This is a genomic window from Enterobacter soli ATCC BAA-2102, from assembly GCF_001654845.1.
Lineage (GTDB): Bacteria > Pseudomonadota > Gammaproteobacteria > Enterobacterales > Enterobacteriaceae > Enterobacter > Enterobacter soli.
Genome location: NZ_LXES01000038.1, coordinates 114438 through 172108, shown reverse-complemented (window position 1 = coordinate 172108; position 57671 = coordinate 114438). Strand labels below are relative to the sequence as shown.

47 protein-coding genes (1 of these 47 only partly in view) are annotated in these 57671 nt (G+C 53.6%); 14 read left to right on the top strand and 33 right to left on the bottom strand.

What is annotated here, in order from left to right; genetic code table 11:
• Positions 1-56: 56 nt before the first annotated feature.
• The 6 genes from rmf to rlmKL all read right to left on the bottom strand — a co-directional run bounded on the left by rmf (position 57) and on the right by rlmKL (position 7981).
• Positions 57-224: a ribosome modulation factor gene (rmf, locus tag M987_RS13310; RefSeq protein ID WP_014069623.1), complete on the bottom strand. Its 168-nt coding sequence runs from the start codon at positions 222-224 to the stop codon at positions 57-59.
• Positions 225-478: 254 nt separating this feature from the next.
• Positions 479-1045, bottom strand: a complete 567-nt coding sequence (pqiC, locus tag M987_RS13305; protein WP_014069622.1) for a membrane integrity-associated transporter subunit PqiC — start codon at positions 1043-1045, stop codon at positions 479-481.
• Positions 1042-2682 (bottom strand): intermembrane transport protein PqiB, encoded by a 1641-nt coding sequence (pqiB, locus tag M987_RS13300; RefSeq protein WP_041162026.1) that lies wholly within the window; start codon positions 2680-2682, stop codon positions 1042-1044. The genes pqiC and pqiB overlap by 4 nt, the downstream gene beginning before the upstream one ends.
• A 4-nt stretch (positions 2683-2686) precedes the next feature.
• Complete coding sequence (pqiA, locus tag M987_RS13295) at positions 2687-3940, bottom strand: membrane integrity-associated transporter subunit PqiA (RefSeq protein ID WP_014069620.1); 1254 nt, start codon at positions 3938-3940, stop codon at positions 2687-2689.
• 13 nt (positions 3941-3953) lie between these two features.
• Positions 3954-5861 carry an ABC transporter ATP-binding protein gene (locus M987_RS13290; protein WP_014069619.1) on the bottom strand — a complete coding sequence of 636 codons (1908 nt, stop codon included), beginning with the start codon at positions 5859-5861 and terminating at the stop codon, positions 3954-3956.
• 11 nt (positions 5862-5872) lie between these two features.
• The gene (gene rlmKL, locus M987_RS13285; RefSeq protein WP_041162205.1) at positions 5873-7981 is read right to left on the bottom strand and encodes a bifunctional 23S rRNA (guanine(2069)-N(7))-methyltransferase RlmK/23S rRNA (guanine(2445)-N(2))-methyltransferase RlmL; all 2109 of its coding nucleotides are present in this window, start codon (positions 7979-7981) and stop codon (positions 5873-5875) included.
• 98 nt (positions 7982-8079) lie between these two features.
• Here rlmKL and M987_RS13280 point away from each other — a divergent pair, with 98 nt between their 5' ends.
• The gene (locus M987_RS13280; RefSeq protein ID WP_014069617.1) at positions 8080-9189 is read left to right on the top strand and encodes a YcbX family protein; all 1110 of its coding nucleotides are present in this window, start codon (positions 8080-8082) and stop codon (positions 9187-9189) included.
• Here M987_RS13280 and zapC read toward each other — a convergent pair.
• Complete coding sequence (gene zapC, locus M987_RS13275) at positions 9186-9728, bottom strand: cell division protein ZapC (protein ID WP_014069616.1); 543 nt, start codon at positions 9726-9728, stop codon at positions 9186-9188. The genes M987_RS13280 and zapC overlap by 4 nt on opposite strands.
• Positions 9729-9894: 166 nt before the next feature.
• Positions 9895-10905, bottom strand: a complete 1011-nt coding sequence (gene pyrD, locus M987_RS13270; protein WP_014069615.1) for a quinone-dependent dihydroorotate dehydrogenase — start codon at positions 10903-10905, stop codon at positions 9895-9897.
• Between the two features lie 248 nt (positions 10906-11153).
• On the opposite strand from pyrD, the gene ssuE reads away from it, so the two are divergent.
• From ssuE to ssuB, 5 genes are read left to right on the top strand one after another with little or no spacing between them, the layout of a single operon-like run.
• On the top strand, positions 11154-11729 hold the full coding sequence (gene ssuE / locus M987_RS13265) for an NADPH-dependent FMN reductase (protein WP_014069614.1): 576 nt from the start codon (positions 11154-11156) through the stop codon (positions 11727-11729).
• Positions 11722-12681 carry a sulfonate ABC transporter substrate-binding protein gene (locus M987_RS13260; RefSeq protein ID WP_014069613.1) on the top strand — a complete coding sequence of 320 codons (960 nt, stop codon included), beginning with the start codon at positions 11722-11724 and terminating at the stop codon, positions 12679-12681. The genes ssuE and M987_RS13260 overlap by 8 nt, the downstream gene beginning before the upstream one ends.
• Positions 12678-13823, top strand: a complete 1146-nt coding sequence (ssuD, locus tag M987_RS13255) for an FMNH2-dependent alkanesulfonate monooxygenase (RefSeq protein WP_014069612.1) — start codon at positions 12678-12680, stop codon at positions 13821-13823. Before M987_RS13260 ends, ssuD begins: the two co-directional genes overlap by 4 nt.
• A 9-nt stretch (positions 13824-13832) precedes the next feature.
• Positions 13833-14624 (top strand): aliphatic sulfonate ABC transporter permease SsuC, encoded by a 792-nt coding sequence (ssuC, locus tag M987_RS13250; protein ID WP_014069611.1) that lies wholly within the window; start codon positions 13833-13835, stop codon positions 14622-14624.
• Positions 14621-15391 (top strand): aliphatic sulfonates ABC transporter ATP-binding protein, encoded by a 771-nt coding sequence (gene ssuB / locus M987_RS13245; protein ID WP_014069610.1) that lies wholly within the window; start codon positions 14621-14623, stop codon positions 15389-15391. Before ssuC ends, ssuB begins: the two co-directional genes overlap by 4 nt.
• Positions 15392-15442: 51 nt before the next feature.
• Here the strand turns inward: ssuB and pepN are convergent, their stop codons facing one another.
• Positions 15443-18055 (bottom strand): aminopeptidase N, encoded by a 2613-nt coding sequence (pepN, locus tag M987_RS13240; protein ID WP_014069609.1) that lies wholly within the window; start codon positions 18053-18055, stop codon positions 15443-15445.
• A 264-nt stretch (positions 18056-18319) separates the two neighbouring features.
• On the opposite strand from pepN, the gene pncB reads away from it, so the two are divergent.
• Positions 18320-19522, top strand: a complete 1203-nt coding sequence (gene pncB, locus M987_RS13235) for a nicotinate phosphoribosyltransferase (RefSeq protein ID WP_014069608.1) — start codon at positions 18320-18322, stop codon at positions 19520-19522.
• Between the two features lie 52 nt (positions 19523-19574).
• On the opposite strand, the gene M987_RS13230 is transcribed toward pncB, so the two are convergent.
• The 4 genes from M987_RS13230 to dpaL form a co-directional block, all read right to left on the bottom strand.
• Entirely contained in the window at positions 19575-20738 is a 1164-nt protein-coding gene (locus tag M987_RS13230; RefSeq protein ID WP_014069607.1) for a M20 aminoacylase family protein, read from the bottom strand.
• Positions 20739-20757: 19 nt separating this feature from the next.
• Complete coding sequence (locus M987_RS13225) at positions 20758-21996, bottom strand: Zn-dependent hydrolase (protein WP_014069606.1); 1239 nt, start codon at positions 21994-21996, stop codon at positions 20758-20760.
• Between the two features lie 24 nt (positions 21997-22020).
• The gene (locus M987_RS13220) at positions 22021-23310 is read right to left on the bottom strand and encodes an amino acid permease (RefSeq protein WP_014069605.1); all 1290 of its coding nucleotides are present in this window, start codon (positions 23308-23310) and stop codon (positions 22021-22023) included.
• 117 nt (positions 23311-23427) lie between these two features.
• Entirely contained in the window at positions 23428-24642 is a 1215-nt protein-coding gene (gene dpaL / locus M987_RS13215) for a diaminopropionate ammonia-lyase (RefSeq protein WP_014069604.1), read from the bottom strand.
• 309 nt (positions 24643-24951) lie between these two features.
• On the opposite strand from dpaL, the gene M987_RS13210 reads away from it, so the two are divergent.
• The 4 genes from M987_RS13210 (at position 24952) to M987_RS13195 (ending at position 30063) form a co-directional block, all read left to right on the top strand.
• Positions 24952-25413 carry an Lrp/AsnC family transcriptional regulator gene (locus M987_RS13210; protein WP_014069603.1) on the top strand — a complete coding sequence of 154 codons (462 nt, stop codon included), beginning with the start codon at positions 24952-24954 and terminating at the stop codon, positions 25411-25413.
• 178 nt (positions 25414-25591) lie between these two features.
• The gene (gene asnS, locus M987_RS13205) at positions 25592-26992 is read left to right on the top strand and encodes an asparagine--tRNA ligase (protein WP_014069602.1); all 1401 of its coding nucleotides are present in this window, start codon (positions 25592-25594) and stop codon (positions 26990-26992) included.
• Positions 26993-27599: 607 nt separating this feature from the next.
• Positions 27600-28688 (top strand): porin, encoded by a 1089-nt coding sequence (locus M987_RS13200; protein WP_014069601.1) that lies wholly within the window; start codon positions 27600-27602, stop codon positions 28686-28688.
• Positions 28689-28872: 184 nt separating this feature from the next.
• On the top strand, positions 28873-30063 hold the full coding sequence (locus tag M987_RS13195; protein WP_014069600.1) for an amino acid aminotransferase: 1191 nt from the start codon (positions 28873-28875) through the stop codon (positions 30061-30063).
• Positions 30064-30140: 77 nt separating this feature from the next.
• Here the strand turns inward: M987_RS13195 and M987_RS13190 are convergent, their stop codons facing one another.
• From M987_RS13190 to cmoM, 7 genes are all read right to left on the bottom strand, one after another.
• Positions 30141-30788: an MBL fold metallo-hydrolase gene (locus M987_RS13190; RefSeq protein ID WP_014069599.1), complete on the bottom strand. Its 648-nt coding sequence runs from the start codon at positions 30786-30788 to the stop codon at positions 30141-30143.
• 20 nt (positions 30789-30808) lie between these two features.
• Positions 30809-31360: a peptidoglycan L,D-endopeptidase MepK gene (gene mepK, locus M987_RS13185; RefSeq protein WP_014069598.1), complete on the bottom strand. Its 552-nt coding sequence runs from the start codon at positions 31358-31360 to the stop codon at positions 30809-30811.
• Between the two features lie 176 nt (positions 31361-31536).
• Complete coding sequence (ldtD, locus tag M987_RS13180) at positions 31537-33360, bottom strand: L,D-transpeptidase (protein WP_014069597.1); 1824 nt, start codon at positions 33358-33360, stop codon at positions 31537-31539.
• A gap of 180 nt (positions 33361-33540) precedes the next feature.
• On the bottom strand, positions 33541-37989 hold the full coding sequence (gene mukB / locus M987_RS13175; protein ID WP_014069596.1) for a chromosome partition protein MukB: 4449 nt from the start codon (positions 37987-37989) through the stop codon (positions 33541-33543).
• Positions 37989-38693: a chromosome partition protein MukE gene (gene mukE / locus M987_RS13170; protein ID WP_014069595.1), complete on the bottom strand. Its 705-nt coding sequence runs from the start codon at positions 38691-38693 to the stop codon at positions 37989-37991. The genes mukB and mukE overlap by 1 nt, the downstream gene beginning before the upstream one ends.
• Positions 38674-39996, bottom strand: coding sequence for a chromosome partition protein MukF (gene mukF / locus M987_RS13165; RefSeq protein WP_014069594.1), 1323 nt, complete (start codon positions 39994-39996; stop codon positions 38674-38676). Before mukF ends, mukE begins: the two co-directional genes overlap by 20 nt.
• A complete protein-coding gene (gene cmoM / locus M987_RS13160; RefSeq protein ID WP_014069593.1) occupies positions 39993-40778 on the bottom strand; it encodes a tRNA uridine 5-oxyacetic acid(34) methyltransferase CmoM in 786 nt (261 codons plus the stop codon). Before cmoM ends, mukF begins: the two co-directional genes overlap by 4 nt.
• A gap of 124 nt (positions 40779-40902) precedes the next feature.
• Between cmoM and elyC the strand changes: the two genes are divergently transcribed.
• Complete coding sequence (gene elyC, locus M987_RS13155; protein WP_064555866.1) at positions 40903-41682, top strand: envelope biogenesis factor ElyC; 780 nt, start codon at positions 40903-40905, stop codon at positions 41680-41682.
• Here elyC and M987_RS13150 read toward each other — a convergent pair.
• The 7 genes from M987_RS13150 to M987_RS13120 all read right to left on the bottom strand — a co-directional run bounded on the left by M987_RS13150 (position 41659) and on the right by M987_RS13120 (position 49965).
• Complete coding sequence (locus tag M987_RS13150) at positions 41659-42552, bottom strand: YcbJ family phosphotransferase (RefSeq protein WP_014069591.1); 894 nt, start codon at positions 42550-42552, stop codon at positions 41659-41661. The two genes, elyC and M987_RS13150, sit on opposite strands and share 24 nt — an antisense overlap.
• A gap of 144 nt (positions 42553-42696) precedes the next feature.
• Complete coding sequence (gene kdsB / locus M987_RS13145) at positions 42697-43443, bottom strand: 3-deoxy-manno-octulosonate cytidylyltransferase (protein WP_014069590.1); 747 nt, start codon at positions 43441-43443, stop codon at positions 42697-42699.
• Positions 43440-43622, bottom strand: a complete 183-nt coding sequence (gene ycaR, locus M987_RS13140) for a protein YcaR (protein ID WP_014069589.1) — start codon at positions 43620-43622, stop codon at positions 43440-43442. Before ycaR ends, kdsB begins: the two co-directional genes overlap by 4 nt.
• Before the next feature lie 45 nt (positions 43623-43667).
• Positions 43668-44897, bottom strand: coding sequence for a winged helix-turn-helix domain-containing protein (locus tag M987_RS13135; protein WP_014069588.1), 1230 nt, complete (start codon positions 44895-44897; stop codon positions 43668-43670).
• 44 nt (positions 44898-44941) lie between these two features.
• Positions 44942-45919: a tetraacyldisaccharide 4'-kinase gene (gene lpxK, locus M987_RS13130; RefSeq protein ID WP_014069587.1), complete on the bottom strand. Its 978-nt coding sequence runs from the start codon at positions 45917-45919 to the stop codon at positions 44942-44944.
• On the bottom strand, positions 45916-47664 hold the full coding sequence (msbA, locus tag M987_RS13125; protein ID WP_014069586.1) for a lipid A ABC transporter ATP-binding protein/permease MsbA: 1749 nt from the start codon (positions 47662-47664) through the stop codon (positions 45916-45918). Before msbA ends, lpxK begins: the two co-directional genes overlap by 4 nt.
• Before the next feature lie 36 nt (positions 47665-47700).
• Positions 47701-49965, bottom strand: coding sequence for a ComEC family protein (locus M987_RS13120; RefSeq protein ID WP_014069585.1), 2265 nt, complete (start codon positions 49963-49965; stop codon positions 47701-47703).
• A gap of 27 nt (positions 49966-49992) precedes the next feature.
• Here M987_RS13120 and M987_RS24675 point away from each other — a divergent pair, with 27 nt between their 5' ends.
• Complete coding sequence (locus M987_RS24675; protein WP_157506102.1) at positions 49993-50151, top strand: hypothetical protein; 159 nt, start codon at positions 49993-49995, stop codon at positions 50149-50151.
• A 25-nt stretch (positions 50152-50176) separates the two neighbouring features.
• Here the strand turns inward: M987_RS24675 and ihfB are convergent, their stop codons facing one another.
• The 6 genes from ihfB to M987_RS13090 form a co-directional block, all read right to left on the bottom strand.
• Positions 50177-50464 (bottom strand): integration host factor subunit beta, encoded by a 288-nt coding sequence (ihfB, locus tag M987_RS13115; protein ID WP_014069584.1) that lies wholly within the window; start codon positions 50462-50464, stop codon positions 50177-50179.
• A gap of 169 nt (positions 50465-50633) precedes the next feature.
• Positions 50634-52307: a 30S ribosomal protein S1 gene (rpsA, locus tag M987_RS13110; protein WP_014069583.1), complete on the bottom strand. Its 1674-nt coding sequence runs from the start codon at positions 52305-52307 to the stop codon at positions 50634-50636.
• A gap of 112 nt (positions 52308-52419) precedes the next feature.
• Positions 52420-53103, bottom strand: coding sequence for a (d)CMP kinase (cmk, locus tag M987_RS13105; RefSeq protein WP_014069582.1), 684 nt, complete (start codon positions 53101-53103; stop codon positions 52420-52422).
• Positions 53104-53288: 185 nt separating this feature from the next.
• Positions 53289-54572 (bottom strand): 3-phosphoshikimate 1-carboxyvinyltransferase, encoded by a 1284-nt coding sequence (gene aroA, locus M987_RS13100; protein ID WP_014069581.1) that lies wholly within the window; start codon positions 54570-54572, stop codon positions 53289-53291.
• Positions 54573-54641: 69 nt separating this feature from the next.
• Positions 54642-55730 carry a 3-phosphoserine/phosphohydroxythreonine transaminase gene (gene serC, locus M987_RS13095; protein WP_014069580.1) on the bottom strand — a complete coding sequence of 363 codons (1089 nt, stop codon included), beginning with the start codon at positions 55728-55730 and terminating at the stop codon, positions 54642-54644.
• A gap of 161 nt (positions 55731-55891) precedes the next feature.
• Complete coding sequence (locus tag M987_RS13090) at positions 55892-56584, bottom strand: DUF421 domain-containing protein (RefSeq protein ID WP_014069578.1); 693 nt, start codon at positions 56582-56584, stop codon at positions 55892-55894.
• Between the two features lie 127 nt (positions 56585-56711).
• On the opposite strand from M987_RS13090, the gene ycaO reads away from it, so the two are divergent.
• Positions 56712-57671, top strand: the 5' portion of a protein-coding gene (gene ycaO, locus M987_RS13085; protein WP_014069577.1) for a 30S ribosomal protein S12 methylthiotransferase accessory factor YcaO. It continues 801 nt past the right edge of the window; only the first 960 of its 1761 coding nucleotides appear in the window; the start codon lies at positions 56712-56714; its stop codon lies off the right edge, out of view.

Here is a 57671-nt window from a genome sequence, read left to right as displayed (position 1 = left end):
CCCCAGAAAAGCGAAACCTCCGCAATGCGGAGGTTTCTTTATTTAAAGAGACGGTATCAAGCGATAAGTACCCTGTCGCCGATGGCTTCTCGCCAGCCTCCCAGCCATTGTGACCTTTGATTTATCGTCTGATAAGGACACATTTCTTTAGAGCGTCCGGCGATTCCAGCCTGATAACCACGTTGATGAGCCCGTTCCAGGCGATCTCGTTTCTGTCTCTTCATGCCTCGTTTCCCTCATTCTTTTGTCTGGTGGAAAGAAAACAGTGATTGCAAAGTGTGCAAGCACAGATAACGAATACCCCGAATAAGCCTCAGCGTCAATGTTCGAAATTCATACGGGTGTCATATTTGTGAGCTACGCGGAAGATCATTTGTACAAAAAGTGTGACCCGGCACAAGTAACAACCTGATGTCAAAACGAAAAAAAAGCCGCAATCAGAACCAGACTGATGGCGGCTTTTTACTATGAATTTTACTTATGGAAGCCGGGAAATCTCTCTGGCGATGCTGGCCGACTCCTGCGCCCAACCCTGCCCCAGAACTTTCACCATCTCATCGTAGCCATCTTTTTGCTGCTTCATTTCAAGATGGAAAGGACGCTTAATCAGCTGGCCCTGATGGTTCAGCAGCCATTCACCGCTGATCACTACCGTACCGTCGTAACGGCCGTGGAAGCCCGTCACAGTGACGTTAAGGGTATCCTGGTCAGTACCGAGAGGTTGCGAGGCAACAACCCACCCCGGAAGCTGGCTTCCGAGGTTGGCCACCAGCGTGTTTCTCAGCTGCTGATCCAGCGGGCTGGCCCACAGATTGTTTGACGCGATGACATACTTAACATCGCTCGTCTGGTAGACCACGCCGTTACCGGCAAGATAATCAGGCACGTTAACCTGCTCAACCCACAACAGGCGGTTTCCCTGGCTTGCGGTGCTTTGTCCGCCGGCCTGAGTCGCAACAGGCAGCTGATAGTAACTCTTGTTCTCTACACCGGAACTGCACGCCGTTAAAAGCAGAGCGCCAACCATCAATAGCCACTTATTCATTCTTTTGCCCTCTTCGGCTCAGGATCCTTTTTATCTTTTGCTTCAAACACCAGCGCGTTGCTCTTCTCGTTGAGCGTTTTCAGAACCGGCTGAAGTTCACGCAATACCTGATCAAGACGTTGCATATCTGCCACCATCTTGTTGTAAGCCGCAGAACCCGGCTGGAAGCCCTGCATACTGCGATTAAGTTCGCGCAGTGTTTTCTGCATATCCTGCGGTAGCTGCTGCATGGACTGGCTTGCGGTGATCTTATTGATGTTATCCAGCGTGGTTTGCAGTCGGCGCATCGTCGCCTGGCTTTCGCTGAGCGAGTTTGTTGCAGCTTCGATCATTGGATTCAGTGGCAGATTATTAATCTTATCCAGTGTTTCCATCAGGCGCTGCTGGATCTGAGCCAGGCCGCTACTGACGGTTGGAATGATCTTGTAACCACCAAATTCACGGATACCGGTTATCGCAGGCGCTTTCGGATAGAAGTCCATATCCACATACAGCGCACCCGTCACCAGGTTACCGGTTTTCAGCGAGCCACGCAGACCGCGCTCCATCAACGCGTTAATGTGCGCCGCAATATCCTGATCCTCACCTATCTGATTGAGCAGACGTTCAGGTTCAATACGGATCAGCACCGGGATACGATAATCGTCATCCAGAACCTGACGCAGACCTGGGACAAAGAATGGCACCTGACCCACGGTTCCCATACGAATGCCACGGAACTCAACAGGCGCGCCTGGCTGGAGGCCACGCACCGAATCTTTAAAGAACATCAGGAAGTCGATATGGTCGGTATAGAGCGCATCCTGAATACTTTTCTGGTCGTCAAAGAGGCGGAAAGCTGTTTTCTCCGCCACCGGCTGACCAAGATCCAGCCCTTCCGGCACATCAAAACTGACGCCCCCACCAAACAAGGTGGTCAGCGAGCCCATTTCAACACGCATCCCCGCCGAGGTAAGATCAACGGCGATCCCACTGTCTTTCCAGAACCGGACGTTGCTGGTGACTAAGCGATCGTTAGGCGCATTGATAAACAACTGATAGCTGATAGTCCTTTTTTGCGGATCAAAGGTACTCGTTTCAACGGAACCAACGCGATAGCCACGGAACAGCACCGGATCGCCGGCTGTGAGCTGGCCCGCTTTTTTGCTGTCGAGTATGACGCGGATCCCTTTTGCATCAGGTGGCGCGAGTGGAGGTGAATCCAGCAATTGATACTGTCCTGGTGGGTTCCCTTTTGTCCCTGGCTGCAACTCAATATAGGCACCAGATAAGAGTGTGCCTAACCCGCTGATCCCTTCACGTCCAACCTGCGGCTTAACGACCCAGAAGACGGAATCACTGTGCATCAGCTTTTCCATGCCAGAATTCAGACGCGCTTTAATCTCTACATGCATCAGGTCATCGGTCAGCGTCGCACTTTCAACAACACCCACATCAACACTACGGCTCTTGATGGTGGTTTTTCCCCCTTCAATACCCTCTGCATTGGTGGTGATGAGCGTCACTTCCGGTCCCTGATGGCTGTAATGGTAAAACAGTATCCATGCACCGATCAGCGCAGTCACAATGGGGAAAATCCACACCGGCGACCAGTTTTTGACCTTCTGCACTTTAGCCTCTCCACTCTTATTTTCCATGCTCTTACTCTTCCTCATGGCTTGACTCGGGCTCACGATCCCACGATAAACGAGGGTCGAAGGTCATGGCCGCAAACATTGTCATAATAACGACCAACGCAAACATCAGCGCCCCCATAGCGGGATAAATATTCATTAGTCCCCCCATCCGCACTAACGCGGAAAGAACGGCGATGACAAACACATCAATCATTGACCAGCGTCCGACAAACTCGACAACTTCATAAATCAAGTGCATTCGCTCACTGTCACGCCTGCCGTGCCCTTTTGCATCCCAACAGAGCCAGGCTATCGCAATCATTTTTAACGTCGGCACCATGATACTGGCGATAAAAATAACCAGCGCCACCGGATAAGACCCCTCACCCCACAGCAATACGACCCCTGCCATAATGGTGGAAGGCATTTTATCGCCGAGCAAATCGGTGATCATGATGGGCAAAATATTGGCAGGCAGATAAAGCATGATCGACGTAACCAGCAGTGCCATCGTCCACTGAAGGCTGTTTTTACGCCGTACATATCCTTTTGTTTCGCAACGCGGGCACGTGTCGAGATCGGCAGGCAGCACCGCGGTACAGCATGAGCAGGAGCGCAGTCCCTGACGAATACCCGGCACACCCACTTTTACCGTCTGCGCAAGCGTAGGTGCAGGGGCAATGTCATCCCACGCCCAGCGCCGGTCTACGCACTGAAACGCACGTAATTGCAGCACACAGTAAAGGCACCAGGGAATAAAGCTGCTCCCGATGCCTACATCACCATAGGCCATCAGCTTCACGAAACTCACCAGAATACCGGCCAGGAAAATCTCGGCCATCCCCCAGCTTTTTAGCTGAAAAAGGATACGGGCAAGTTTGATTTTAAGGGGCGTGGGCATCCGGACACGGTTGACCAGCAGCAGAATCACCACCAGACAAGAGGCCGGGACAATCTGCACAAACAGAAGAAAAAAGGTCCCGAGGCTGGCGTAATCCTCCGAGAACATCACACCTGGGATTTCAAGAAGGTCAACCTGGCTGGTTATCCCTCCCACCTTCATATAAATGAAGGGGAAGAGATTAGACAGCACAAGCATAAACAGGGCGGCCAGGGCATAGGCAGTAGGACGCTGCCTGGGCGCGTCCCACTCTGTCGTTAACGTTGCACCGCAACGCGGGCAAGTTGCCTTATGTCCGTGACCCAGCACAGGCAGCGCAACGAGCATATCGCATTGTGAGCATAATATATGCCTGTCGGCATGGTGCTGGTCACACATATTTTATCCCTGTTTATGCGCCGTTTTTCAGAGACTCAAGGTACTCCCAGCGCTCAAATGCTTCTTCCAGTTCCTGCTCGGCACTGGAAAGGTCAGCCAATATTTTCTGAGTATAGTCGTGGGACTGCGTAAAGAATGAAGCATCAGCAACCTGAATTTGCAGTGCTTCAAGTGCAGTTTCAAGCTCCTCAAGACGCTTAGGCAGGCCTTCCAGCTCGCGTTGCAGGTTATAGCTTAGTTTAGCCGATGCTTTCTTAGCTGTTTCTGCTTTTGTTACAGTAGGTTCCGGGCCATTTTTGGACTTTGCTTGTTTTTGCGCCAGCGATTGCGTTTGCTGCCCACGTGCGTCGTGATAACCGCCCACATACTGCCCAATACGGCCTTCACCTTCGAAGATCCAGCACTCGGTCACAGTGTTATCGACGAACTGACGATCGTGGCTCACCAGCATCACCGTGCCCTGATATCCATCAATCAGCTCTTCCAGTAATTCCAGCGTTTCGACATCCAGATCGTTCGTCGGTTCATCGAGAATCAAGAGGTTACTTGGCTTCAGGAACAAACGCGCCAATAGCAGGCGATTTCGCTCACCGCCGGACAGCGCGCGCACTGGCGTCATCGCACGTTTAGGATGGAACAGGAAGTCCTGCAAATACCCCAGGACGTGGCGCGGTTTGCCGTTAACCATCACCTCTTGCTTGCCTTCCGCCAGGTTATCCATCACCGTTCTGTCCGGATCCAGCTCCGCACGGTGCTGGTCGAAGTAAGCCACTTCGAGCTTGGTTCCGCAGTGAACGCGACCGCTGTCGGCCTGCAACTGACCCAGCATCAGCTTAAGCAGCGTGGTTTTACCACAACCGTTCGGGCCGATAAGGGCAATTTTGTCGCCGCGTTGTACCTGGGCAGAAAAGTCTTTCACCAGCACTTTGCCGTCAACCTGGTAATTAACATCTTCCATTTCAAAGACGATTTTACCCGAGCGGGCGGCCTCTTCGACCTGCATCTTTGCACTGCCCATCACTTCACGACGGGCGCTGCGCTCGTTACGCATCGCTTTCAGGGCACGCACGCGGCCTTCGTTACGGGTACGACGCGCCTTGATGCCCTGACGGATCCAGACCTCTTCCTGCGCAAGCTTGCGATCGAACTCGGCATTTTGCAGCTCTTCGACGCGCAGGTTTTCTTCTTTTTCCAGCAGATAGGTATCGTAATCGCCAGGGTAAGTCACCAGCTTGCCGCGATCGAGATCGACAATACGGGTTGCCATGTTGCGGATAAACGAACGGTCGTGCGAGATGAAGATAATGGTGCCGTTAAAGGTTTTCAGGAACCCTTCCAGCCAGTCGATTGCTTCGATATCCAGGTGGTTGGTCGGTTCGTCCAGCAGCAGCACTTTTGGACCACTGACCAGCGCACGTCCCAACGCCGCTTTACGCAGCCAGCCACCGGAAAGTGACGCCAGCTCCATATCAGCATCCAGACCTAATTGATCCAGCACTTCAGTGATACGGCTTTCAAGCTGCCACAGGCCGTGATGATCCAGCAGCTCTTGCAGGCGAGCCATCTCATTGAGGTTTTTTTCACTTGGATCGGTCATCACCAGATGTGAAATTTCGTGATAGCCCTTCAGATATTCAGCCTGCTCAGAGATCCCTTCCGCAACGAAATCGTAAACAGTACCCGCCACGTTACGCGGTGGATCCTGCTGCAAACGGGAAACAATCAGATCCTGTTCGTAAACAATACGCCCGTCATCCAGGCCCTGTTCACGGTTGAGGATCTTCATCAGCGTCGATTTACCCGCGCCGTTACGGCCGACCAGACAAACGCGCTCGTTATCTTCGATGTGCAGTTCAGTATCATCGAGAAGTGGCGCATCGCTGAAGGACAGCCAGGCGCCGTGCATGCTAATAAGTGACATTTATTTTTCCTTTAGACCGCGGAGATCAGCCAGCAGTTATGAATTTGACGGTTACGGGCAAAGTCCTGAGACAGCGTTTTTTGGCTGATTTCTTGTGCTTTCAGTCCCAGAGCGGTCAGGCCGTCGTGATCCATGCGGAATCCGCGTTTGTTGTTCGAGAACATAATGGTGCCGCCTTTACGCAGCAGACGTTTCAGGTCGGTCATCAGGCGCAGGTGATCGCGTTGAACATCAAAGCTATCCTCCATGCGCTTGGAGTTGGAGAAGGTTGGTGGATCGATAAAGATCAGGTCGAACTGTTCATCCGTATCACGCAGCCAGCCCAGCACATCGGCCTGCATCAGGCGATGCTGGCGACCGGTTAGCCCGTTCAGGCGCAGGTTACGTTCCGCCCACTCCAGATAGGTACGGGACATATCTACCGTGGTGGTGCTACGTGCACCGCCAAGCCCTGCGTGCACGCTGGCGCTGCCGGTGTAGGAGAACAGGTTCAGGAAGTCTTTGCCCTTGCTCATCTGCCCTAACATACGACGGGCAATACGGTGGTCAAGGAACAGGCCGGTATCAAGATAGTCAGTCAGGTTGACCCACAGGCGCGCGTTATATTCGCCCACTTCGATGAAGTCGCCCTTCTCACCCATCTTCTGATACTGGTTTTTACCTTTCTGACGCTCGCGGGTTTTCAGTACCAGTTTGTTTGGCGCAATCCCCAGCACCCCGATGGTGGCGGCAATCACGTCCAGCATACGCTGGCGGGCTTTTTGCGCATCGATGGTCTTCGGTGGCGCATATTCCTGCACCACCACCCAGTCGCCGTAACGGTCGACTGCGACGTTGTATTCTGGCAAATCGGCATCATACAGGCGGTAACACTCGATCCCTTCCTGCTTCGCCCATTTTTCAAATTTTTTCAGATTCTTGCGCAGACGGTTGGCGTAATCTTCCGCCACGCCAGACGGTTTGCTGTCTGCGGCTTTCTCGGCCAGATGGTAGTTTTTCTGCACGCAGTCCAGCGGGCCGTTTTTCGCTTTAAACTGGCGATCGGCACGCAATTGCAGGCAGCTCAGCAGTTCTGGCGAGGCGCTAAACAGCGACAGGTTCCAGCCGCCGAAATAGTCTTTCATGTTGCGGCCCAGCAGGCTGTGCAGCGCAATCAGCGCAGGTTCGCTGTCAAGACGCTCACCGTATGGCGGGTTGCTGATAACCGTACCGTACGGGCCTTTCGGCAGCGGATTGGTCAGGTTAGCAACGTCTTTCACTTCAAAGGTCACCAGGTCACCGATACCCGCGCGACGGGCGTTGCTGCGCGCACGCTCAATGACGCGGGCGTCGCTGTCCGAGCCGTAGAAATGGGACGTGTAGTCAGCCAGGCCTTTACGCGCACGCGTCTGGGCTTCGGCCTTCACCTCTTTCCAGATTTCTTCATCGTGCTGCGCCCAACCTTTGAATCCCCAATGGCCACGGTGCAGCCCCGGCGCACGGTCGGTTGCCAGCATCGCGGCTTCAATCAGCAGCGTACCGGAACCACACATCGGGTCGAGCAGCGGTGTGCCTGGCTGCCAGCCGGAGCGCATCACAATAGCGGCGGCCAACGTTTCTTTGATCGGTGCCATACCGGTGCGATCGCGATAGCCGCGCAGGTGCAGACCCGCCCCGCTCAGATCGAGAGAAATGCTGGCGGTATCACCATTGAGCCACACGTTGATGCGCAGATCGGGATTTTCACGATCGACGTTCGGGCGTTCCTTATTTTTACGCGTGAAGCAGTCCACGATGGCGTCTTTCACGCGCAGCGCGCCGTACTGGCTGTTGCGGATCTCATCGTTCACGCCGTTGAAGTGCACCGCAAAGGTCGCATCAGGGGTGAAGATCTCTGTCCAGTCGATCATCTGTACACCGGTATAGAGGTCAAGGTCGCTGTAGACCTTGCACTCTTTCATCGGCAGCATGATGCGCGACGCCAGACGGCTCCACATCAGGCTCTGGTAAATAAGCCGTGTGTCGCCCTCAAAATGGACACCACCCTGAACTACCTGGCACTCCTGTGCGCCGAGGGCTTCCAGTTCAGTTTTTAACAGCTCTTCCAGCCCGCGGGCCGTACTGGCAAACAGAGAATTCATATCGTCACTTTTACTCATAGAAAATTGTCGCGCATTATAGCTAATATGGCGTGTATGTCATAAAGTTGAAGGCTTATTTTCATTTCAGGGAGTGTGCAGTGGCGACCTTATCCAGGCTTTTTATCCATCCGGTGAAATCGATGCGCGGCATTGGCGTTTCTCACGCGCTGGCCGATATGAGCGGATTTGCCTTCGATCGTATTTTTATGGTCACCGAGCCTGACGGTACATTTATTACTGCACGCCAGTTCCCGCAAATGGTTCGTTTTACCCCTTCACCTCTGCATGACGGTTTACACCTGACCGCACCAGACGGCTCAAGCGTCGTCATCCGGTTCAGTGATTTTGCGCCTGTTGATGCCCCAACGGAAGTGTGGGGGAATCATTTTACCGCGCGTGTCGCCCCGGATGAAATAAACCGCTGGCTCAGTGGTTTCTTCTCGCGTGATGTGCAGTTGCGCTGGGTCGGGCCTGAGCTGACGCGCCGGGTCAAACGCCACGACGCCGTCCCGCTCTCCTTCGCCGATGGTTTCCCGTTTTTGCTGACCAACGAAGCATCGCTTCGGGATTTGCAGAGCCGCTGCAAAGCCAGCGTCCAGATGGAGCAGTTCCGCCCAAATCTGGTTGTTACTGGTACAGAGGCCTGGGAAGAAGACACCTGGAAAGTGATCCGTATCGGGAGCGTGATTTTTGATGTGGTGAAACCCTGTAGCCGCTGCATCTTTACCACCGTTAGCCCGGAAAAAGGACAAAAACACCCGTCCGGCGAGCCGCTGAAAACTCTTCAGTCGTTCCGCACCGCGCAGGATAATGGCGATGTTGATTTCGGGCAGAACTTAATCCCGCGCTCCAGCGGTGTGATCCGCGTGGGCGATGAGGTAGAAGTTCGCGCGCGCGGGCCGGGCAAAGTATATGGCTCGGGCCAGGAAGAAGAGTTTGTTGATATCGAGATGGAACCCACTTCAGTGGTGGAGATCCAGTGGCAAGGGCAAGTCATCCGGGGCAACAACCAGCAGGTATTACTTGAACAGCTAGAACAAGCAGGAATACGTGTTCCCTACTCGTGCCGCGCCGGGATTTGCGGATGTTGTCGCATCAGGCTGGTAGAAGGTGAAGTGAGTGCACTGAAGAAAACGGCTATTGGGGATGACGGCACTATCTTGTGTTGCAGCTGTATTCCGAAAACATCAATACAGCTGGAAGCTTAAACAGCCTGCTCGAGGCTGAAGGTATCAACACGCAGTTGCGGTTTCAGCCTGTCGTTCATCACTTTAATTGCGTCACCCAACTGCATCACCCGCCCGGCGATTGTCACGCCGGGTTGTGCCAGTAAACAGAGCGCGGCATTTTCGCCAGGCTCGACCACCAGCAAACTCACCTCTTCGGCGGTATCACTCAGATTGACGCTGGCGGCGTCCCCGGTGACCGGCTCCCAGTTCATGCCATGTGCCTGAAAATGCCAGCTTTTTGGCATCTGCGGCTTCAGAAAACGGATTGCGACCAGCGCGTTTAATACCAGCTCAGCACGCTGCTCTTTAGAGAGTTCCAGGTCGCGGCATTTCTCTTCAAACGAGAAATAAAGTGCGGCATCATCAACGCAAAAGCCTGACGGCGCGAAAGCATCAGGGGTCAGCATTCGGCGGGCAAAACGAGAACGAAACAACATACCATTGGCTAAATCGAGCATCATGCGGTCATGCTCATCGCAAAAATACCAGCGCCAGTTATCGTCAGGTTTAATTCGCATTTTTCTCTCCCGTCCCCAAACACCCTGTTCTAAAAATGTCCTGATTGTGGCTTCGTTTATAACATCAATAATAAAAGACCATAATGTTTAAATAAGCAACAATGACGGAATATAAAACAACCAGGGCTGGAAATAAAGCCCTGGTTGTCTGATAAGGGAGAAAAGATTAGATGTGAGTAACGATTTCTTTAATCAACGGCGGGCCTTTAAAAATAAAGCCGGAATAAATTTGCACGATGGTCGCGCCCGCCGCTATCTTCTCGCGTGCGGCGATGACAGAGTCGATACCGCCCACACCAATAATCGGTAGACGCCCATTTAATTCGGCTGACAAGGCACGAATAATTTCAGTGCTTTTTAATTGTACTGGACGACCACTTAAACCACCTGCTTCGTCACAGTTTTTCATTCCCTGAACCAGAGAACGATCGAGCGTGGTATTGGTTGCAATAACACCATCAATATTATGGCGAACTAAACTGTCAGCAACCTGGATCAATTCTTCGGCAGAAAGATCCGGAGCGATCTTAACCGCGACCGGAACATATTTATGGTGGATCGCCTGCAATGCATTTTGCTTATTTTTAATGGCGCTGAGCAGATCATCAAGGGCTTCGCCATATTGTAAAGAACGCAGCCCCGGGGTATTTGGTGAAGAAATGTTCACCGCGATATAACCGGCGTAGGCATAGACTTTTTCCATACAAATCAGATAGTCATCTTTACCTTGTTCAACTGGCGTATCTTTATTTTTGCCAATATTGATACCTAATACACCGTCGAAATGCGATTTTTTGACGTTCTCAACCAGATGATCAACACCCAGGTTGTTAAAGCCCATACGGTTGATCAGCCCCTCGGCATCGACCAGGCGGAACAGGCGCGGCTTATCATTACCCGGCTGCGGGCGCGGCGTCACCGTCCCGATTTCGATGGAACCAAATCCCATCGCACCGAGGGCATCGATACACTCGCCATTTTTGTCCAGCCCGGCCGCCAGGCCCAGTGGATTCTTGAAGGTCAGTCCCATGCACTGCACAGGTTTTTCCGGCACGTTCTGACGCACCAGTGCTTCCAGTGGTGTACCGGTAATACGGCGTAATTGCTGGAATGTAAATTCATGAGCGCGCTCAGGATCGAGCTGGAAAAGGGCTTTACGAACGAAGGGGTAGTACATGAACTCTCCTGGATTCCCGGTGTGCAAACCGGGAGGGGATTATGTGCGATCCTGCCCGGAAAGGGAATTGACCTGCGGCAAAAAAATCGCGCAAAACGCAATCGTTTCCCTCGCAGCACACTTCTTATGCAGTTTATGGCTTTTAAATTGCGGATAAATCATTTAGTGGAATAACCCCTCGGTGTCACACTCCTGAAAATTGTTATGAATGTTAGATAAAAGCAAACAATTAGTTATAAGGAGAAAACATGCGCGTCATTACCCTGGCAGGAAGTCCACGTTTCCCTTCTCGTTCCAGCGCGTTACTGGAATATGCCCGCGAAAAGCTGAATAGCCTGGATATCGAAGTCTGCCACTGGAATCTGCACAACTTCGCCCCGGAAGACCTGCTTTACGCCCGCTTTGACAGCCCGGCGCTCAAAACCCTGACCGAGCAGCTCAAAGGCGCAGACGGCTTAATTGTGGCAACCCCTGTTTATAAAGCCTCTTTTTCTGGCGCCCTGAAAACGTTACTCGACCTGCTGCCAGAACGCGCGCTGGACGGCAAAGTGGTGCTGCCCCTGGCGACGGGCGGTACGGTTGCACATTTGCTGGCGGTGGATTACGCCCTGAAACCGGTACTGAGTGCGTTAAAAGCACAGGAGATCCTGCACGGCGTCTTTGCTGATGATTCGCAGGTTATCGACTATCAGCATAAACCGCACTTCACGCCGAATCTGCAAACCCGCCTGGACAGCGCGCTGGAAACTTTCTGGCAGGCCCTGCACCGCCGCGACGTTCAGGTACCTGCATTTAACCAGCCGCAAGGAGTTGCTCATGTTTAAACACTTAACCCGCATCGGACTGGCTGGATTACTGACCCTTTCTGCGCTGGCTCACGCGACGGAAACTGCGCCAGAGAGCCTGCGCATTGGTTATCAGAAAGGCAGCGTCAGTATGGTTTTAGCGAAAAGCCATCAACTGCTGGAAAAACGCTTCCCGAACACTACCTTCTCCTGGGTGGAATTCCCGGCCGGGCCACAGATGCTGGAAGCCCTTAACGTGGGCAGTATCGATCTGGGCAGTACCGGCGATATTCCGCCTATTTTCGCGCAGGCTGCCGGTGCGGACCTGGTGTATGTCGGTGTAGAGCCGCCCAAGCCGAAAGCGGAAGTGATCCTGGTGCCAGAAAATAGCGCCATTAAGAACGTTGCTGAACTTAAAGGTCATAAAGTGGCGTTCCAGAAAGGTTCCAGCTCGCACAACCTGCTGCTGCGCGCATTGCAGGAGGCCGGGCTTAAATTCACCGATATTCAACCGGTATATCTGACTCCTGCCGATGCCCGCGCGGCCTTCCAGCAGGGCAACGTTGATGCATGGGCAATCTGGGATCCCTATTATTCCGCGGCGTTACTTCAGGGCGGCGTGCGGGTGCTGAAAGACGGCAGCACGCTGAAACAGACCGGATCGTTCTATCTTGCCGCGCGTCCGTATGCGGAAAAGAACGGTGCCTTTATTCAGGGTGTTCTCGACACCTTTACCCAGGCGGATGCACTGACCCAAAGCCAGCGTCAGGAAAGTATCACGTTGCTGGCCAAAACCATGGGATTACCTGAACCGGTTATTGCCAGCTACCTGGATCACCGTCCGCCCACCACCATTACGCCTGTCGACGCACACGTGGCAGCACTCCAGCAACAAACCGCCGATCTCTTTTATCAAAACCGCCTTGTTCCAAAACAGGTGAATATCCGCGAACGCATCTGGCAACCTACAGCACAAGGAACGAAGTCATGAGTCTGAATCTTTTCTGGTTTTTACCCACCCACGGTGATGGACACTATCTTGGCACAGAAGAGTGTTCCCGCCCGGTCGATCACGGTTATTTACAGCAGATAGCCCAGGCGGCAGACCGCATCGGTTTTACCGGTGTGCTGATCCCTACCGGGCGCTCCTGTGAAGATGCCTGGCTGGTGGCCGCGTCGATGATCCCGGTGACTCAGCGTTTGAAGTTCCTGGTCGCGCTGCGTCCGAGCGTAGTCTCCCCTACCGTGGCAGCACGTCAGGCCGCCACGCTGGACAGACTTTCCAACGGACGCGCCCTGTTTAACCTGGTGACCGGAAGCGATCCGCAGGAACTGGCAGGTGATGGCGTTTTTCTGGATCACACTGAACGTTATGAAGCCTCGGCGGAATTTACCCACGTGTGGCGACGCCTGCTGGAAGGGGATACCGTCACCTATGAAGGCAAACATGTTCACGTTCGGGATGCGAAACTCTACTTCCCGCCAGTGCAACAGCCGCGCCCGCCGCTCTATTTTGGCGGTTCATCCGACGTGGCGCAGGATCTGGCCGCCGAACAGGTTGATCTCTATCTGACCTGGGGCGAGCCTCCAGAGCTGGTAAAAGAAAAAATAGCCCAGGTGCGCGCCAAAGCGGCGGCACATGGTCGCAAGGTGCGTTTTGGTATTCGCCTGCACGTGATTGTGCGCGAAACGAATGCCGAAGCCTGGCAGGCGGCCGACCGTCTGATCTCGCATCTGGATGAGGACACCATCGCCAGAGCGCAGGCAGCCTTCGCCAGAACAGATTCCGTGGGTCAGCAGCGGATGGCGTCATTGCATAACGGCAAGCGCGAGAATCTGGAGATTAGCCCCAATCTGTGGGCGGGTGTGGGTCTGGTTCGCGGTGGCGCTGGTACTGCGCTGGTGGGCGATGGCCCGACCGTCGCGGCACGCATCAACGAATATGCTGAGCTGGGTATCGACAGCTTTATTCTCTCTGGTTATCCGCATCTGGAAGAGGCGTACAAAGTGGGCGAACTGTTATTCCCGCATCTGGATGTCGCCATCCCGGAAATTCCGCAGCCTCGTCCGCTCCAGCTTCAGGGCGAAGCGGTCGCCAATGAGTTTATTCCACGAAAAGCCGCGCAAAGCTAAGGAGCGCCGATGTCTGTCACCGCACAAAAATGGCTGCTGCGTGCCGCCCCCTGGTTTTTGCCCGTCGGCATTGTGGCTATCTGGCAACTGGCCTCGTCAACCGGCTGGTTATCGAGCCGCATTTTGCCCTCCCCAGAGGGCGTCGTGGAAGCGTTCTGGTCACTCAGCGTGAGTGGCGAACTGTGGCAACACCTGGCAATCAGCTCCTGGCGTGCGGTGATTGGCTTTTCGATTGGCGGGAGCATTGGCCTGACGCTTGGGCTTATCAGCGGGCTGTCTCGCTGGGGTGAGCGTTTGCTGGACACCTCAATCCAGATGCTGCGTAACGTGCCTCATCTGGCATTGATCCCGCTGGTTATTTTGTGGTTTGGCATTGATGAAAGCGCCAAGATTTTCCTTGTGGCGTTGGGGACGTTGTTCCCGATTTACATTAATACCTGGCACGGGATCCGCAATATTGATCGCGGGCTGGTGGAGATGGCGCGCAGCTACGGATTATCCGGTTTTGCCCTGTTTATCCATGTGATCCTGCCAGGCGCCCTGCCCTCCATTATGGTGGGAGTGCGCTTTGCGCTCGGCCTGATGTGGCTGACGCTGATTGTGGCAGAAACCATCTCGGCCAACTCCGGCATCGGCTATCTGGCGATGAACGCCCGTGAATTTCTGCAAACCGACGTGGTGGTAGTCGCCATCATCCTTTATGCCCTGCTCGGCAAACTTGCCGACGTCAGCGCCCAGTGGCTTGAACGTAGCTGGCTGCGCTGGAATCCGGCTTATACATCTCAGGAGGCAAACGCATGAATACCGCCAGACTGAACCAGGGAACGCCGCTGCTGCTCAACGGTGTGACGAAACGCTACGGTGAGAACACTATTCTTAACGCACTGGATCTGCATATTCCCGCAGGGCAATTTGTGGCGGTTGTGGGGCGCAGCGGCGGCGGGAAAAGTACGTTGCTGCGGCTGTTAGCCGGGCTGGAAGCGCCAAACGGCGGAGAGCTGTTGGCCGGAAATACCCCACTTGCCGATATTCAGGATGATACCCGCATGATGTTCCAGGACGCGCGTCTGCTGCCGTGGAAAACGGTTATCGACAACGTCGGGCTGGGTCTGAAAGGCAACTGGCGAGACGAGGCCAGACAGGCGCTTGCCGCCGTTGGGCTGGAAAATCGCGCGGGAGAGTGGCCAGCGGCATTGTCCGGCGGGCAGAAACAGCGCGTGGCGCTGGCACGGGCACTGATTCACCGCCCCGGCCTGCTGCTGCTTGATGAACCGCTCGGCGCACTGGATGCCCTGACGCGTATCGAAATGCAGGATTTGATTGTCTCTTTATGGCAGGAGCACGGGTTTACGGTATTGCTGGTGACGCATGACGTCAGCGAAGCCGTGGCGATGGCTGACCGTGTGTTGCTGATAGAAGAGGGAAAAATTGGGCTGGATCTGACGGTGGATATTCCGCGCCCACGTCGCGTGGGATCAGCAAAACTGGCTGAGCTGGAAGCGGAAGTGCTGGAGCGGGTGATGAAGCGTGGGGAAACTGAGTTACAGCGAAGAAAGGCTAATGCCTGATGCCCTCACCCCGGCCCTCTCCCACGGGGAGAGGGAGGGTTAACTTTTATATCAGGCCAATGCCTTAGCAATCTTCTCGTACAGATCGCCAGACAGGTTTTCCAGCCCTTTCAGCTGCTCAAGCGCGCTTAGCATCTTCGCCTGACGCTTCGCATCGTAGCGTTTCAGGCGGATCAGCGGCTCAATCAGGCGTGACGCCACCTGCGGGTTACGGCTGTTCAGCTCGGTCAACATCTCAACCATAAACTGATAACCGCTGCCGTCTTCTGCGTGGAAGGCTGCCGGGTTGCTGCTGGCGAACGCACCAATCAGAGCACGGACGCGGTTCGGGTTGCTCATGGTGAAAGAGCGGTGTTTCAGCAGGCTGCGTACGGTGTTCAGTGCATCTGCCGCCGGGCTTGTGGACTGAAGGATGAACCATTTGTCCATCACCAGGCCATCCTGATGCCACTTGTCGTCGTATTCCTGCATCAGCGCATCACGGCACGGCAGTTCTGCGGCAACGCTTGCCGCCAGGGCAGCCAGCGCATCAGTCATGTTGTCGGCGTCATGGTACTGTTTGCTCACCAGCGTGTTCGCCAGTTCGACTTCACCAAAGGCCAGGTAGCGCAGGCAGGTATTACGCAGCGAACGCTTGCCAATGTCGGCATGTTCCACACGGTACTCCGCCAGTTTATTCGCGTTGTAAACCGCCAGGAATTCGTCAGCCAGTTCTGCGGCCAGCGTGCGGGTCAGCGCCTCACGAACGGCCACGATCGCAATCGGATCGATAATCTCGAACAGCTCAGCAATTTCCCCTGCCGACGGTAACGTCAGAATTTCCGCTGCCAGCGCCGGGTCAATCTTCTCGTCCAGCAGAACCGCGCGGAAAGCGTCAGCCACATGCACTGGAAGTGACAATGGCTGGCCCTGCTGATGGCGATTTACGTTCAGCTTGATGTAAGTTGCCAGCAAGCTTTGCGCCGCATCCCAGCGGGAGAAGTCGTTGCGCGCATGACGCATCAGGAACGTCAGCTGCTGATCGCTCCATTTATACTCCAACTTCACCGGTGCGGAAAATTCACACAGCAACGCCGGAACAGGCTGGAAGTAGACGTTATCGAAGATAAAGGTCTGCTCAGGCTGCGTCACATTCAGTACGGAATGTACCGGATGCCCGCCCTTCTGCAATGGGATCACTTTGCCTTCGTTATCATACAGTTCAATGCTGAACGGGATATGCAGTGGATGTTTCTCTTCCTGCTCAGCCGTTGGTGGCGTGCGCTGGCTGATGGTCAGCGTGTACTGTTCGGTTTCCGGGTTGTAATCGTCTTTGACGGTCACAATCGGCGTACCGGCCTGGCTGTACCAGCGGCGGAAATGGGACAGATCGACGTTAGAAGCATCTTCCATCGCCTGGACAAAATCGTCGCACGTGGCGGCGCTGCCATCGTGACGTTCGAAGTAGAGCTGCATCCCTTTCTGGAAGTTCTCTTCACCCAGCAGGGTGTGGATCATACGGATGATTTCAGAACCTTTCTCATACACCGTCAGGGTGTAGAAGTTGTTCATTTCAATCACTTTATCCGGACGAATCGGGTGCGCCATTGGGCTGGCATCTTCTGCAAATTGCAGGCCGCGCATGGTGCGCACGTTGTTGATGCGGTTAACCGCGCGTGACCCCAGGTCAGAGCTGAACTCCTGATCGCGGAAGACGGTTAAACCTTCTTTCAGGCTCAACTGGAACCAGTCGCGGCAGGTGACACGGTTACCGGTCCAGTTGTGGAAATACTCGTGACCAATCACGCGTTCGATATCGAGATAATCTTTATCGGTTGCGGTATCGGTACGCGCCAGTACGTATTTGGAGTTAAAGATGTTCAGACCTTTATTCTCCATCGCGCCCATATTAAAGAAGTCGACGGCAACGATCATATAGATGTCGAGATCGTATTCGAGGCCAAAGCGCTCTTCGTCCCACTTCATCGAATTGATAAGCGACGTCATCGCCCACGGCGCGCGGTCGAGATTACCGCGGTCAACAAACAGTTCCAGCGCCACATCGCGCCCAGAACGGGTTTTAAAGGTATCGCGCAGGACGTCGAAATCCCCCGCTACCAGCGCAAACAGGTAACATGGTTTTGGGAACGGATCCTGCCACTGTACCCAGTGACGGCCATTTTCCAGCTCGCCTTCGCCCACACGGTTACCGTTCGAGAGCAGGAAAGGATAAAGGGTTTTATCGGCAATAATTTTGGTCGTGAAGCGCGCCAGCACGTCCGGGCGGTCCAGATACCAGGTAATGTGACGGAAACCTTCTGCTTCGCACTGCGTACACAGCGCCACGCCCGACTGGTAAAGTCCTTCCAGTGCGGTATTGGCAGCCGGGCTGATTTCATTCACGATGCGCAGCGTAAAGCGCTCCGGCAGGTTGTTAATGACCAGTTGGTTGCCTTCTTCTTTATAGTCAGTCCAGGCTTCGTCATTAATATGCAGGGATACCAGCGTCAGGTCTTCACCATCAAGACGCAGCGGCACTGCGGTCGCGCTTTGGCGCGTCACCTGGCTGACCGCCGTGACAACGGTTTTATTGGCATCCAGGTCAAAAGTCAGATCGATATCGCTAATCAGGTAATCCGGCGCACGGTAGTCGTGGCGGTATTTGGCTTGTGGCTGTTGTGTCATAGAAAACCTTATGCATCGTTTGTCGAGTAACGATTCAATATATTCCTGTTGTGTAAAACGCGCTATGCAGAATGTTCATCTTTTCAGGTGCAAAGCCCCTTTTTGCTACATTTTTATAACACGGGGCACGAAATGCCCTCGACCATAACTACAGCTTATGTTGTGATCGGGGTTCAATAAATCGCTAAACAAGGTATACTCCAGCGGTTTCTGTAGTTGTTTATTGTACTAAACGCTCCTGTGAGAGGATGCTACTGCGCACCTATGACTCAATTCGCTTCTCCTGTTCTGCATACGTTGCTGGATACCGATGCGTATAAACTGCATATGCAGCAAGCCGTTTTCCACCATTATTATGATGTCCATGTTGCGGCGGAATTTCGCTGCCGGGGCGACGACTTGCTGGGTATCTACGCAGATTCCATTCGTGAACAGGTCGATGCTATGCAGCATCTGGCTCTGCGGGACGATGAATACCAGTGGCTTGCTGGCCTTCCTTTCTTTAAAGCCGACTATCTGAACTGGCTGCGTGATTTCCGCTATAACCCGGCGCAAGTGACCGTGACCAACGATAACGGCAAGCTGAACATCCGCCTGGAAGGCCCGTGGCGCGAAGTGATTATGTGGGAAGTGCCGCTGCTGGCAGTGATCAGTGAGCTCGCTCACCGCTATCGCTCGCCCGAAACAGGCGTTGAACAAGCCGTTGCGTCGCTGGAAAACAAACTCGTTGAGTTCTCCCAATTGACCGAAGGGCTGGATATGTCCCGCTTCCGCCTGATGGATTTTGGTACGCGCCGTCGTTTCTCCCGCGAAGTGCAGCAGGCCATCGTTAAGCGTCTGCAACAGGAGTCCTGGTTCGTTGGCACCAGTAATTACGATCTGGCACGCCGCCTGAATCTGACCCCGATGGGTACGCAGGCTCACGAATGGTTCCAGGCACATCAACAAATTAGCCCGGATCTGGCCACCAGCCAGCGTGCTGCGCTGGCTGCATGGCTGGAAGAGTATCCAGACCAGCTAGGGATCGCGTTGACCGACTGCATTACGATGGATGCCTTCCTGCGCGATTTTGGGCCAGAATTTGCCACGCGCTATCAGGGCTTACGCCACGATTCCGGGGATCCGGTGGAATGGGGTGAGAAGGCCATTGCCCATTACGAAAAACTGGGTATCGACCCCATGAGCAAGGTATTGGTCTTTTCCGATAACCTGGATTTAGCCAAAGCAGTCGATCTTTATCGCCATTTTTCCGCCAGAGTTAACCTGAGCTTTGGTATTGGCACCCGTTTAACCTGTGACATTCCCCAGGTAAAACCTCTGAACATTGTTATTAAACTGGTGGAATGTAACGGCAAGCCGGTAGCGAAACTCTCCGACAGCCCGGGCAAAACTATCTGTCACGATAAGGCATTTGTGCGTGCATTGCGTGAGGCCTTCGATCTGCCTCAGATCAAAAAAGCCAGTTGATTCCTCAAAAAAAAGCGCCCATCCACAGGCGCTTTTTTTATCCCTCTTTTACTTACTGCGGCAACCGAGTTCTGACGATTTCGGCAAAATATTCCGCACCGGTCAGTAAAATCTCATCGTTGAAGTCATAGCAGGCATTGTGAAGTGGCATATTTCCCTGTGGATCCGATGCATCGCCATTTCCTAGAAAGACAAAGCAGCCGGGGATTTTTTGCAGGAAAGCGCCAAAATCTTCTGAGATCATCATCTGCGCAACGCTACCCTCGACACGCTCCTCGCCCACAACGTTTACCGCCGCATTAATAGCCACGTCCACGCATTGTTGCCAGTTCACCGTCGGCGCAAATTCATGGGTGTAGCTAAACTCGCACTGCGCGCCATGCATCGCACATATGGCTTCACTGATGGTACGCATCCGCTCTTCCAGCAGAATCTGAACGTCCGCTGAATAGCTGCGAGTATCGCCCTTAATTTCAACATGGGTGGGGATCGCATTCCGAATACCGTCGGTATGCAGCTCCGTGCACGAGATAACGGCCGGGACGTTCGGGTCGACATTACGCGAAACAATGGTTTGCAACGCCAGAATGATCTCCGCGGCAATCACCAGCGGATCTTTCGCCATATGCGGCCGGGCGGCATGTGCCCCTTGCCCTTTAATGCGAATAATAAAGTTGTCTTCGCTGGCCATAATGCCCCCCACCCGGGTAGCAATGGTCCCGGCTTTCATACCCGGCATATTATGGAGGCCGTAAATCTCCTCAATGGCAAAACGCTCAATGAGACCATCATCCATCATCGCCCTGGCACCGTAGCCCGGCTCTTCGGCTGGCTGGAAAACAAAGCAGACAGTACCGTTAAAATTCTGCCGCTGTAGCAGCAATTGCGCCGCGCCCAACGCAATGCAGGTATGCCCGTCATGCCCGCAACCATGCATCCTTTCAGTGGTGCCGGAACGATAAGACAGCTCGCTCTGCTCCGTCAGTTGAATGGCGTCGATGTCAGCCCGAATAGCGATAACGCCCTGACCATCGCCACATCTGAGCACACCCACCAGCCCGGTCTGGCCAATATTACGATGCACCTCAATCCCCATGGCCTCGAGTTTTTCGGCAATGAACTGCGCCGTTTTTACCTCTTCAAAGGCGCTTTCCGGGTTGGCATGGAGATGATGACGCCATGCGATTAGCTGCTGTTTTAGCTGTTCCTGATCCATACTTCGCTCCTGTAAAACGTTAAGCCGTGCGCTGTGCGCGTTGTAATACCACCTGCAGCAGCACGTTCGCGCCAGCGATCAGGTCTTTAGCTTCACTGTGTTCTTTTACGTTATGACTAATGCCGTCTACACAGGGGACGAAAATCATCCCTGCGGGACAAACGGAAGCCATAAACTGTGCATCATGCCCTGCACCGCTCGGCAGCCGGCGCCAGCTCAGTGCCTGGCGCCTGGCTTCGCCTTCCACGGCATTCACAATTTCATCGGCAAAAATGACCGGATTAAACCGAACCAGCGAACGACGGGTTATCTCAACGCCCTCTTCTTGCGCCATTTTCGCGACAAACTCTGCCAGCCGTTTTTCCGCCAACGCTAAGATATCGTTATCCGTATTGCGTAAATCCACCGTCATCACCACGTGGTTAGGAATGACGTTAATCAGATTGGGTTTGACACTGATATGCCCTACGGTTGAAACCTGATCGCCACCCAGGCTCAGCGCCAGCTCACGGGCATAAACGGCAATTTTCGCTGCCGCAAGCCCGGCATCACGACGCATGGACATCGGCGTGGTGCCCGCGTGATTAGACACACCGGTCAGCGTCAATTCCTGCCACGATATTCCCTGCACGCCGGTGACCACGCCAATATCGATACCTTCTTTATCAAGGATCGGTCCCTGCTCGATATGCAGTTCCACGTAGCTATCTACCGACAGGTCGCCAGGCTGACGTTCACCTTTATAGCCAATTTCGCGCAATGCCTCGTCAAGGGTCACACCGTCGCGGTCTTTGGCCGCCAGGGCCTGCTCAAGAGGAAACTCACCTGCAAAGACAACGCTGCCCATCATATCGGGCTGGAAGCGCACCCCTTCCTCATTGGTAAAGAAGGTGACGGCCAGCGGACGTCGGGGGCGGATCCCCGCGTCCTGAAGCGTGGCAATCACTTCCAGTCCGGCCATCACGCCATAGTTTCCGTCATACAATCCGCCAGTGCCGACGGTATCAATGTGCGACCCCATCATCACCATCGGTAATTCCTCTTCCCCGGCATAAATACCCGTGACGTTACCGATAGCATCGATACTCACCGCCAGGCCCAGGGCTTTCATTCTGGCTACCACAAAGTCCCTTCCGGCTTTATCTTCTGCCGTTGCCGCAAGACGGCAGACGCCACCGCCTTCCAGCGCGCCGTATTCGCCGAGCGCGAACAGAGAATCGATAAGCCGCTGGCCGTTAATGTGCAGATAATGACTCATAAAACATCTCGCTATTCATCGTGGTTACTGGAACATGCCGTAAAAAATGGCAGATACGGTTATCAGCCCGATCAGGGTGACAAAGATGTTGCTGGCTTTCCCGCGATACGGTGCCAGCACCGGTAATTTATGGATTGCGTACATCGGTAACAGCAGCAGGATCGCCGCCCCCGTGGGGCCGCTAATACATTCAATAATTCCGAGGATGCTTGGATTTTTATAGGCGGCGAACCAGCATGTCAGGATCATAAAAATCAGGACAACGGCGTTCACTGAGCGAATATCTGGCTTTTTACCCTTCGTGGCCGCCGCCTCAACGATCACATCACGCAACGATTCATATGCACCGATGTAGTGTCCCAGGAAGGATTTGGTAATGGCGACAAAAGCAATAATCGGCGACAGCCAGGCAATGACGGGCGTATCAAACTGATTGGCAAGATATGAAAGAATGGAGAGATTCTGCGCCTTCGCTTCCGCCAGCTGCTGAGGCGACAGGCTCAGCACGCAGCTCAGAACGAAAAACAGCACGACGACCGTCATCAACAGCACACCGTAGCGCTGGATCTGGCCGCATTTCTGCTCCGCAAGTGCCAGACCGTAGCGCTGTTTCTGGCGCACAACCATTGGTGAAATAATCGGGTAATGATTGAATGACATCACCAGCACCGGGAAGGTCATCCACAGCGTCAGCAAAATGCCATGCCCATCTCCCATCGCGCTTACGCTAACGGTGTCCAGGATTGCGCCGTTCCAGTGCGGGATCAGAAACAACGCCATAAATATAAGCGAGATAATAAAAGGATAAACCAGGGTGCTCATCACCCGCATGATCAGCCGCTGCCCCATTCGAACAATAAACATCAGCCCGAGGATCAGCACAATCGACACAAGCGCCCGCGGGGGTTCGGCCATCCCGAGCTGGTGAGTCATAAAGCTCAGCGCCGTATTGGTCAGTGCCACCGCATACATAATCAAAATGGTATACACGGCGAAGAAATAGATAACGGTAAATACCTTGCCTGCCAGCACACCAAATTGCTCACCAATAACATCGGTAATGCTGCTTTCGGGCGTGTTTGACGCATAAATGAATCGCGCCAGTCCACGGTGAGCAAGCCAGGTAATCGGGAAAGCCAGGGCAAAAACGATAAGCAGCGGCCAAAAACCGCCAATCCCAGCGTTAATTGGCAGAAACAGCACGCCGGCACCAATTGCCGTACCGAACAGGCCCAGCACCCATACAGTATCTTCGTTATGCCATTTTGCGGGATCGCAATATTCTCTCTCTGTAACAGCATTGTCAGTATTCATCGGTCATGTTCTCTCTTTGCATTACGCGTTATCGCGTATGTTTTTTTGTCAGAACGCGTGTCATACCGAGGGCCTGTAGGGTAGGTAAGATTGCCCTCTTGCTACTGTCGTTAGTGGTTAGCCATTACGACCAAACCAGACGATGTCTTCATAGACATCCGGGGAAGTGTCCCCTTCGGTGCTGATGAGCAGGACATGGGCATCAGCATTCAGGCGCAGTGATTCAGCCAGCTCACGATACTCAGGCCGGGTCATGAGCGCATACAGCACGCCCGTGCCAATGGCCCCGGACTCACCAGAGATAAAGGGTTCGTCTGTTCCCGGGCGTGGCGCGGCCAGCAGGCGCATACCATTGGCTGCAAGATGGTCATCGGCGGAGATAAAACAGCTGGCGTGGTCACGCAGCATCGGCCAGCTGGTGATATTGGGTTCACCGCAGGCAAGCCCGGCCATCAGGGTCGACATGTCACCGCCGACGCTGTGGGGTTGCCCGTCGTTGATGGTTGCCGAGCGGTACAGGCAGTTCGCTTTATGCGGTTCGACAATGACGATGGTCGGTGCCAGATGCTGCATCTTTTCGACAAAATAGCCCATGATGCTGCCTGCGAAAGAGCCAACACCCGCCTGCAAGATGAGATGCGTCGGTCGCGAGGCTCCGCTCTGCTCAAGCTGTTCCCAGGCTTCAACGGCGAGGGTCATATAGCCTTGCATAATCCAGGTTGGGATCTGTTCGTAGCCCTGCCAGGCGGTATCCTGGAGCAATACCCAGCCCTGCTCTTTGGCCATTTTATCGGCCAGCCGTACGGTATCGTCGTAGTTCAGTTCGGTTATGGTGCACTCAGCGCCGTGTTGACGAATATTCTGTGCCCGCACCAGTGATGACCCCTTCGGCATATAGACCACTGCCCGCAGTCCAAGCTGCTCGGCCGCCCAGGCAACACCACGCCCGTGATTGCCATCAGTGGCCGTCACAAACACGATATCTTTGATGCGCGCGTTCATTTCCGGTGAATTCAGGTCGGCAAAGCTCAATGTATTAATATCTCGCCCAAGCTGGCTGGCGAGATATTTCCCCATGGCATAAGAGCCGCCCAGTCCCTTGAAAGCATTCAGGCCAAATCGCTGTGCTTCATCCTTAATATGCAGCGATCCCAGCCCCAGCCGCTGGCTTAAAAAGCGCAACTTACGCAGCGGTGTCACCCGGTAGTCAGGGAATTTTTGATGGAATGCCAGCACCTCATCGCCAGTGCGCTCGTTGAGCAAGGACAGGTCTGCGCCCTGTCCGTAGGGCTGACGCCTGGCATTCAGTTGATATTTAATCGTGTCCGTCATAAATGCACCTTTATATCCCTATCGTCCTGAGACGATGAATTAATCCACGCCCCCACTCCACCCAATTTCAGGCGCAGAGATCCGCGCGGCCAGTTAAGAAATGGTCGAATAAACGTGTTCAGATAATGGTGGGGGTGGCTTCCTGGAGCGATTTAACGCTTTCCCACTGCCTGAGATGGTACACTGCGCCCGACGATTAAATGGCGCAAAATTGTCCGGTAATACGCAACTTTCACCCTCACTTGCCATTTTTATGCAACAAAATTGCATTAGTGAGGTCGATCACATGCTTTCAGGGCCGCAAATACAATGAAACTGGACACCTGGGATAAAAAAATCCTCACGCTGGTACAACGTAATCATCGCCTTTCGCAGCGGGAAATCGCCGATCGTGTCAGCCTGTCGCCTTCAGCGGTCAATCGGCGAATTGCGGCGCTGGAAGAGGCTGGCATTATTAAGCACACGGTCAGTGTGGTCGACGCCAGTAAGGTTGGCCGCCCGATCACCATCATGGTTCAGGTCACCATTGAGAATGAACGTCTCGATCTGCTGGAAGAAGATAAGCAACGGTTTGTTAGCTGTGCTCAGGTACAGCAGGTCTACTACGTTACCGGCGATTTCGATTTCCTGTTGGTGATGAACGTCCGCGATATGGCGGAATATGAGGCTCTGACTCGCGAGCTTTTTTTCGCATCGGGGAACATCAAATCCTTTCGCACCATCGTATCGATGCAAAATGCCAAGCAGGAAATGACGGTAGTCATCGAGTAAGGTGCGTGAAAGACCGTGGAGAAAGGAAAGCGACAGGTCCGCGAGGCATTTATTTCTGATTTCTTCTCTTTTGACTGCGAAATCTGCTTGTCTGATGGCAGATGCCAGGTAACATAGATATCCCCCCATAAGGGTGGACAAGTGTCTATTTTTTCCGACTATTAACAGAGAGAATATTATGAGCGTTGTGCCTGTAGCCGACGTACTCCAGGGCCGTGTCGCCGTTGACCAAGAAGTCACCGTGCGCGGATGGGTGCGTACTCGCCGAGATTCTAAAGCTGGCATCTCCTTCCTTGCCGTCTATGACGGTTCCTGCTTTGATCCTGTACAGGCCGTCATTAATAATTCTCTGCCCAATTACAATGATGACGTTCTGCACCTGACCACGGGTTGTTCCGTTATCGTAACAGGCGTTGTGGTTGCCTCTCCAGGCCAGGGTCAGAGCTTCGAAATCCAGGCTTCTGCCATTGAAGTGACCGGCTGGGTTGAAGATCCTGATACTTACCCGATGGCAGCAAAACGCCACAGCATCGAGTATCTGCGTGAAGTGGCGCACCTGCGCCCGCGCACCAACCTGATTGGTGCGGTTGCTCGTGTCCGTCATACGCTGGCGCAAGCGCTGCACCGTTTCTTTGACGAGCAGGGTTACTTCTGGGTTTCTACCCCGCTGATTACTGCCTCCGATACCGAAGGCGCAGGTGAAATGTTCCGCGTTTCCACGCTGGATATGGAAAACCTGCCACGCACGCCGGAAGGCAAAATCGATTACGACAAAGACTTCTTCGGTAAAGAGGCCTTCCTGACGGTGTCTGGCCAGCTCAACGGCGAAACTTACGCCTGTGCGCTGTCTAAGATTTACACCTTCGGCCCAACTTTCCGTGCTGAAAACTCCAACACCAGCCGCCACCTGGCGGAATTCTGGATGCTGGAGCCAGAAGTGGCGTTTGCCGATCTGAATGACGTTGCGGGTCTGGCAGAAGCGATGCTTAAGTACGTGTTCAAAGCGGTTCTGGAAGAACGCGCTGACGACATGAAATTCTTCGCTGAGCGTGTAGATAACGACGCTATTGCTCGTCTGGAGCGTTTTGTTTCGGCTGACTTCGCGCAAGTGGATTATACCGACGCCGTTGCCATCCTCGAAAAATGCGGTGAGAAGTTCGAGAACCCGGTTTACTGGGGCGTCGACCTCTCTTCCGAGCATGAGCGTTACCTGGCAGAGAAACACTTCAAAGCGCCAGTGGTCGTGAAAAACTATCCGAAAGACATTAAGGCCTTCTACATGCGCCTTAACGAAGACGGTAAAACCGTTGCTGCGATGGACGTGCTGGCGCCGGGCATTGGTGAAATCATCGGTGGCTCTCAGCGTGAAGAACGTCTGGATGTGCTGGATGCCCGTATGGAAGAGATGGGCCTGAATCCGGCTGATTACAGCTGGTATCGCGACCTGCGTCGTTACGGTACCGTGCCTCACTCCGGTTTCGGTCTGGGCTTCGAACGTCTGATCGCTTACGTGACCGGCGTTCAGAACGTGCGTGATGTGATTCCATTCCCACGTACACCGCGTAACGCAAGCTTCTAATTCCGCGTTAATTAAAATGGCCAGCAATTGCTGGCCATTATTTTATTCTGCTTTGTCAGTTTTCGTCAGTTGAAAGTCAGCATCTTTAAACTACAACCCCGTCATAACCTCTACCTGTTACGTTTTGTTTCCACGAAATATCTGTGAACAAAAAATAAGCCGCACTCTTATTGCGCTTAATACACATCTTACGTATTAGCACAAATTTCAACCACACTCACAGCCATCCAGAAGGCTGGAAGCAGTCATAAGAAAAAACGAGCTGTTTAACTTCTGTTTATAGGAATTGCCTTTATCCAAATTAAGCATAAGCAATTCATATACATAGGAATGAATCAGACTTTTAATTAGCCAATCAGTTCTGAAATATGAGGTGGTTCACAAAGTTCCTTAAAATACATAAATTCTTACACATTATTTCTTTTTGTTACTCAATCTTGAGAATTGTAGCATTTTCAGGCTAGCGAAACGGTTCTATGAATGGAAAGATGCCTGTCAGATACATAAAGACACCAAACTCTCATCAATAGTTCCGGAAATATTTATTGACAGAATTTATTGACGGCAGTGGCGAGTGTCATAAAAAAACCAATGAGGGTAATAAATAATGATGAAGCGCAATATTCTGGCAGTGGTTATCCCTGCTCTGCTGGTAGCCGGTGCAGCTAACGCTGCAGAAATCTATAACAAAAACGGCAACAAACTGGATCTGTACGGGAAAGTTGTTGGTGAGCACGACTTCGTTACCTCCGGTGACAACACCGACAGCAGCGACGCTACCTATGCTCAGATCGGTTTCAAAGGCGAAACTCAAATCAATGACCAACTGACTGGTTACGGTCAGTGGGAATACCGTGCTCTGGCAAGCCAGGCAGAAAGCAACCAGACTCAGCGTACCCGTCTGGCGTTCGCTGGTCTGAAAGCCGGTGATGCTGGTTCCATCGACTACGGCCGTAACTACGGTATCGTATACGATGTAGAAGGTCTGACCGATATGGCACCTTCTTTCTCCGGTATGACCTGGGCTAACTACTCTGATAACTTCATGACTGGCCGTACTACTGGCGTTCTGACCTACCGCAACACCGACTTCTTCGGTCTGGTTGATGGTCTGAGCCTGGGCCTGCAGTATCAGGGTAAAAACGAGCGTGACGACGTTAAAACCTCTAACGGTGACGGCTTCGGTACCTCTGTTGGTTACGAATTCGGCGAAGGTTTCGGCCTGATCGGTGCATACAGCAACTCTGACCGTACTAACGCTCAGGCTGCTGATGGCAAAGGCGAGAACGCTGAAGCATGGGCTGTTGGTGCTAAATACGATGCGAACAACATCTACCTGGCAACCACCTATGCTGAAACCCGCAACATGACCCGTGAAGCTGACGGTACATTCGCGAACAAAACTCAGAACTTCGAAGTGATCGCTCAGTACCAGTTCGACTTCGGTCTGCGTCCTTCCGTGTCTTACGTTCAGTCCAAAGGTAAAAACCTGGCTCAGCGCGGCACCTTCAATGGCGGCGATGCTGACCTGCAGAAATTTGTTGAACTGGGTGCAACTTACTACTTCAACAAAAACTTCAACATCTATGTTGATTACCAGCTGAACCTGATCGACGACACCTCTTACTCTCGTAACGTTGGTATCGTGAACGGTAAAGACGACCAGGTTGCAATGGCTGTGACCTACCAGTTCTAATCAGTACACCACTTTGTTATATGCTTAATGAACAGGGCTTCGGCCCTGTTTTTTTATGTCTGATAGTAAAAAATGGCGACTTTTGAAAAGCCGCACGCTTTTCGTCGCAAACGGTTGGCATTTTGTAAATCTACCGTTAACCTGATAGCGGATTTCACTTCTGTAATCACAATGGAACTTCGTCATGTTTGAGAACATTACCGCCGCTCCTGCCGACCCAATTCTGGGCCTGGCCGATCTGTTTCGTGCCGACGACCGCCCTGGCAAAATCAACCTGGGTATTGGTGTATATAAAGATGAAACCGGCAAGACTCCGGTACTGACCAGCGTTAAAAAAGCTGAGCAGTATCTGCTGGAAAACGAAACCACCAAAAACTACCTCGGTATTGATGGTATCCCTGAATTCGGTCGTTGCACTCAGGAACTGCTGTTCGGAAAAGGCAACGCGATCGTGACCGATAAGCGTGCCCGCACTGCACAGACTCCTGGCGGTACTGGCGCGCTGCGTGTTGCGGCGGATTTCCTTGCAAAAAATACCTCCGTTAAACGCGTGTGGGTCAGCAATCCAAGCTGGCCGAACCACAAAAGCGTGTTTAACTCTGCGGGTCTGGAAGTGCGTGAATACGCCTACTACGACGCGGCAAACCACTCTCTCGACTTCGACGGCCTGCTGGCCAGCCTGAGCGAAGCGCAAGCAGGTGACGTGGTGCTGTTCCACGGCTGCTGCCATAACCCAACGGGTATTGATCCTACGCTGGAACAGTGGGAACAACTGGCTAAATTGTCCGTTGAAAAAGGCTGGCTGCCGCTGTTCGACTTCGCTTACCAGGGCTTTGCCCGTGGTCTGGAAGAAGATGCTGAAGGCCTGCGCGCCTTCGCTGCTGTGCATCAGGAACTGATTGTTGCAAGCTCCTATTCCAAGAACTTCGGCCTGTACAACGAGCGTGTCGGTGCATGTACGCTGGTGGCTGCTGATGAGCAAACTGTTGAGCGCGCATTCAGCCAGATGAAGTCTGTGATCCGCGCGAACTACTCTAACCCACCAGCACACGGCGCATCTGTGGTTGCCACCATCCTGAGCAACGATGCCCTGCGTGCAATCTGGGAACAAGAGCTGAACGATATGCGTCAGCGCATCCAGCGTATGCGTTTGCTGTTTGTTAACACCCTGGCTGAGAAAGGCGCTGACCGCGACTTCAGCTTTATTATCAAACAGAACGGCATGTTCTCTTTCAGTGGCCTGACCAAAGAACAGGTTCTGCGTCTGCGTGAAGAGTTTGGCGTTTACGCGGTGGCTTCAGGTCGTGTTAACGTTGCCGGCATGACGCCAGACAACATGGCGCCGCTGTGCGAAGCGATTGTCGCTGTGCTGTAAAAATCCTGTCGGGTGTTTTCACTCACCCGACAAATAAAAAAGCCTGCATCATGCAGGCTTTTTTTATTTAATCTGGCTTACCAGACAGGCATTTCATCCTGGAGGAACGGATTGTGTATACGCTCATAACCCAGCGTCGACATCGGGCCATGTCCAGGGATAAACGTCACATCATCACCCAGCGGCAATAATTTCTGTTTAATCGCCTGAATCAGCTGACCGTGGTCGCCGCGCGGGAAGTCGCTGCGTCCTACGCCACCTTTGAAAATCACATCACCGGAAATCAGCAAACGCGATTTATCATCAAAGAAGACGATATGGCCTGGCGTATGCCCAGGACAATGCAACACCTGTAAAGTCACATTCCCTACGGTAACGCTCTCTCCTTCGTTCAGCCAACGATCGGGTGTCAGAGGTTGACACTCATCAAGGCCAAACATGCGGCTTTGGGCAGGTAACCCTTGCAGCCAGAACTCATCTTCTTTTTCCGGGCCAATCACCGGCACACCGTAGTGTTGCGCCAGCTCCGCCGCAGCCCCCACATGATCAAGATGACCATGGGTCAGCAAAATCTGCATCAGCGTCACACCCGACGCTGCGACTTCTTGCTTGATTTTCTCGGCGTCACCACCGGGATCGACAAGCGCGGCCAGTTTGGTTTGCTCACACCAGATTAATGAACAGTTCTGGGAGAACGCGGTAACCGGAATAATACGATAGTTCATACTGCTCCTGTATTTCGTTATTACCAGTGCCGAACGGGCCCGGTATCAATATGCACAAAGTTGCTGCTGGGGTAATATCCTACACCACCTGCACGCATAGATAACGCAGCTTTGCGAATATTGGCTAACGAAACGCCTTCAATATGAAAATCCATCGCCTGTCCTTTAGTGTGATAGCTTTTTTTAGCTACCCCACGGCTATGGGCGCGCAGTTCATTATTGGTATCAAGAGAGCGATAACCGGAAACGAGTTGCACTGGCTTGCTGGTTCCGAGCAGGCCCTGGAGGCGGAAAAGCTGATCAAATAATCCAGGATCGATGGCTTTTATTTTATTCGCGCGGAAATCACGGAAAAAATGGTTTAGTTTTGCTAATTCATCCTGAATATAGCCTCTGCCATCGAAAAATTCCGCTTTAAGCGACTCACCAGTATGCAGATTGTTGAGCGTTAAAATACGCGGACGAGGTGTCGAGAGGGTGGCAAATGCTGGCGTAGGCAAGATGGCCGCTGCGCCAAGCGCAACACCACCTAACGCCAGCAGTTTGCGGCGATTAGCGTCAAATTTGTCCATGATAATCAGGTCTACAGGTCAATGTTTATCGTATATATGCTTAGCGCACGAAGGGCACCTTAACTGGCAAAACAACCTACGTCAAGGCGTCCAACCCCAGTAAACACGCGGCCTACAGCCATATTGCCACGCATTCACCATAACTTACGACAATCGATTTTCCCGAACTACTTCATTTACCTGATTAATTGTTCAGCTTTTGGCAAAATTTGTGCGCCCGATCGCGCGGTGAGATCGTAATTGTAAATATCTGTACGATACTGGGTACGCCCATCTTCGCCAACAAACGCGGTCAGATAGTAAAGATTAACCGGAATATTGTGTCGAATATTAACGTAGCGTGTATCTCCTTGTTTCAGCGCATCAGATATCCGCGTATCGTTCCAGCCCGCATCCTGCAACAGCATATTCGCAAGCTCAGAGGCTTTATTGACGCGAACGCAACCAGAGCTCAGCGCACGGGTATCTTTCTGGAACAGGTTGTGGTTTGGCGTATCGTGCAGATAAATCGCTTCCGAACTCGGCATGTTGAATTTGTAACGCCCGAGCGAGTTATGCGCGCCAGGTGCCTGCTGGAAACGGAACGGCAGGTTAGACGCCGTAATGGTTGACCAGTCAACCATGTAAGGGTCAATCGCCTCTTTGCTGTTCCAGCCGCGCATTACGGTATAGCCATGACGTTCCAGATAGCCCGGATCATTCCACACTTTCGGCAGAATATCCTTGCGGGCAAGCGTTGGCGGTACATTCCACGGCGGGTTAACCACGACGTTATTCAGGGCGCTGCTCATCATCGGCGTTTTGCGGTCCGGGCGACCTACAATCACGCGGGAGGCCAGAACCTCACTGCCGTTCTGGTAATACACCAGCGAGTACGCCGGAATATTCACCATAATGCCGGTCGATAGCGTCCCTGGCAGCAAGCGCAGACGCTGGATATTCAGCGCCAGTACACCAGCTCGCTGCGCTGGGGTGACGTTCAACCAGTCTCGCGTTGATTGACCAATGACACCGTCGGACCCCAGTCCCTGTGCGGCCTGGAATTGCTTAACAGCAGCCACCAGCTCGCGGTCGTAGGCAGCCGGTTTATCACTGACAGGCTGCACGTTTTTCACTTTCGCAGGTGCTGACGGGCTTACCACTGCGCTCTGCGGATCGTCACCGGGTAAAGCAATTTTTGGTCCGCCATCCAGGATACCGGAGCGCCGGAGAATTTCGCGCAAAGCAGGCACATCACTGCTCCACTGCCCCGGACGCAATGAGCCCGCGCCACGTAGCTGCGGCCACGGACGGGTATCAGACACCAGCGTGAGTAACGACTGATGCATAGGGCCATACTGCGGATGTGCCGGTGCAAGGCTTGCAATAAAGCCCGGCAAATTGCCGTTGTCCAGCGACAATTGCCACTGGTTAATCACCGATATCGCAGGGGTTGCCAGCTTGTAAGGCTTGTCGCTGTAGAGCCAGCGATTCCCATTGACCGGAATTCCGGCGACAAACTGAAGGTAGCCCATCATGGCATCTGACAGCACGATATCACGCGCCTGGCCGGTCACGGACGGGTCAGTCAGCAGTTCAACCCAGGCGGTAAATTGCGGCTGAAAACCGGCGATAGCCACCTCTGCCAGCTGTTGCTGGAAAGCACGGACCGCATCGCGATTATCCCACATAGGCTTCATATCGCGCGCAGCGTAGAGCAGCGTTAGTTGATTAAGATAAGCGGGTTTGTAACCCGAAGGCAGCCCCGTCAGAAGCTGTTGCTGGAGTGATTCAATGTTAATGCCTTCCGGCAGTGGCTTAATACCGGCCATGATAGCCGTCGCCGGAGATTGCTCCAGCGGCTGAGACAACGATGTTGGCTGCGCGCCTGTCGTTGCAGAGCTGTCAGTCGGCACAATTTCAGGCTCATCAGCCTGTGCAGTTAACAGTGGAGCAAACATCACTGCCAGGCACAAACTCAGTGCAGACAGTTGACGACCACGACTTTTCTTTAGCAACATCCCTTGCCCCCTGTTTTCTTACGACATGCCCATCACATTGGGGCTTTTCTTCAGTATAGGAAGGCATAAATAGTGTTGCCTTACCTTATGTAAAGAAGTTTAAAGATAACGCAGCCGTAAGCACAAGTTAAGTGAATAAAAAAAGCGGCGCTTCTGCGCCGCCCTTTGTAACAAAACGCGTTAAGACGCGTCGGCCGTTCCTGGCATCGACTCCGGCGGCTGCGGTGCGAAACCGCGCAACCCGACCACGTGTACGTGTTCGCTATTCTGGAACACTTTACGCACCAGCTTATAGGTTGTGCCTTTTTCCGGGCTGATGTTCTCAGGCGCTGCGATGATGAGCTGCATATCAAGACGATCGCAGAGCTCAAACAGCGTGGCAATCGAGCGGGCATCAAGACGTGCCGCTTCATCAAGGAACAGCAGACGGCATGGAGAGATGTCTTTGCCGCGCAGACGACGCGCTTCATCTTCCCAGCTCTGAACAACCATCACCAGAATCGACATACCCGTACCGATAGCTTCACCGGTAGAGAGTGCGCCAGATTCCGCACGCAGCCAGCCGTCGGAACCACGGTTAACCTCAACTTCCATTTCCAGGTAGTTACGGTAATCCAGCAACTCTTCACCAATGGTTTGCGGCGTACGTTGGCCCATATCGATCTGCGGATTCAGACGCTGATACAGCTTCGCCAGCGCTTCCGAGAAGGTCAGGCGGTTGCTGTTGAACAGGTCCTGATGCTGCTCATGCTGTTCAGATAACACATCCAGCAGCGTGGCGTGGGCTTCACGCACGTTCACGTTCAGGCGCACGCTGTTCACCTGGCCAAAGGATACGCTTTGCAGCCCCTGGTTCAGCTGACGAATACGGTTCTGCTCGCGCTGGATAGTCTTACGAATAATGTTTGCCACGCTGCGGGAGCTGATCGCCAGCTTCTGCTCACGTGAAGTCAGTTCTTCCGTCAGACGGCCCAGCTCGATTTCCATCTGTTCGATGGCTTCGACCGGATCGTCGGTACGGATGATATCCTGACGAATACGCTCGCGCAGGTGCTGGTAAACGGCCACGAAGAACTGAATTTTACGCTCAGGACGTTTTGGATCTTCCGACATACGCAGCACATCGCGCAGGTGTTCGTTATCTGCCACCGCCAGACGCAGGGCACCCAATGCCTTATCCGACATAGAGCGCAGTTCGTCCGCAGACAGGTAAGCCAGCTCGCGACGGTGCAGACGACGTTCAACGTTATTGTCTTTCACCATGCGCATCACCGCGCACCAGCCCGCCTTCGCGGTCACCACCTGCTCACGCATCTCAAAGTAATCGCGCTCCAGCTTGCGCAGACGACGGGTCAGGTTATCCATCTCCGCTTCACAGAAGGTCAGTGCTTTTTCCAGTTGATTACGGCGCGCGCGGTTGTTGCTGAGCTGGCTATGCAGCTCGTCACGACGAATACGCGCACGCTCTTCGGCGCCGCTGTCGGCACGCACGCCAATATCCTGGAGCTCTTTATGCAGGTCGTTTAACAGCTCTTTCTTGGTGTCGAACGAGCTTTTCAGCGAGGCCATGACCTGGCTGTACTGGCTAAGCTGCGCGGCGTGGCTACGCATCGCTTCACGGGCACGGGTACGCTCTGCTTCGGCGTGCTCAAGACGCTGGCGCAGCTTCTCGTTAAGATCACTGTTGCCGCTCAGCATTTCTGCTGAATCAGAGTAGCCAAAGTGAGCACGACGCTGAACGACTTCGGTCAGCGCAAATGCCTGCTGGCGTGCTTCGCGCTGTACCTGCTGAGACCAGGCGTAATCTTCTTTTAACTGTTCAAACTGTTCAGGATCGCTCTGCAATACCGAAACGATCGGCTCCAGTTTCGCCAGCTGGTTGCCATGCTGCTGCACAAAGCGTGCAGCTTCCTGTGCTTCGTCCAGGCGTTCCTGAATTTCATCCACACGGTCAGCAAGGGTGTCGTCTGCCAGCAGGTTCAGGCGCGGCAGAATGCGGTTTAGCGCGGCAACGCCCTCTTTCGCCTGCTCAAATTGCGCACGGCTCTGCTGGTTATCGCTTTCATGATTGGCAATGGCGCGCTCCAGCTCACCACGACGCGTGCTGAGCTTGCGAATTTCGGCTTCCGGATCCGCTTCAAAAGCAACGGCCAGATGGCTACCGATAAAGCGGCTGAACGCCTGGTGCAGACGCTGGGTTTTCTGTACGTCAAACGACAGGGTCGCAAAACGCTCAGAGAGCGTTTCACGCTCGGCGTGCAGACTTTCGATGCGGTTTTCACGCGCTGCGCGGCCAAACAATGGCAGTTCAGGGAAGCGGGAATAACGCCACTGACGGTCAGCGATTTTCACTACTACCGCTTTTTCCAGCTCATCCACGCTGAACACGCTGTCATCGAACGACTGCGGATCCCCTTCGATCAGATAGAGGTCTTCCGGGCAATCTTCCAGACCGGCAAGCTGATCGGCAATCAGCGACAGATCCGGGACGACAATCGCGTTACGGGACGGGCCATACAGCGCAGAGAAGTACGGCGCATCATCCAGACCCACGTCATCGTAAATCTCGGACAGCAGCACGCCGCCAAAACGTTCTGCCAGGGTATTCAGGCGTGCGTCTTCCGCACCACCCGGCTGACTTAAACGTTCAATTTCGTCATCAACATCACGCTTACGTGCGCCGACTTCATCACGCTCAACAATTGCCTCGCGCTCGCGCTCCAGCAGTTGTTGCAGATATTCGGTGACTTGCTGACTGGACTCAAACTCTTCACCGCACTGCTCGCTGAGCTGGCTCAGGCTGCTTTGCGCGGCAAGCCAGACTGGCGCACGCTGCAACAGCGTCTGAGAACGGGACTGAAGTTGTTCCATCTCCTGGCGCAGCGTCATACGCTGTTCGCTGGCGCTGGATACGGTGTCGGAAAGCGCGGCAATACGTGCTTCCAGCTCCTGATGCAGTGTCTCGAGAGAGTCGATATCGTAATGTTTGCCCTGACGCTTGCAGAAATCGGCCAGCAGACGCTCGGCTTCCTGCTGTTCGCGCAGACGCTGTTCCAGTTCGTTCAGGCGCATCCGCAGTGGCTGAACCTGCTCGGCCAGATGGCGCTGGTTCACGCCATCGCGCAGCAATTCACGGGCAACGTCCCACGCTTCGTTACGCGCCAGTGGGCCGTTAATGGCCACAACCAGTTGATACGCTTGCTCAAACTGGCTGTGCGCCGTTTGCGCCACGCTCATTTTCTGATCGAGCGACAGCAGTTTTTCGGTCGCTTCCTGCTCTTTCGCCTGGAAGGTGTCCAGCCATTCGTCAGCGCTTTCCGGCGTTAAGTCCGGCAGATGGCACAGCTCTTTCGCACGTTGTAATGCCTGCAATGCCTGGTTGTACTGAATGGCACGCGTCTGCTGAACGTCCAGCGCCTGCTGGTAATCAGCAAGCTGGCTTTTCAGCTCATCCACTTCCAGCTCGGCGGCTTCGGCGCGGGCTTCGTTCTCGTCCTGCATGTCGGCGGCTTCAGCCACCACTTCATTTTGCTCTTCGAGACGAATTTGCAGCTCATCGAGATCCGCTTCGTAGCGCTCGATTTTTTCCTGCTGACGCAGCGCAGTTTGCACCAGGTTCAGGTGATCGCTGGCGGCCTGATAATCGGCCTCAAGGTCCCCTTCAGCACCGTTGTGCTCGCCCAGCTCACGCGCCATCTCAACGTGTTTGTACTGTTCGGCCACCAGCTGTTTGCGGGAGGTGAACAGTTCGCGACGATACTCAAGCGCCTGGTCGAGATGCACCCGGCGCTCGTTGGCATGACGCATGTAATCAGCGGCCACGTAGTTAGTGGCTTCGCTGATCAGATGTTTAAACAGGTCGCGATCGGACTGAGTCACGCGAATGGCTTCCAGCGTCATGCGGTTTTCACGCAGCGCCGCTTCCATATCCTGGAAAGCTTTACGCACGCCGCTGTTTTCCGGCAACAGGTAGTCGCGCAGGGAGCGGGTAATGGCACTGGAAATACCGCCGTACAGCGAGGCTTCAATCAGACGGTAGTATTTACTACGGTCAGACGCAGTGCGCAGACGACGAGCCACCACGCCCAGGTCGAACATCAGCGAGTGGTAATCAGTAATCGAGTTGAACTGCTTGAACTGCACGCCTTCGATAGTTTCGAGCTTATCTTTTAGCTCTTGCAGCGTCAGCACGCGCGCCTGGCGTTCGTTCAGTGTTTCCGTCAGCAGCGCAGTCGGCTGCACAGACGTTGGCAGCCCCTGAATCGCAAAAGGTTTAATATCCACTTTACGGTCGCGCCCGGCAACCTGCTGTAAACGCACACCCACGACAACACGCTGGTGTCGGGAGTTGATCACGTCCAGCACGGAATAACAGACACCGGCTTTCAGCTTACCGTGCAGGCCTTTATCACGAGAGCCGCTGGTTGCCCCTGCTTCGGTGGTATTACGGAAGTGCAGCAGCGTTAAATCCGGGATAAGCGCTGTGACAAACGCCGCCATGGTCGTGGATTTACCCGCACCGTTACCGCCGGAGAGCGTCGTAACCAGCTCATCCAGATCGAAGGTTCGGGCAAAGAAACCGTTCCAGTTAATCAGCGTTAGTGAGCGAAATTTACCGCGTTCAATCATTACTCTTCCTCCCCGCTATCCGCCTGGTTCTCTTCATGCTCTTCATTGAGCTGCAATTGGTTTTCCACCGGCATCGCTTCACCATCACGGATCATGCGCAGCTGCGCTTCACGGGCATCGTCGCCCGCACGCACATCAGCGCCAAAGCGGAAGACGGATTCGGTGATGCGGAACTTGCTGCTGTCATGGCCCATAAACCAGACCATACCCAGACGACGCAGGCGGTTCAGGGAAGAACGCACTTTTTCCTGTAATTTCTGACGATCGAGATCCGAACCCGTAGAGCGGTTATTCACCAGCTTGAGCAGTTTGCTTTCGTCTGCCAACGACAGCAGCTCGTCGTAAAGCTCCTGCTGGGTGAAGATCCCTTCATTTGCCAGACGTTCCGGGCTGAGATAGAGATAGCAAAGAATTTTACCAACCATCATATCCAGCTCTGAAAGCACTGAGCGAGGGATAAGCGTGGTGGAACGCGGACGCAGGTAGAAAAAACCTTCCGGCGCACGGATAAGCTCAACGTTATAACGCGCGTAAAATTCTTCCAGGTACTCCTGGAAATCCATCAAAAAGGCGTGATTATCCAGCTCGTCAAGGCCAATATGACGACCGGCACGCAGCTGGCTGTCCAGCGCCGGAAACAACGGATTCGCCAGCGCCTGTGCCAGCTTAACTGGCATCACTTGTTCAATATTTGTCAATGACATGCGCCTGTACCTTGGCTCCGTAATCGTTAATCGGCTGCCATTTCGGTGGCAGGCCGGTGAAATCTGCTTGTGCTACGCCCAGGCGAACCGCCTGATCGACAACAATACGTGCAATATCGAAATGGCGCGCCCGTGGATATTGCGCCAGATAGTCGCGCACCACTAGCCCGAGATCCAGCGGCACTTGTCTGGTTTTGTAGACGGCGAGCTGTTCTTCGATCATCGCTGCAAGTTGTTCGCGAATTTCGTTGAATTCTTCGTATTCGAGATCCGGTGGCAGTTCCCCTGTCACCTCTTCATCGCGCAGCGCCATCTCTTCGTCACGCATATCGAGCAGACGGTCAGCGTTGGCGTAGGTCAATGCCCATGGCGCATCAAAATAGGTTTGCACCGACTGGCGCAGACGCTGGGCAAAGACGCGGTTTTTGTCCATATCGATCGCGGTACGGATAAATTTATGCACGTGGCGATCGTAGCCAATCCACAAGTCGATAGATTGCTGACCCCAGCTGATAATACGGTCGAGCTTACTTTGCAGATCAAAGACCAGACGATCGACAAAATGCAGATCGTCGTGCGCCAGAGTCGCATCCTGAATACGCAGCAGGTTGGCCTGAAGCTTATCGCCTGCCGCTTCCAGCGTATCCTGCAATTCACGCAGCGTACCGGACGTTTCTGACAGCAAAAGTTCACAGCTGGAAATCGCCGCTCGCCAGTCTTTATTCAGCAACTGGGCAATATCGTCTTTAACCTGCTGCTGCTGTTCGTCCATCAGACGCTGGGTCAGGTCGATACTGTCGAAAATTTCCGCCACCGAATATTTCAGCGGCGCATAAACATTGCGGTGCCAGTGGAACTCATCACCGTTTTCATCCGCCGCATCTGCCGCGCGCTTAAGCTCGCCTGCCACGATGGACAGCTGCATAGAAAGGCGCAGCGTCGAGAATTCGCGCTGGCGGATGTAGTAATCGGTGATACCGATGCCCAGTGGCGTCAGACGATAAATGGCGTTTCCTTCCGCCTGCTCGCTGGTAAAGCGGTTCAGCAGACGTTGACGCACCATATCGTTGATCGCGTTGTTGGCACGCACGCTAATGGTTTCGCTGGTTTGCTCAAACGCATCACTGACATGGCGGAACGCATCCACCAGTTCACCCTCGCTCATTTCTCCATCCAGACGCTCGCCGTTCAGCGTAGCAACCGCCAGCAGGAAAGAGAGACGGTCTACCGGCAGCGTGATGGAGAAATCATTTTTCCTGGCCCAGGCAACCAGTTCGGGGACTGTCTGGGAAAATTCACTCATAGATTATCCTTGCTCTGCGGCTTACGCGCGGTGACGTGAATGTAGCGGCCAAGGCTCAGGTAAGGCTCCTGGCGGCAATACCGCGTTTCTATTTCTGTTAAGGCGTCTAAACAGTCATGCTGTTTTTGTTTATCACGCAGATAATCATGAAACACCCTCACGCCTGTTTTACCGGTGATCTCCCAGCCGATCTCCTCCAGCCAGCCGTAAACCTGCTGCGGTTCGCGCGGGAAATCCGGTGAAAGCGTGCGTCGTTTCTTTTTATACATACCCTGCTGCACGTAGCCAAAATTGCCCACCAGGACGTTACGCATCAGCAGGCCATTTGCATTGTAGAACATCAGCGATAACGCACCGCCGGGGCACAACATCGACCACAACGTTTTTAAGACCGCTTGCGGTTCGGCCACCCATTCGAGCACAGCATGAAACAATATCAGATCAACCTGAGTTTCCAAATGCTGCGGGATGTCCTGAGCGGCGCAATGTATAAAATGCATGTTGTCGCTCACACCTTTCTCTTCTGCCGCACGTTGCGCGCGCGCAACCATCTCAGCGGACAAATCGCAAAGCGTGACGTGATGACCCCGCTGTGCCATCAGAATGGCAGTCTGACCTTCCCCGCCACCGGCATCCAGCACGCGCAACTTGCGGTCACCGAAATCAGCAAGCAGCTTGTCCAGATCCTGCCAGAGGATCGTCTGCCGCAGCTGACCTTTGGTGGTGCCATAAATGTTGCGCGAAAACTTTTCCGCGATGTCATCAAAATTGCGATCCCGCATTGGGAGAGTTCCACTCGCTAACAGCAAAACCGCTATTTTGTCATACCCGGGCGGAGAATGAACCTCTCTGGTGTAAGATCACAGGTAATCGCCTGCTGTATGGTCAAAAAAGGAACCAAAAAGGATGCTTTTTACCCTGAAAAAAACCATTGGAGGCATGATGCTTCCCCTTCCGTTGCTGCTGATGCTTATCGCCCTGGGCCTGGCGCTGGTGTGGTTTAGCCGCTTTCAGAAAAGTGGCAAATCGATCATTACGCTCGGCTGGCTGGCGTTGCTGCTGTTAAGCCTGCAACCCGTCGCGGATAGCTTATTGCGCCCGATTGAAAATAAGTACCCGACCTGGCAGGGAAATCAGAAAATCGGATATATCGTGGTGCTGGGTGGCGGTTACACCTGGGATCCACAGTGGGCGCCAAGCTCGAACCTGATCAATAACAGTCTTCCCCGGCTAAACGAAGGCATCCGCCTGTGGCTGGCGAATCCGGGAGCTAAGATGATTTTCACGGGGGCGGCGGCAAAAACGAATCCGGTCAGCACTGCAGAAGCTGGTGCCAGAGTAGCTGAATCACTGGGCGTACCGCGTACATCGATCATCACGCTGGACAGCCCAAAAGACACGGAAGAAGAAGCGGCTGCGGTGAAACAAGCCATTGGCGATGCGCCATTCTTACTGGTGACATCGGCGTCGCACTTACCCAGAGCGATGATTTTCTTCGAGAAACAGGGTTTACACCCGCTGCCGGCCCCCGCCAACCAGATGGCTATCTCTGCGCCTCTTAACCCGTGGGAACGGGCGATCCCGTCCCCGGTATGGTTGATGCACAGCGATCGCGTGGGCTACGAGACGCTCGGGCGCATCTGGCAGTGGCTAAAAGGCTCGTCAGGCGAGCCAGGGCAGGAGTGATTTTGTCGCGAGATCGAAGTTGGCGCGATTAAATCGCCCGGTATTAACCAGTTGCGCCACTTCATCCCATAACAGATAGAGCCAGCGTCGCCAGATAAATGCCTCAGCAACTGGCGCGCGTTGCAGGTAATGCCACAGCAACCCTTCCGCGAAAGCGCTGTCGTTTAGCCTGAACAGCTCGAACTCACGGGGTGCCCAGAGCATGACCCCGGGCCCTACCATCGCCAGCAGCTGATCGCTGCGGGAGTCTTTTAACATGCTGCGCAGGGTAAAATTGCCATGGATCAGCACGCAGTTGTCGTTAAACCCTTCAAACAAGGCCGGCAAGCATTCGCGGGTGCGAAATAGGATACGTTTATCCTGCATGGACAGGCCGGTATTGCTGAACTGGTTTAGCGTTCCCCATAACACTTCAACGCGCTGGCGATACCAGAGAGGCCACAAATTTTCCTGTGTGCTATCGACAGCCCCCACCAGACCGCGGCTATCCTGTCGATGCCATGCGAGCAGCGCTTCAACAATCTGATCTTTTAGTTGCTCCCAGCGTTCCGGCGTACGAGCCGGGGCTTCGACGGACACCCCGCGTAACCGTTCAATCAAAAGCACATCCGGGCCGGGGTGTTCTTCGTGCGTCATCACGCCGTATACCGTTGGCATCCGCACCGTTCCTTCCCTTGCCAGCATCGACATTTTCCAGGCCAGCTGTCTGGCGACACCCGGCGAGGTAAAACTTCTGGCCATCAGCGGCATTGGGTTTCCCTGACTGTCATACAATGACCATAGTGCGGTGTCTGCCTTCTCATTCACGCACTCAACCCGGCTTAATTTCTCGCCAAGCAGATGGCTAAGTTCGGCACGCAGCTGTTCCATATGAGATTACCCCCATTAAGACTACTGCTTTTATAATGAGCGTGCTGGCGACGGTTGTCACCCGAATGAGATCAATTATGGGAAAGAAAAAGGAGAAAAGCCCAGGCGGTGAAACATCCCCCCTGGCGAGGGGATGCTGAGAGATTAACGCAGCTCTGCGCGAACGCGTTCGAGATCTTCTGGCGTGTCAACCCCTGTGCCAGGGACTTCCTGAGCGACGGCAACGTGGATCTTCTCGCCGTACCACAGCACGCGAAGCTGTTCGAGCATTTCGATATGTTCCAGCGGACTTGGTGCCCAGGTGACATAGCGGCGGATAAAGCCTGCGCGGTAGCCATAAATCCCCAGATGGCGTAAGAACGTATCGCCAATCGCCTCTTTCGACGCGGCAAAACGATCGCGATCCCACGGGATCGTCGCACGGGAGAAATAAAGCGCGTAGCCTTCTGCGTCCATCACCACTTTCACCGCATTCGGGTTGAACGCTTCTTCCGCGTGGTGAATAGGTACTGCAAGCGTAGCCATTCCTACCTTACGCTGGGCCAGATTTTCCGCAACCTGGCGGATAATCACCGCCGGGATCATCGGCTCATCGCCCTGCACGTTTACAATGACGGTATCGTCACTGAAACCGCATTTTTCGACCACTTCAGCCAGACGCTCGGTACCAGACTGGTGATCGACACGAGTCATGCACACTTCGCCACCCGCTGCTTCTACCGCACGGGCGACATCAGGGTGATCGGTTGCCACGATGACGCGATCGGCACCCGATTCGCGGGCGCGATCGAGGACATGCACAATCATTGGCTTGCCGTTGATATCCACCAGCGGCTTACCTGGCAGGCGTGTTGAAGCATAACGCGCAGGAATAATGACAACAAAACTCATGGTTTGCTCTCTTCTGCCACCAGTGAACGGGATTCGTTTTCCAGCAGAACCGGAATACCGTCACGCAGAGGGAAAGCCAGGCTGTCCAGTTTGCAAATCAGTTCTTGTTTATCCTGGCTGTAGTACAGTTTGCCGTTGCACACCGGGCAGGCAATAATTTCAAGTAAACGGTGATCCATAGTTCCTCCGTATGGGTAATCCCTAAAGCTTATCACAATCCCTTTTCAGGGAGTGCCTGTTTCCCAGCCACTTCGACAGGCAGTAAACAGTCCGTCAGGTAAACGCCCCAGCGTCACTTCCCGGGCGCCCTGCCAGACGGCAAAATCCGTCATTGCGGTGGCTAACCCTTTTTCAAGCGTCGCGGTCACTTTTATCCCCTCTTCAAGATAGAGAGCGATAACCTCGAGTACGCCCGTTTTGCGGTGCATCTTGGCATCCATACGCCCGACCAGTTGCCCTTTATGCAGCAGCGGTAAAACGAAATAGCCGTACTGACGTTTTGGCGCCGGGGTGTAGCACTCCAGCCGGTAGCTGAAGTTAAACAGCTGCTCGGCACGTTTTCTGTCCCAGACCACCGGATCAAAAGGTGAAAGCACCGCGCTGTGCGTCGCCTGGAGCTTACCCTCCTGCGCCTGCGGCAACAGGGGCAGCAAATCGGCGTCCAGCCACATCTCACCGAGCGTTTCGACTTCAACCGGAATAACACGCTGCGCCTGTTGCCACATATCCAGCAGAGGTTTTAGCGCTGGCTGGCGAAGCCGGTAGTAATCCGCCAGCCACTGCGGGCGAAAGATCCCCAGACTGCGGGCGCTGTTTGCCAACATGATGGCTTCGGCATCCCCCTGCGAGAGCAGGTCTCGCTGGTCATCCCAGTGCGGCATTACGCGGTGCGTGAGGTCATACACTCGCTGAAAATTGCGACGTTCTATCACCATCACCTTTCCTGAAGTAAACAGCCCTTCAAGATGGCGCTTGTGCGGTTTCCACTCCCACCAGCCGCTCGCTCCTTTTCGCGGATGCTCAAAATCAACCGAACGAACCGGGCCGTTTTCCTGAATATGGGCAATCAGTTGTTCGATTTCCGCAGCGTGCTCCCGCATCCACTCCTGACGGTATTTCCAGCCCATTTTATCCGGGGAGAGCATCCGGTGGCGTACCAGCGAAAAATCGCTGCGCGGCAGGAAACAGGCTTCATGCGCCCAGTATTCCATTAACTCGCCCTGGCTGAGCGCGTTGTCCAGCCACTGAGGCTGATACGCGCCCAGACGGCTAAACAGCACCAGATAGGGGCTACGAGCCACGATGTTAATGGTGTCAATTTGCAGCAGCGACATGCGCTGCACGGTGGAAAGGATATCGGAAGGTTGTGCGCGGCGACGGGGCTTTTTCAGCAGCCCCTGCGCGGCAAGGTGTAGATTACGTGCGGCTGAGAGTGAGAGTTGCGGTAAAGACATGCGTTTTCCTGTCAGTCAAAGCGCCACCAGAACCGCGTTTGCGACTAATGCATCAACGCAATCAGGTCCTTTAGCAATTGTTCCGGTTGCTCACCGCTGAGTTCAGCGTCAACCGGCAGATACCACCAGTTCTCTTTTGCAAAGGGGCGGCATTTCACTGCGTCTTTTTCTGTCATGATAAGCGTCTGCCCGGGAACGGTAAATGCTGCAACCTGTTCCGGCACCAATGCCTGATGGTCGGCCAGTGGGACACGCTTCTCAATCCTTGCCCCGCATTGCTCCAGAGTAGCGAAGAAACGAGGTGGATGCCCAATCCCCGCCATCGCGACCAGAGCGGGAAGTTGCGCAACGGCCTTGCGTTCCCCGGTCAGCAAATTCACGGCCAGTCCAGGATGGAGATGCATAGGAATTTCACCCTGCTGCGCCACGCCACCATTCACAATGACCGCATCAACTGACTTGAGTCGGGAAGCACGTTCGCGCATCGGCCCGGCGGGTAACCACCAGCCATTGCCAAAACGACGAACGCCATCAATGACCACAATCTCTTTGTCACGCGCCAGCGCGTAATGTTGCAGACCGTCGTCAGTGATGATGATTTGTACGTCATGTTCAGCGAGGAGAGCCTGAACCGCTTCGCTACGTACAGGCGACACCGCAACAGGAGCACCTGTTCGCTGGTAGATTAAAACAGGCTCATCACCTGCTTCACTCGTCAGCGTGTCGGATGTCAGCAACAACGGATACTTAGCCGCTTTACCACCGTAACCGCGCGATACCACCCCAACGCGAATACCGCGCGCTTTAAGTTGTTCCACCAGCCAGATAACGACCGGCGTTTTGCCATTTCCACCGGCAGTCAGATTACCGACCACCACAACAGGAACCGGCGCACGCCAGGCACGTTTTATCCCCAGACGATAAAGCAGGCTGATGACACCGCTCACCAGACCGTAAAGCCAGGAGAGCGGCAAAAGCAACAGCCACAGTGGGGATTCACCTGACCAGATGCGTGCGATCATTCGCCAAACTGCATCTTGTGAAGCTGGGCGTAAACGCCACGATGCGCCAGCAGATCGGCATGGCTGCCACGTTCGACAATCAGGCCATCTTCAACAACAACGATTTCATCCGCCTGCTCGATAGTCGACAGACGGTGCGCAATCACCAGTGACGTGCGGTTCTTTTGCAGTTCATCCAGCGCAGACTGAATGGCTCGCTCAGATTCCGTATCCAGTGCTGAGGTCGCTTCATCGAGGATCAGGATTGGGCTATCGCGCAGCAGCGCGCGCGCAATGGCGATACGCTGACGCTGGCCACCCGAGAGCAGGACACCGTTCTCACCGATGACCGTATCAAGTCCGTTATCCATCTTGTTGATAAAGTCCATCGCGTAGGCCATGCGCGCAGCGTTTTCAATCTGCTCGCGGCTGTACTCTTCAGTACGAGCATAAGCGATGTTGTTGGCAACCGTATCGTTAAACAGATGGACGTTCTGGGACACCAGCGCAACCTGATTACGCAGCGATTGCAGTGTGTATTCCCTGAGGTCGTGGCCGTCTAACAGGATCTCACCTTCGTTAATGTCGTAGAAACGCGTGATCAGGCTGGCAATAGTAGACTTACCTGAACCAGAACGTCCCACCAGCGCAACGGTTTTACCCGCCGGAATATTCAGGCTGATGTTGCGCAGCGCAGGGGTTTCGCGGCCCGGGTAGGTGAAGGTGACGTTACGGAATTCAACGTCACCCTGGGCGCGCTCAATAACGCGTTTGCCTTCGTCTTTTTCCTGTTCGGAATCCAGGATGCTGAACAGTGTCTGACAAGCCGCCATACCGCGCTGGAACTGCGCGTTCACGTTGGTCAGAGATTTCAGCGGACGCATCAGCGCAATCATCGAGGAGAAGACCACGGTGATGGTACCGGCAGTCAGGGTTTCCATCACGCTTGGGAAGCTTGCAGCATACAGGACAAACGCCAGCGCCAGAGACGCAATCAGCTGAATGACCGGGTCGGAAATTGAGGAGGCCGACACCATTTTCATCCCCTGGAGACGCATCTTGTTGCTGACCTTATCAAAGCGTTTTGTTTCGACTTCCTGACCGCCGAAAATTAACACTTCTTTATGCCCTTTCAGCATCTGCTCCGCGCTGGTCGTCACCTGCCCCATGGTGTTCTGCATGTTCTTACTGATATTACGGAAACGCTTAGAAACCATGCGGATCGCAATAGAGACAATCGGTGCCAGAACAATGAGGATGATCGACAGCTGCCAGCTGTAATAGAACATCATGATAAACAGGCCGATGATCGACGCACCTTCACGCACAACGGTAATCAGTGCGCTGGAGGAGGAGGACGCAACTTGCTCTGAGTCGTAAGTGATACGTGACAACAACGTCCCGGTAGACTGCTTGTCAAAGAAAGAGACTGGCATCCCCATCATATGACTGAACAGTCGACGACGCATGGTCATAACCACTTTTCCCGACACCCATGAAATGCAGTAGCTGGAAATATAGCTGGTGATACCGCGTAAGATCATCAGTCCGATAACCACCAGAGGCATCCATAGCAGCACTGAGCGATCCGTTTTACCAAAACCGTCATCCAGTAACGGTTTGAGAAGCGATAGCATAAAAGTATCGCTGGCTGCGTTGAGGATTAACGCTACACCCGCCACGATCAAGCCTGTTTTAAAAGGTGCAATCATCGGCCAGAGTCGGCGGAACGTTTGCCACGTGGAGAGATCTTTGTCGTTATGCATTCAAAAAACCAGCACTTGTTGAAATAGCCGCATATTCTACCCGTTATCTACTGGCTCGCCAAACCACTGATGATACCAACGCTGTAAATATTGATCACGTAAGCGGCGGATTTGCCAGCCATGTTGCGAAAAAGTCACAGAGATTTGTCCAGATTGAGGTGTATCCAGCCAAAAATAGCCCTCTTTCCTGTAACGTCGGACCACTTTGGTCGACGGAAATCGCCATGCGTTATAGCGTGCTGCGGAGGCCAGTGCGACCTTCCCTTCCGTGCGCTGCACCAGTGGCAGTGAAGAAGAGGTGTTACTTCCATGATGAGGCACCTGAATGAGTGTAGACGTAAGATAACGCCAGTGATGGCTTACCATCGCCTGCTCAGCCTTAGCCTCAATATCCCCCGTCAACAGAATGCTCTGCTCGCCATCATCGATTTTTACCACGCATGAGCGATTATTCCCCGCTTCAGACAACGCTTCAGGCGGCCAGTGAACGGTGAAGGTTAACCCTCGCCATCGCCATTGTTGCCCACGAAAACAGGGAAGATGGCCTGCCCAGCGCAGCGGGCTTCTTATCCTTATGGCCGGCCAGGCTTTCTGTAATGAGGGTAGTCCTCCGACATGATCAAGATGCTCATGACTCAGGATAACCCCCTCGGGGACCAGGTGATGCCAGCGTAGCCAGGGAATAATAACCTGCTGGGCACTGTCGCCACCCGGCCAGGCAAGCCCGGTATCGTACAGAATCGCCCTCCCGTCACGCTCAACAACCATAGCCAGCCCCTGCCCCACATCGAGCATATGCAGCGTCCAGCTATCATTTTTCACCGTTCTCCAGAGCGGGAATGTCAGTAAAACAGTGCCAGCAAGGCACACCGCCGGCGCTGTTTTCCAGAGTTGCAAGCGCCAGCCAATAACGGCGAACCAGGGAAGCAGTGTTAAATATTGCCAGCGTTCATCAATGTCCTGCCAGCCATCGGGTAAATGCATCAATAACCAGAACAGCAGCGCCAGGGATTTATCCGCCATAAACCAGATAGCCGTTTCCAGTACAGCTAACGGCAGCAAATGCAGCAACATGCCAAGCAGGATCAGCGGAACGGAGATGAACGTCACGAGAGGGACGGCAAACAGATTAGCCACTAACGAAGAGAGACTCATGCCATGGAAAATCAGTACCTGCAATGGCAACAGCAGCAGCAACATGCCCACCTGTAGATACAGCAGCTCCACAAATGGCTTTAGCCAGCGGTTCAGTCGCCAGGACGGCAGCGGTAACCATTGATACCAGAATATCAGTGCCGCTACCGCAAAAGCGGACAATACGAGGCTCTGCGAAAGCACAGCCATCGGGTCAACAACCAGAATAGTGGCCACACAGCACAGCCAGACCTGCCAGGCTGACCATCGTCGCCCGCTGAGTCGTAATACAGCAAAGGTCGCAAGCGAGATAACAGTTCGTAATGCCGGCGGTTGTAGGCCTGTCAGCCACGCATAGAAGGCGGCAAAAAACAGCCCCGCCAGTAAAGGCATCCGCCAGTTAATGACGTGGCTGGGTAAAAAAAACTGTCCCCCTCGGGCCAGTAGCCAAATAACCGATGCGGCAAGCGCAATGTGTAGCCCGGATATGGCCATCAGATGAATCGTGCCTGTCTCGCGCATCAGATTATTGATTTCCCGGGACACTGCCAGACGCTCTCCCATTCCCAGGCCCAGGATCACCGGCCCCCAGCGATAAGGCGAAAGCGTATTTCGCAAAGAAGCTAGATAGCGTGAACGTAAACTACAGGAACCCTCGACAATTTCTGCCGCTGTAAATCTGCCGGTCAGCGTTTGATGTCGGGCAAATGCGTTTCGCTGTGAATCAAAGCCGCCATCATTTAACTCACCATGTACGGCCCTGAGGCGCAGCGTCATTGCCCAGCGTTGCCCTGCACAGGCTGCCTGCGGTAAGTCATTGCCGTATAACACCACGCCCGTTGCGGGCCACCAGCGCTTTCCATTCAGGGAAACAATCGTTCCTTTATGGGTCGTTGCGCCATCCGTTTCAGTAATCACCACCTCAGCCTGTTGTGCTCCACGGGTTAAATGCTGCATCGGCCAGACGTGCTCCATTGTCGACAATACTGCCCAGGAAAAGAAGAGCATCCACAGGCCAGTAAAGCGCAATACCGTTAAGCGTTGTAATGAGAACACAATCCCTGCTGCGATCATCACCCACACCCCATGTATACCCGGCAACACGGGCAACCAGAGCAACGGTATTATTGCCAGAATGACACACGCACCGATCGTCGGTATCCCCATCACAACCTCCCTGTTTTGCAGGAGTATGTGGCTGATAAGGGTGAGAGTCAGGCGGAGAAAGAGAGAACTACAGCGGGCGCTGTAATGATTTTTTCAGTTTGCGGAAAAACAACAACAGAATTGCGGGACGTCTTCAGAAGAGAAAAAATACAAACAAAAAAGCACCCTAAGGTGCTTTCTTTTTAACCCAGTTTAACCCTGACGGCTAAACTCAGTTGCCATAAATATTGGCGCGATCGCGCAGTTCTTTACCCGGCTTAAAGTGTGGAACGTATTTACCTTCCAGCTCTACTTTATCACCAGTCTTCGGGTTACGCCCGGTACGTGGAGCACGGTAGTGCAGAGAAAAACTTCCGAAACCGCGGATTTCAATGCGCTCGCCCTGGGCAAGAGTGGTGGCCATATGCTCCAGCATCTCTTTAACAGCATCTTCCACAGCCTTCGCCGGGACATGCGGTTGCTGACTGGCAAGTCTCTCAATCAATTCTGACTTGGTCATGATTCCTCCGGTTCCTTCAAACCAATTAGCTGAACAGCTCATTAAACAAGGGCGGCCGTAGCCGCCCTTTGTTATTGATTACAGGACGAATCCTGCAATCTGTCAAGTCTGCTCCTCATCCTTCTCACTGTAATTGCGTTACAGCTCAAATGATGCAGAGAACTTGATATTACTCGCCTTTAGCTGCTTTGAAAGCTTCAGCCATTGCGTTGTTAGAGAAGTTTGCATCTTCCTGTTTGTTAACAGTTGCGATTGCATCTTTCTCGTCAGCTTCGTCTTTAGCACGTACGGACAGGCTGATTGCGCGGTTCTTACGGTCAACACCGGTGAACTTAGCTTCAACGTCGTCGCCAACGCTCAGAACCAGAGTTGCATCTTCAACGCGGTCACGTGAAGCTTCGGAAGCGCGCAGGTAACCTTCAACGCCGTCAGCCAGTTCTACGGTTGCGCCTTTAGCGTCAACTGCAGTCACTTTACCGTTTACGATTGCGCCTTTCTTGTTCAGTGCAACCCAGTTGTTGAACGGATCTTCTGCGAGCTGTTTAACGCCCAGGGAGATACGCTCACGCTCTGCGTCAACTTGCAGAACAACTGCTGCGATTTCGTCGCCTTTTTTGTATTCACGAACTGCTTCTTCGCCTGCAACGTTCCAGGAGATGTCAGACAGGTGAACCAGGCCATCGATGCCGCCGTCCAGGCCGATGAAGATACCGAAGTCAGTGATAGACTTGATTTTACCTTCAACACGGTCACCCTTGTTGTGGGTTTCCGCGAACTGCTGCCATGGGTTGTTTTTGCACTGTTTCAGGCCCAGGGAGATACGACGACGTTCTTCGTCGATATCCAGAACCATAACTTCCACTACATCACCAACGTTAACAACTTTGGATGGGTGGATGTTTTTGTTGGTCCAGTCCATTTCGGAAACGTGCACCAGACCTTCAACGCCTTCTTCGATTTCAACGAAGCAGCCGTAGTCAGTCAGGTTGGTCACGCGACCAGTCAGTTTAGTACCTTCTGGGTAACGTTTAGCGATAGCAACCCATGGATCTTCGCCCAGCTGTTTCAGGCCGAGGGATACACGAGTACGTTCGCGGTCGAACTTCAGCACTTTAACAGTGATTTCGTCGCCAACGTTCACGATTTCGCTTGGGTGCTTAACGCGTTTCCACGCCATGTCGGTGATGTGCAGCAGGCCATCAACGCCGCCCAGGTCAACGAATGCGCCGTAGTCAGTGAGGTTCTTAACGATACCTTTGACTTCCATGCCTTCCTGCAGGTTTTCCAGCAGCTGATCGCGTTCTGCGCTGTTTTCGGATTCGATAACGGCACGACGGGATACAACAACGTTGTTACGCTTCTGGTCCAGCTTGATAACTTTGAACTCAAGCTCTTTGCCTTCCAGGTGCAGGGTGTCACGAACTGGACGAACGTCTACCAGTGAACCTGGCAGGAACGCACGAATACCGTTCAGCTCAACAGTGAAGCCACCTTTAACTTTGCCGTTGATAACACCGACCACAGTTTCAGCTTCTTCGTAAGCTTTTTCCAGCGTGATCCAAGCTTCGTGACGCTTAGCTTTTTCACGGGACAGCAGGGTTTCGCCGAAGCCGTCTTCTACTGCGTCCAGCGCAACGTCAACTTCGTCACCGACCTGAATTTCCAGTTCGCCGGCTGCGTTTTTGAACTGCTCTGCAGGAATTGCAGATTCAGATTTCAGACCCGCATCAACCAGGACTACGTCTTTGTCGATAGCAACAACAACGCCACGAACGATGGAACCCGGACGGGTTTCGATTGTTTTTAAAGATTCTTCAAATAGTTGAGCAAAAGATTCAGTCATGTTTAATCTTCAGAGTTAGATTTAACGTCCACCTGGCTTCATGCCGGATGGGGTTGTTTCACATACCCGCTCACAATCCATTGCAGCGGGGGTACTACAAATTCTGTCGCGATTACGCGAGTGCCAGTTTTTGGCGCGCATATTGTAGCGCTTTTTCAATCACTTGCTCAATAGTTAAACTGGTTGAATCCAGCACTAATGCATCTTCTGCAGGAACAAGTGGAGCGACGGCGCGGTTACGATCGCGGTCATCGCGCTCTTTTATCTCGGATAAAAGGCGATCAAAGTTAACACTAAAGCCCTTCTCCTGCAACTGAAGCATACGGCGATGCGCACGTTCTTCAGAGGAAGCATCAAGGAAAATTTTAACAGGTGCATCAGGGAACACCACGGTACCCATGTCACGCCCATCGGCTATCAGGCCTGGTGCTTCACGGAAGCCGCGCTGACGACGCAACAGCGCCTCACGAACTCGCGGGAACGCAGCAACCTGAGAGGCGGCATTAGCCACTTCCTGAGTGCGGATTTCACCGCTCACATCTTCCCCTTCCAGGATCACTTCAAGGTTGCCGTCGGTCGACACAAAACGCACGTCCAGGTGCGCAGCCAGCGGTACCAGCGCTTCTTCAGATGCGACATCCACATGGTGATGCAGCGCAGCCAGGGCCAGCACGCGATAGATTGCTCCCGAATCTAAAAGATGCCATTGCAATGCTTCCGCCATCGCCTTGCACAGAGTACCTTTCCCTGCGCCACTAGGCCCATCAATGGTGATTACCGGGGCAACTGCCGTCATCTTTTTCTCCTTAATAAAGGCATACCGTTAACATAAACGCCGCGCATTATACGCGCCAACGTGCGCAACTGTTACCTTTGCGTGCAAATTACGGATTTAATGAAGCAGAGTGTAGAAGAAATGGGCAGGAATGAACGTCAGGAAGCGTAAGGAAATGCCGCATCGCAGGATGCGGCATAATGTCATCAGGCCAGCGTGCTAATACGCGCCAGCTGTTCGAAGTAGTCCGGGAAGGTTTTCGCCGTACATTTCGGGTCGAGAATGGTGACAGGCGTGTCGGACAACGCCACCAGCGAGAAACACATCGCCATACGGTGATCGTTGTAGGTGCCAATTTCAGCAACCTGCAATTTGGCCGGAGGCGTCACGCGAATGTAGTCTTCGCCCTCTTCTACCTCTGCGCCCACTTTACGCAGTTCGGTCGCCATCGCAAACAGGCGGTCAGTTTCTTTCACACGCCAGTTATAGATATTACGCAGCGTGGTGGTGCCTTTCGCAAACAGCGCGGCTGTCGCAATAGTCATCGCGGCATCCGGGATATGGTTCATGTCCATATCAATGGCGTTCAGCTCGCCATGCGTACAGGAGATGAAATCATCACCCCAGGTCACAACAGCACCCATTTTTTCCAGTACGTCAGCAAAACGGATATCGCCCTGCACACTGTTACGGCCAATACCGGTCACTTTCACCGTACCGCCTTTAATCGCACCGGCCGCCAGGAAGTAAGACGCCGAGGACGCATCGCCTTCAACCAGGTAGTTGCCCGGGGACTGGTACTGTTGCCCACCACGCACGACAAAGCGCTGGTACGCCTGGTTTTCAACGTCAACACCGAAGGTTTTCATCAGGTGCAGCGTGATATCGATGTAAGGTTTAGAAACCAGGTCACCTTTAATGGTGATAACCGTATCCTGCGGTGCCAGTGGCGCGGTCATCAGCAACGCGGTCAGGAACTGACTTGATACGCTACCGTCAACCTCAACGGAACCACCGGTAAAACCACCGCGCAGACGCAGTGGCGGATAATTTTCCTGCTCCAGATAATCAATCTGCGCGCCGCCCTGACGAAGGGCATCCACCAGATGGCCGATCGGACGCTCTTTCATGCGCGGCTCACCGGTCAGCACAATATTATTGCTGCCCAGACACAGGGCTGCCGCCAGCGGGCGCATCGCGGTACCAGCGTTCCCGAGGAACAGTTCCAGCTCTTCTCCAGCGTGCAGTGCACCGCCGTTGCCGGTCACTTCGCAACGCGTACGGTCGTCAGACAGCGTGTAATGAACTCCCAACGCTTTCAGCGCATTGAGCATATGGCGAACATCATCGCTGTCCAACAGGTTTGTAAGGACGGTGGTGCCGTTTGCCAGAGCTGCCAGCAGCAGAGCGCGGTTCGAGACACTTTTTGAACCAGGCAGATTAATGGTGCCATCTACCCGCGCGATAGGTTGTAACGTCAGGGATTCCATGAAACTTAACTCTCAACTCAACATAATAAAAACCCCGCAGCATAACTGCGGGGGTGAAAAACAGCGTGATTAACCGCGGCGACGTTCGAAGTCGACCATGAAATCGGTTAACGCTTTTACGCCTTCCAGCGGCATGGCGTTATAAATAGAAGCACGCATCCCACCCACTACGCGGTGTCCTTTCAGCGCGTGCAGACCCGCCGCGAAGGACTCTTCAAGGAAGAGTTTATCCAGGCTGCTGTCGTCGAGCTGGAACGGTACGTTCATGCGGGAGCGGTTAGATTGCGCCACGTCATTACGGTAAAAATCGCTCTTATCAATCACACCGTACAGAAGATCGGCTTTTTGCTGATTGATCTTGTCCATCTGCGCCACGCCGCCATTCTGCTTCAGCCATTTGAAGACCAGACCTGCCAGATACCAGGCAAATGTTGGCGGGGTGTTGAACATAGAGTCGTTGTCGTTCAGCACGGTGTAATCAAGGATGGACGGGCATGACGTATGGGCTTTGCCCAGCAGATCTTCACGCACGATGACCAGCGTCAGCCCAGCCGGGCCGATATTTTTCTGCGCGCCCGCGTAGATGACACCGAAACGGCTGACATCAATTGGCGCGGAGAGGATTGTTGAGGAGTAGTCGGCAGCCACCACCACATCTTTGCCGAAATTCGGGGTCTCATCGATGGCAATACCGTCGATGGTTTCGTTCGGGCAATAGTGCAGGTATGCAGCGTTGTCAGAAAGCTGCCACTCGCTCATCGGCTTAACAGCGCGCAGGCCGTCAACGGTGATTTTGCCGTCAATCACATTCGGTGAGCAGTATTTTTTGGCTTCTTTAACGGCGCTTGCCGCCCAGTAGCCCGCATCAACGTAGTCAGCAGTGGTTTTGTCGCCCAGGATGTTCAGCGGTACGCCAGCAAACTGACCGCGACCGCCGCCGTGGCAGAACAATACTTTGTAGTTCGAGGGAATATTCAGCAGATCGCGAAAATCCTTTTCTGCTTCTTCAGCCACCTGAATAAATTCTTTGCCACGGTGACTGATTTCCATCACCGACGTGCCCAGACCCTGCCAGTCACAAAGTTCCTGTTGAGCCTGTTTGAGCACATCCGCCGGTAACATTGCCGGACCTGAACTGAAATTAAAGACTTGAGCCATTTCCCTCACCACGCTAAAAGCAATAAGTTATTACTGTGGATATCGGTTTTATCATTCAGTGACACGCGCCGCAATGTCTAAAACTTATGACCGGCGAAATGTGCCCGTCGTCACACAATACAATCTGCCACCCCACTGTAACAAAACCGACAAAATGGCTGTCAGGTGATACGTTTGGCCCGGCTCACCTTCGACCATTCTGGATTCGCGCAGCGGGGACATAATTGATGCTCTCCTGCCTGCATCGCTTCGACATGGCTGCATCTTATACAAGCATACTCACCCGTTTCCGGTATCGTCTTAAACCGCGCCACAAAGCTTTCAGGAAGAATACACAGTCCAGGCCTCACATCATCATCGTGATAGTAATAAATGCTGATTTGTCCGTTCGTTTCCATAATGGCCAGACGCACCTGCCCGAGCTGTTCTACGCTGTTGAGGCGCAGCTCCATAAAGAATTCAAATTCCGTCATATTGGCCCCGCGGACTTTCTCCCAGGCCAGTTGCCCCTCTTCGACGATGACCACCGGCTTCCCTTCGAGCAGGTCTTCCAGCTTTTCGCTTTTTGACATCAGCCACATCACCAGCCGGTACAGCAAGGCCAGCGAGACAAAAACCACGAAGACCGGCACCATCGGCACATCGTCATAAAAAGCAACATCCCCGGCCGCGGATCCCAGCGTCAGGATGATCAGCACTTCAAAAAGCGACATCTGACGAACGCCGCGACGCCCGGTAATTTTGAGGAAAAGAAAGACCAGGACGAAGGTATAAAGACTACGCAGCGCCACCTCCCATAAAAAATCGGGTGGAACTTTGTCAAATGCCATCCGATGAAGATCGAATGCTTTCATTTTTCTATGCCTTAACAGTGGGTTACTGTCACTAAGCATAGCCCAGTCATTTATTTTCGCCGAAGATAGCACCCGTCACGCAAAACCCGTATCATTGCGCGCTTTACGTACGATAAAAGTGAACGCCATGACTCAAACGTTTATCCCCGGCAAAGACGCCGCTCTGGAAGATTCCATCGCTCGCTTCCAGCAGAAACTGACCGACCTGGGCTTTAATATTGAAGAAGCCTCCTGGCTGAATCCGGTTCCTCACGTCTGGTCCGTGCATATTCGCGACAAAGACTGCGCGCTGTGCTTTACCAACGGTAAAGGCGCCACCAAAAAAGCCGCACTGGCCTCTGCGCTGGGTGAGTATTTTGAGCGTCTGTCCACCAACTATTTCTTCGCCGACTTCTGGCTAGGTGACACCATCGCTAACGGCCCATTCGTTCACTACCCGAATGAAAAATGGTTCCCGCTGACCGAAGATGACGAACTGCCGGAAGGCATTCTGGATGCCCGACTGCGCGCGTTTTACGACGCCGATAACGAACTGACCGCCAGTATGCTTATCGATTTGCAGTCCGGTAATGAAGATCGCGGTATCTGCGCCCTGCCGTTTACCCGTCAGTCTGACGAGCAGATCGTATACATCCCGATGAACATCGTCGGTAACCTGTATGTGTCGAACGGTATGTCAGCCGGTAACACCCGCAACGAAGCGCGTGTTCAGGGTCTGTCTGAAGTATTCGAACGCCACATCAAAAACCGCATTATCGCAGAATCCATCAGCTTGCCTGAAATTCCGGCCGACGTTCTGGCACGTTACCCGGGCGTTGTGGAGTCTATCGCGAAGCTGGAAGCCGAAGGGTTCCCAATCTTTGCCTATGACGGTTCTCTGGGGGGTAAATACCCGGTTATCTGCGTCGTGCTGTTCAACCCGGCGAACGGGACCTGCTTTGCTTCCTTTGGTGCGCATCCTGATTTCGGCGTCGCGCTGGAACGTACGGTCACCGAGCTGCTTCAGGGCCGTAGCCTGAAAGATCTCGACGTGTTTACCCCACCAACCTTCGACGACGAAGAAGTGGCTGAACACGCGAACCTCGAA

Bases quoted from the DNA above. Each gene is read 5' to 3' on its own strand.
- M987_RS13225 (WP_014069606.1), bottom strand. From the start codon at position 21,996: ATGAGTCATTATCTGCACATTAACGGCCAGCGGCTTATCGATTCTCTG.
- rlmKL (WP_041162205.1), bottom strand. From the start codon at position 7,981: ATGAATTCTCTGTTTGCCAGTACGGCCCGCGGGCTGGAAGAGCTGTTA.
- msbA (WP_014069586.1), bottom strand. From the start codon at position 47,664: ATGCATAACGACAAAGATCTCTCCACGTGGCAAACGTTCCGCCGACTC.
- elyC (WP_064555866.1), top strand. From the start codon at position 40,903: ATGCTTTTTACCCTGAAAAAAACCATTGGAGGCATGATGCTTCCCCTT.
- pqiA (WP_014069620.1), bottom strand. From the start codon at position 3,940: ATGTGTGACCAGCACCATGCCGACAGGCATATATTATGCTCACAATGC.
- dpaL (WP_014069604.1), bottom strand. From the start codon at position 24,642: ATGACGGACACGATTAAATATCAACTGAATGCCAGGCGTCAGCCCTAC.
- serC (WP_014069580.1), bottom strand. From the start codon at position 55,730: ATGGCTCAAGTCTTTAATTTCAGTTCAGGTCCGGCAATGTTACCGGCG.
- M987_RS13290 (WP_014069619.1), bottom strand. From the start codon at position 5,861: ATGTCACTTATTAGCATGCACGGCGCCTGGCTGTCCTTCAGCGATGCG.
- M987_RS13150 (WP_014069591.1), bottom strand. From the start codon at position 42,552: ATGGAACAGCTGCGTGCCGAACTTAGCCATCTGCTTGGCGAGAAATTA.
- pyrD (WP_014069615.1), bottom strand. From the start codon at position 10,905: ATGTACTACCCCTTCGTTCGTAAAGCCCTTTTCCAGCTCGATCCTGAG.
- pqiC (WP_014069622.1), bottom strand. From the start codon at position 1,045: ATGAATAAGTGGCTATTGATGGTTGGCGCTCTGCTTTTAACGGCGTGC.
- mukE (WP_014069595.1), bottom strand. From the start codon at position 38,693: ATGTCATTGACAAATATTGAACAAGTGATGCCAGTTAAGCTGGCACAG.
- M987_RS13200 (WP_014069601.1), top strand. From the start codon at position 27,600: ATGATGAAGCGCAATATTCTGGCAGTGGTTATCCCTGCTCTGCTGGTA.
- M987_RS13090 (WP_014069578.1), bottom strand. From the start codon at position 56,584: ATGAAAGCATTCGATCTTCATCGGATGGCATTTGACAAAGTTCCACCC.
- mepK (WP_014069598.1), bottom strand. From the start codon at position 31,360: ATGGACAAATTTGACGCTAATCGCCGCAAACTGCTGGCGTTAGGTGGT.
- lpxK (WP_014069587.1), bottom strand. From the start codon at position 45,919: ATGATCGCACGCATCTGGTCAGGTGAATCCCCACTGTGGCTGTTGCTT.
- zapC (WP_014069616.1), bottom strand. From the start codon at position 9,728: ATGCGAATTAAACCTGACGATAACTGGCGCTGGTATTTTTGCGATGAG.
- ssuD (WP_014069612.1), top strand. From the start codon at position 12,678: ATGAGTCTGAATCTTTTCTGGTTTTTACCCACCCACGGTGATGGACAC.
- mukB (WP_014069596.1), bottom strand. From the start codon at position 37,989: ATGATTGAACGCGGTAAATTTCGCTCACTAACGCTGATTAACTGGAAC.
- asnS (WP_014069602.1), top strand. From the start codon at position 25,592: ATGAGCGTTGTGCCTGTAGCCGACGTACTCCAGGGCCGTGTCGCCGTT.
- rmf (WP_014069623.1), bottom strand. From the start codon at position 224: ATGAAGAGACAGAAACGAGATCGCCTGGAACGGGCTCATCAACGTGGT.
- M987_RS13120 (WP_014069585.1), bottom strand. From the start codon at position 49,965: ATGGGGATACCGACGATCGGTGCGTGTGTCATTCTGGCAATAATACCG.
- aroA (WP_014069581.1), bottom strand. From the start codon at position 54,572: ATGGAATCCCTGACGTTACAACCTATCGCGCGGGTAGATGGCACCATT.
- cmoM (WP_014069593.1), bottom strand. From the start codon at position 40,778: ATGCGGGATCGCAATTTTGATGACATCGCGGAAAAGTTTTCGCGCAAC.
- M987_RS13210 (WP_014069603.1), top strand. From the start codon at position 24,952: ATGAAACTGGACACCTGGGATAAAAAAATCCTCACGCTGGTACAACGT.
- M987_RS13190 (WP_014069599.1), bottom strand. From the start codon at position 30,788: ATGAACTATCGTATTATTCCGGTTACCGCGTTCTCCCAGAACTGTTCA.
- pncB (WP_014069608.1), top strand. From the start codon at position 18,320: ATGACTCAATTCGCTTCTCCTGTTCTGCATACGTTGCTGGATACCGAT.
- ssuB (WP_014069610.1), top strand. From the start codon at position 14,621: ATGAATACCGCCAGACTGAACCAGGGAACGCCGCTGCTGCTCAACGGT.
- M987_RS13220 (WP_014069605.1), bottom strand. From the start codon at position 23,310: ATGAATACTGACAATGCTGTTACAGAGAGAGAATATTGCGATCCCGCA.
- kdsB (WP_014069590.1), bottom strand. From the start codon at position 43,443: ATGAGTTTTGTTGTCATTATTCCTGCGCGTTATGCTTCAACACGCCTG.
- ycaR (WP_014069589.1), bottom strand. From the start codon at position 43,622: ATGGATCACCGTTTACTTGAAATTATTGCCTGCCCGGTGTGCAACGGC.
- ihfB (WP_014069584.1), bottom strand. From the start codon at position 50,464: ATGACCAAGTCAGAATTGATTGAGAGACTTGCCAGTCAGCAACCGCAT.
- rpsA (WP_014069583.1), bottom strand. From the start codon at position 52,307: ATGACTGAATCTTTTGCTCAACTATTTGAAGAATCTTTAAAAACAATC.
- pepN (WP_014069609.1), bottom strand. From the start codon at position 18,055: ATGACACAACAGCCACAAGCCAAATACCGCCACGACTACCGTGCGCCG.
- cmk (WP_014069582.1), bottom strand. From the start codon at position 53,103: ATGACGGCAGTTGCCCCGGTAATCACCATTGATGGGCCTAGTGGCGCA.
- pqiB (WP_041162026.1), bottom strand. From the start codon at position 2,682: ATGGAAAATAAGAGTGGAGAGGCTAAAGTGCAGAAGGTCAAAAACTGG.
- ssuE (WP_014069614.1), top strand. From the start codon at position 11,154: ATGCGCGTCATTACCCTGGCAGGAAGTCCACGTTTCCCTTCTCGTTCC.
- M987_RS13135 (WP_014069588.1), bottom strand. From the start codon at position 44,897: ATGTCTTTACCGCAACTCTCACTCTCAGCCGCACGTAATCTACACCTT.
- M987_RS13230 (WP_014069607.1), bottom strand. From the start codon at position 20,738: ATGGATCAGGAACAGCTAAAACAGCAGCTAATCGCATGGCGTCATCAT.
- mukF (WP_014069594.1), bottom strand. From the start codon at position 39,996: ATGAGTGAATTTTCCCAGACAGTCCCCGAACTGGTTGCCTGGGCCAGG.
- ldtD (WP_014069597.1), bottom strand. From the start codon at position 33,360: ATGTTGCTAAAGAAAAGTCGTGGTCGTCAACTGTCTGCACTGAGTTTG.
- M987_RS13260 (WP_014069613.1), top strand. From the start codon at position 11,722: ATGTTTAAACACTTAACCCGCATCGGACTGGCTGGATTACTGACCCTT.
- ssuC (WP_014069611.1), top strand. From the start codon at position 13,833: ATGTCTGTCACCGCACAAAAATGGCTGCTGCGTGCCGCCCCCTGGTTT.
- M987_RS13195 (WP_014069600.1), top strand. From the start codon at position 28,873: ATGTTTGAGAACATTACCGCCGCTCCTGCCGACCCAATTCTGGGCCTG.